The organism is Streptomyces sp. SID13666 (genome assembly GCF_010548325.1).
Classification (GTDB): Bacteria; Actinomycetota; Actinomycetes; order Streptomycetales; family Streptomycetaceae; genus Actinacidiphila; species Actinacidiphila fildesensis.
Genome location: NZ_JAAGLX010000002.1, coordinates 168,957 through 226,627 on the forward strand (window position 1 = coordinate 168,957; position 57,671 = coordinate 226,627).

Sequence of the window (57,671 nt, forward strand, 5' to 3'; positions counted from 1 at the left end):
GTGGACGTCCGCGAGGAGCACCTCCCACTGCCCGGCCGGGAGATCGAGGTCCGCGAAGACCTCTTCAGATGTGGGGAAGTGCGGGGCGTGACCCTTGTCGGCCACCCAGGAAGGGGATCCGGCGTGCCCGCCGACCAGCAGCACACCGCCCGGGGCGACGGCCGCCGCGGCGCTGCGCAGGATCTGCTCCCTCGGCATCGTGACGGGCGAGTGCAGGAAGTGGGCGGAGACCAGGTCGAAGGTGCCGATGGGGAACGACACCGCCAGATCGCACCGCTGCCAGTCGATCCGGTCGGCCACACCCGCGGCCGCCGCATGCTCGGCCCCTCGCTCCAGTGCCTTCCGGGAGATGTCGACGGCGGTGACCTTCCAGTTCTGCTGCGCCAGCCACAGCGCGTCGGCTCCCTCCCCGCATCCGAGGTCCAGGGCGCTTCCCGGGGTCAGTCCGGCCGTTTCGCGGACCAGGGCTGCATTGGGGTTGCCGCTCCAGATGCGGTCGCTGGAACCGTAGCGGGCGTCCCAGAACTCTTCGGCGGAGGCGTGGTCGAGGTGATCGGTCATCGGGGCATCCTTCGTCAGATCTGCGGTGTCGTTGGGGAAGGTGCGTAGCTGGGCCGAATGAGTTCGGATCCGGTGGGGCCGGATCACAAGCCGTGCCGGCGGTCGCCGAGAACGCGTTCGCACACCTCGCGCTCCACCTGCGGGGAGAAGGGGGCGCGACGGGCGGCGACGGCCCGGTCGGTGTCCTCGGCCGTCAGGTCGGCGTTGATCGCCGAGCCCGCTCGCACTCCTGCGGCAGCGGATCCGATGACCTGCTCGAACAGGCCGGTGACGTTGCCGGCCACCCACACGCCGGGCACCGCGGTGGCGCCCAGAGGATCGGCGGCGATGTAGCTGCCGAGCACCTGGCCGCCCATCTCCTGCTCGGCGATCTCGAGGCCGAGGCCGGCAAGGATCGCCGAGCGGGCGGTGAGTCGCGGGGTGATCACGAGCGCCTGGCACGCGACCTTCCGGCCGTCGGCCATCCGCACGCCGGAGAGCCGGTCGTCGCCGCCCGTCATCAGACCGGACACCTCGCCGGTGACGACCGTGATGTCGCGGGCGGCGAGCTTCTCGTACTCCTCGTCACCCGGTTCCGGCGCGGTGTGCAGGAAGAGAGTGACGTGGCTGCTCCACTGCCGCCACATCAGTGCCTGGTGGACGGCGAGGGGACCGGTCCCCAGGATGCCGATCCGCTGGTCGCGTACCTCCCAGCCGTGGCAGTACGGGCAGTGCAGCACCTCACGCCCCCACCGTTCGGCCACACCGGGGACCGCGGGCAGCTCGTCGACCAGGCCCGTGGTGACCAGGAGCCGCTGCGCCAGGAACGCGGTCCCGTCGGCGAGGACGACGCGGAAGTCCCCGCCCGCGCGGCGCTCGGCGGTCGCCGCGGTGCCCGACACGATCTCGCCGCCGTAACCGATCACCTCCTGGCGGCCGGCCGCCAGGAGTTCCCCGGGTGGTGTGCCCTCGCGCGCCAGATACCCGTGGACGCCGTCCGCCGGGGCGTTCCGGGGCTGTCCGGCGTCGATCACCAGGACCGACCGCCGTGCGCGGGCCAGGGTCAGTGCTCCGCTCAGTCCCGCGGCGCCGCCTCCGATGATCACGACGTCGTAGCGCTGTTCCTCGTCCAGGGCAGCGGTGGTCGTCGTCTGCTGTGCGTGTGTCGTCATGTCGCTCGCCTCCGTTCACCGCGATCGTCATCCCATCGGCACCCGCTTGACAAAGTTTCTTGCCGGGATGGCAAATGGATATATGGCAGACGACGACATTCCCGGTGTACTGACCGCGGTGGGACCCCGGCTGCGGGCGCTGCGGCACGACCGCGGCACCACGCTGGCGCAGCTGAGCGAGATGACCGGCATCTCGCTCAGCACCCTCTCGCGCCTGGAGTCCGGGAAGCGCAAGCCGACCCTGGAGCTCCTGCTGCCGCTGGCCAAGGCCCACGGTGTGGCGCTGGACGAACTCGTCGGCGCGCCGGACACCGGCGACCCCCGCATCCGCCCCCGCCCCTTCACCCGGCACGGCCAGACCTTCGTGCCCCTGACCCGCCACCTCGGCGGGCTGCACGCCTACAAGCAGATCCTCCCGGTGGGGACCGGCGCCGACGTCCGCCCCGGGCAGGGGACGCATGAGGGCTACGAATGGCTCTACGTCCTGTCCGGCAAGCTGCGACTCGCCCTGGGCGATCACGACCTCGTCCTCACCGCCGGCGAGGCCGCCGAATTCGACACCCGCACCCCGCACGGCTTCGCCAACGCCGGAACGTACCCGGTCGAGTTCCTCAGCCTGTTCGGAGCACAGGGCGAACGCATGCACGTACGAGCCCGCCCCACCGCTACGGACGGGTGAGTGGGGCCGGCGGGCAGGCAGAACCGGCTTTCCGGGCTACCCGAACTCTGGAAATAACATTCCAGGAGGCGGTTGATGACCGAATATCCGCCTTTCTCCGTACCTCTCCTGGTTTTTTGTGTCACGGACTGGTAACTATGAGTACTGGGTGACATGTGGGGCGAGATGCTTCAATCCTCAACTTTTTGAGACCTTGGGGGCATCGTGTCGTATCAGCAACCACAGGGCTGGGGCCAACCTCAACAACCGCAGGCGCCGCAGGCACCACCGGCCAGGCGCAAGAGGAACGGCTGCCTGACCGCCTTCATCGCGGTCGCGGCGTTCTGCGTCGTGATCGGCGTGATCGCCGCAGTGGCCGGCGGGGGCAAGAAGGACAGCAACGACAAGGCCGGCACTCCGACCGCGTCCGCACCGGCCGCAGCACCCGGTTCGCAGAAGGCCGCGACGACCGGGCAGGCGACAAAGCCGCCGTCGAAAGCTCCGGCTGCCGAGACGAAGGCCGCCGCGGAGACCGTGACGTACCTGGTGGAGGGCAGCACGGCCGAGGTCACCTACGGACCGGCCGGGTCGAGCTTCTCGGGGAAGGTGCCGTTGAAGGTGACGAAGCCGCTGGGGACGCCCATGTACTACTCGATCACCGCGCAGTTGCAGGGTGGGGGCCACGTGAAGTGCTCGATCCTCGTCAACGGCAAGGTGATCTCGAAGGCCGAGGCGTCGGGCAGCTACAACATCGCCATGTGTCAGATCAGCCAGGACTTCGGGGGCGACGGCTGGGTGAACACCAACGGATGACCGGCACACCGGCAGCCCCCGGCCGTGCTGCACGGTCGGGGGCTGCCGGCGTACGGGCGGGGGCCGCCCGGCGGCCGGGGCGGTCAGTTGAGGATGTCGTCGAGCTCCTGGAGGAGCCGCCGCTTCGGGCGGGCTCCGACCATCGACTTCACCGGCTGCCCGCCGTTGAAGACCATGAGCGTCGGCATCGACAGCACGCCGTACGCCGCCTGCGTCTCCGGATTCGTATCCACGTCGAGCAGCACCACCTTGAGCCGGCCCGCCTGCTCCTCGGCCACCGCCTCCAGCACCGGGGCGATCATCCGGCACGGTCCGCACCAGTCCGCGGTGAACTCCACGAGCACCGGTCCCTCGGCCGCCAGCACCTCCTCGGCGAACGTCGCATCCGTCACCGTGGCCAATCCTGTCGCCTGCGCCATCTCAGCTCCTCTTCCCCTCGTTGTCCGGGTATCCGGCCCATTCGCACCGCGGCGGTGAGCTCTCCGGCGCCTGCGCGGTGGCCTCCACCTCCGCGCGCGCCAATTGCGCCCCGACCTGCTCGCGCACCTCGCGCAGCCGCGCGATGACGTCGTCGAGCTCGGCGAGCTTGCGCCGGTAGACGTCCAGCGAAGCGGGACATGAGTCCCCCTCCGGATGTCCGGCACGCAGGCATTCGACGAAGGGGCGGGTCTCTTCCAGCCCGAAGCCGAAATCCTGCAGCGTGCGGATCTGCGCCAGAAGGCGCAGATCGTCCTCGCCGTAGGACCGGTATCCGTTCCCGGCGCGCCGCGCGGGCAGCAGCCCGAGCGACTCGTAATACCGCAGGGCACGGGTCGTCACACCCGCCCGTTCCGCCAACTCACCGATCCGCATGCCCCGACGGTAGACCTTGACCCTGACGTCAACGCCAGACCGTCGGCACGACCACTTCAGCCGGCCAGAACGGACCCGGCACAGCGCTCCCCCGCACCTCTCCGGCCCGGCGGGCAACTGCTTGACCTGCGGACTTCCGCCCCATAAATTCATTTCTTTGGCTTGGCCCGCACGGACAGGCTCCATCGCTGTCCTTGGAGGACCCCATCAACTGGTACCTGGAAGCACTCCGGAACCATCTGAATTTCCGCGGGCGCGCTCGCCGCAAGGAGTTCTGGCAGTTCTACCTGGTCACTATGATCACCAGCTTCGCATTGCAGGTCGCCGAGTCGTCGCTCGGCGCCGGCCCGTACCTCTCCACGGCGTACGGCATCGCCGCCCTTCTGCCGTGCATTTCCGTGATCTGGCGCCGACTGCACGACACCGACCGGTCGGCCTGGTATCTCCTTGCGGGCGTCATTCCGCTCGTCGGCTGGATCTTCTTGCTCATCTACCTGGTGAGCGACAGCAAGCCCTACTCGAACGCCTACGGCCCGGCCCCCAAGCCCGTCCCGGCGCCGGGCTACGAACGGTTCGAACCCGCGCGATAAAGGCACCCCAGAACGGGGAAATGACTTACGTGCAACGGCGATTGCAATACCCGGCGGCGTTGAATTCGCCGCTCTCTCCATTGCTCCGAATACCAGGCACCGGCGCCCACGGTTACGGCCAACCACCGCCCTGACATGCCTCTTGACTGCCACGCTTCTGTACGTTCTGCACCGAATGCGTGTACGCACACCCCCTATCGGCGACCCACCCGTGACCCGACTCGGTTGGTGGCAGGCCTTGTTGACTTTCCCTCAGGGGGCGGCTTCACTATTTGTTGATCCGGTCTGACAACGTTGTCAGTCGGTGGACCAACAGTTCTGGACAGTTCACAACTCTGCCTTCGGTAAGTGCGCACGTATGTCACCTAGAAGATCCCCAATCGTCTCCTGGAGCCACGTGATGACACGATATGGGCGCACTGGCGCGCCCGTCCTCCGTACCGCTGTGGCCGCGTTCTCCGCGGCCGTTCTGGTGGCGCTGCCGGTTCAGGCGCTCGGCGCCCCGGCGGCGCACGCGGCCGGACTCGTCGACGATCCCGCCTCGCTGGTGAACCCGATCATCGGAACCTCCGGAGCGGTCGACACCTTCCCGGGCGCCGACGCGCCGTTCGGGATGGTCCAGTGGAGTCCGGACACGACCCCGCACCGGCCCGACGGCGGCGGCTATGAGTACAACGACAAGAAGATCTCCGGCTACAGCCTGACGCACCTGTCCGGGCCCGGATGTCCGGCCGCCGGCGACCTGCCCATTCTTCCGTTCACCGGTGCGTTGACCGGCGACCTGGCCGCGACCTCGGTCGGCTTCGACCACGCCAAGGAGACCGCGCAGGCCGGCTACTACGCGCTCACCGACGGCTCCGGCGTGAACACCGAACTGACGGCCACCGCCCGCGCCGGCATGGGCCGCTTCACCTTTCCCAGCGGCTCCGACGCCCATCTCCTGCTCAAGCTGAGCGGCGGCGCCACCAAGATCGACGGCACCCGGGCGCAGATCGTCAACGACCATGAAGTGACCGGCGCGATCGACAGCGGCCACTTCTGCGGCGCGAACAACACCTACACCCTGCATTTCACGATCAGCTTCGACCGGCCGTTCAGCAGCAGCGGCACCTGGGTCGGCAGCACGGTCGACCCGAACGCCAAGGCGCTGAAGCTGGGCGCTCCCCAGCAGCAGCTGCCCGCCGCCACCACCCGGGCGGCCACGCCCGAGGCGCACTTCACCCTCCCGTCGAAGCAGCGGCCGACGACCCACGGCGGGGCCGGCGCGTCGAAGGTGAAGGCCCCCTCCAATCCGCCGGTGGTCGGCGCCAACGGCGTCTATCTCGGATTCGACACGTCGAAGTCCGCGACCGTCACCGCGAAGGTCGGCATCTCGTACACCTCGGACGCCAACGCCGCGGGCAACGTCGCGAGGGAGATCCACGGCTGGAACTTCAACACGGTCCGGCAGGCCACGCACAACGCGTGGAACCAGACCCTCGGACGGATCAGGATCGGCGGCGGCAGCACCGACCAGCAGACCCAGTTCTACACCGCGCTCTACCACTCCCTGCTGCACCCCAACGTGTTCTCGGACAGCAACGGGCAGTACATGGGGATGGACCGGCAGATCCATACGACCGCCAGAGGTCACGTCCAGTACGCCAACTACTCGGGCTGGGACACCTACCGGTCGCAGACCCAGCTGATGGCGATGGTCGCTCCGGCCGTGACCTCCGACGTGGTCACGTCGATGCTCAACGGCTACCACCAGATCGGGATCCTGCCCAAGTGGGCGCAGAACAACGGTGAGAGCTATGTGATGGTCGGCGACCCCGCCGACGGCATCATCGCCGGCGCCTACGCGTTCGGCGCCCGCGGCTTCGACACCGGGGACGCGCTGACCGCGATGACGTGGCAGGCCACGCACCCCAACGGCGACCGTCCGGGCCAGGCCGTCCGCGACGCCAAGGGCTATCTGCCGATCGACAACAGCACATGGGGCTGCTGCAACTTCTACGGGCCGGTCTCGACGCAGTTGGAGTACGACAGCGCGGACTACGCCATCGCCGCCTTCGCCAAGTCCCTCGGGAAGAAGGACCTCTACTCCACCTTCGCCGGCCGGGCGCAGGACTGGCAGAACGTCTTCAACCCGCAGACCGGCTACCTGCAGGCGAAGCTGGCCAGCGGCGAGTTCGCCGCCGGCTTCACCCCCGGCACGTCCAACGGGTTCGTCGAGGGAACCTCGGCGCAGTACACCCCGATGGTCCCGTTCAACCTCCAGGCGCTCATCCAGTCGCGCGGCGGGGCCGCCGCCTACAGCAGTTATCTGGACGGCCTGCTGTCCGCTCTCACCGAGCCGGACAGCACCCACGCGGATCTGAGCAACGAGCCCAGTGTGGAGATCCCCTGGGAGTACGCCTACCTGGGCCGGCCCTGGAAGACGCAGAAGGCGGTGCGGGACGTGCAGCAGCAGCTGTACTTCAACGCCCCCGTCGGTTCCTTCGGCAACGACGACCTGGGCGCCATGTCGTCCTGGTACGTCTGGTCCGAGCTGGGCATGTACCCGGAGACCCCCGGCACCGACACCCTGGTGCTCGGCAGCCCCGTCTTCCCGACCGCGAAGGTGACCCTGGGCAACGGTCGCACCGTGACGATCAACGCTCCCGCCGCGGCCACCGGCAGCCCGTACGTGCAGGGGCTGAAGGTCAACGGCGCGGCGTGGAACAAGCCGTGGACCAGCTTCAGCAAGCTGTCCGGCGGCGCGACCCTCGACTACACCCTCGCGGCCACCCCGAACACGTCCTGGGGCTCGGCGGCCGCCGACGCACCGCCCTCCGACAGCACAGGACAGCGCGACGTCATCGCCGCGACCGGGCCGTCCGGCGCCGGGCTCGTCCTGGCACCGGTCGCGAGCGGGACCGGGACGCTGAACCTGGCCAACATCTCCGACAGCCCGGTGACCGTCGCGTGGGCCGCGACGCCGCCGAGCGGTGTCACGATGGCGACCACCAGCGGCACCCTCACCGTCCCGGCGCACTCCCCGGCCGAGCAGCAACTCCAGGTGACCGCGGGAAGTACCGAGGGCGCCTATTCGATCCCGATCAGTCTCACCGGCAGCGACGGGGGCACCCTTCCGTCGACCGCGCTGCACGTGGCGGTGGCCGCACCGGGTGCGCTGTGGCCGTACGCGACCGGGACCGGCGTGTACCCCGACGGCAAGACCTTCGGCGGCGGCTTCGACGAGCAGGGCTGGGCCTACTCGCAGAACGCGCTGGACGCGGCCGGAGTGAAGACGGGCGGCACCGTGACGGCCGACGGCATCGCCTACCCGTGGCCGGGCGGCAGCGGCAAGCCGGACAACATCGCGGCCGCGGGCCAGACCATCCCGGTCGCCGCCCCGCCGAAGGCCACCGCGATCGGCTTCCTGGGAGCCGCGATCAACGCCCCCTCGAAGGGCACCAGCGGCGCGGTGACCGTCACCTACACCGACGGCTCCACGGAGAAGGTCACGCTGGCCATGTCCGACTGGACGCTGAACGCCGGGGGGAGCACGCCGCTCCCGGGGACGACCACGGTCGTCAGGACCCCGTACCGGAACGTCGGCGACGGATCCAAGGACACGGTCGGAACGTACCTGTTCAGCAGCAAGCTCCCGCTGACCGCGGGCAAGCAGATCGCCGGCGTCACCCTGCCGGTGACGGCCGACGGCACGCTGCACCTGTTCGGGATCGGCTTCACCGGCTGACCGGGACGGAGCGAACGGCCTGAACCGGGGCGGACGGCGAGCACTCCCGCCGTCCGCCCCGGCACGCTTCCCCCTGACCAGGCCCAAGCGTATCTCACATTGATCTACCAAAACGAACACGTTCATGTTAGAACTGGGGGCATGAGCACTGCGAACCGCCTCGACGTCACGCTGCGCCTGGTCCAGGGGGCCGAGCGGATGGGGGTCGCCGAGCTGGCCCGGCGGCTGGGCGTGTCGGAGATGACCGTGCGCCGGGATCTGGACGAGCTGGAACGCCAGGGGATGGTGCGCAGGGTGCACGGCGGCGCGGTCGCGGCCGGTCTCCCCGAGCAGGGTTCCGGCTTCGCGGCGCGTGAGCCCTGGCAGGCCGCCACCAAGGACCGGCTGGGTGCGGCCGTGGCCGAACTGGTGGAACCGGGGCAGACCGTACTGCTCGACGCGGGCACCACCACCGTGCACGTCGCCGGGCATCTGATCGCGCGGGCACCGTTGACGGTCGCGGTCCTCGGTCTGCAGGCGGCCGTACGGCTGGCGGACCAGCCCGGTATCCGGCTGCTCGTGCTGGGCGGGGAGTCACGTCCGGGCGAGCGGTCCCTGATCGGACCCCTGGCGTTGCGGGCCGTGGACGGACTGGCCTTCGACTGCTTCGTCATGTCGATCGGCGGCGTGCACGCCGATCACGGCTGGTCGGAGTTCTCCCTGGACGACTGCGCGGTCAAGCAGACCGCGCTGGCCCGCGCCAGCCGCACCGTCGCGGTGGCCGACGCCACCAAGCTCGGGGTGCAGGCGTTCAGCCGGGTCGCCCCGCTGAACGCCGTGGACACCTTCGTCACCGACGCGGCCGGCGACGACCCGGACACGCACCCCGGCGGACCCGCCACGCTCGCCGCACTGCGCGACGCCGGCGTCCGCACCCACCTGATCTGACCGGTCCCGATCCGCCCAGGTCCGATCCGACCGGGTCCGCCGCTCGCGCCCACCGCACAACGGCCGACGCACCGCCTCTGCCGCACCACACGTACCGACGAAAGGCGCCTGATGCCCGCCCCGTTCCACCCCTTGATGATCCTGGTCGCCGGCCCCTACCGGTCCGGCACGGGAGACGACCCGGTGAAGCTCGCCGCCAACGTCCACGCCATGAACCAGGCCGCCCTGACGTTGTTCCGGGCCGGGCACCTGCCCGTCACCGGTGAGGCGCTGGCCCTGCCGCTGATCGAGACCGCGGGTTCCGCCGGCATCGGCGACCCGGCGTTCGACGAGATCTTCCATCCCGTCGCGGAGCGCCTGCTGGCGAGGTGCGACGCGGTCTGGCGCATCGGCGGACCTTCCGCGGGGGCGGATCTGATGACCAGCCAGGCCGAAGCGCTGGGCAAGCAGGTCTTCCACCACCTCGACGAGATCCCCGCCGCCCGATGACGGCCGGCATCGACACACCCGACCGACGTGGCCGGACCCGGCTGGACCGGGACGGCCTCGACCTGACCGGCAATCCCCGGGTCGTGGTCCGGGACGTCAGGCTGTTGTCCTGCCACTGGTACGTCCTGCGCACCACCACGTTCGATTACCGGCACTCGGACGGCCACTGGAGCACCGAACAGCGTGAGACGTACGACCGTGGCAACGGCGCCACGGTGCTGCTCCACGACCGCGACCGCGGCACCGTGCTGCTCACCCGCCAGTTCCGTTACCCCGCCTACGCGAACGGCCACCCGGACGGCATGCTCCTGGAGACCGCCGCCGGCCTGCTCGACGAGGACGGCCCCGAGACGGCGATACGGCGCGAGGCAGCGGAGGAGACAGGGCACACCATCGGTGCGGTGGAGCATGTCTTCGACGTCTACATGAGCCCTGGATCGGTCACCGAACGCCTGCACTTCTACGCAGCGCCGTACAGTTCCGCGACACGCGACACGGGTGGCGGCGGACTGGCGGAGGAAGGCGAGGACATCGAAGTCGTCGAACTCCCCTTCACCCGGGCCCTCGACCTGATCCGGTCCGGCGACATCGCCGACGCCAAAACCATCATGCTGCTTCAATGGGCCGCGCTGGACGGCCCATTCGCCCCGGGCCATCGGCAGGAATCTTAATTCCGGACCCACCCGTCCGGCTGTCGCTCATTTCAGGGGCTTCGCGCCCTTGAGCTCGAACCAGACGGATTTGCCGCAGTCGGTGAGGTCCACACCCCAGTCGCTGGCGAGTTGGTCGACCAGGGCTAGGCCCCGGCCGAATTCGTCGTCGGGGCGGGCGTTGTGCAGCCGGGGAAGCAGCCTGCTGCCGTCATCGATGTGGCAGCGCAGCGCATGGCCGCCCCGGGCGGTCAGATGGATGGGGCCCGGCGCGTAACGCACCGCATTGGTGACCAGTTCGCTGACGAGGAGTTCCGCGGTATCGGTGAAATGCTCCATCCCCCATTGCCGCAGCACCTGGCGGAGCGCCGACCGGGCCTGGCGACACGCCGTCGGCGTACGGGGCAACGGCCAGGGGCCACCCGTCAGGAGATCCTGCCGCGGCACCATCGCCAGGGACCGGTCCTGGTGCAGGGCTGGGCCTTCATAATGCCGCCCACTACCCAGCTGCCCCAGCAGATCTGCTTCGGCGGGGGCGCCCGTAGAAGGGCGAGGTCGGCGCATAAGGGCCTCCACTGGGCCCGGGACGCCCTCGCGTGGGCGGCCGGGACACGGGATGGGGCCACTTCCCAAGGGGGAGTGGGTCGTGCCGAGTACGGGATACCTATGCGTACTCAAAAGATCTTGACGGTTTTACCGCACAGGGCAGCATTACCGCGAAGTAAAGCCTATGTCGACTTTACCGTGGAGTAAAGTGCCATTCATGATCGATGCGGGGAGCGCCACGCCCTCACCTGAAGACCTCTCCGTAACCGGACGGCCACGCATACGCGCGGCCTCCCATTCCAGAGAAGCGCACATGCTGGACGCCGCATGCGTCATCTTCGCGGAGGCAGGCTATCTGGCCGCCACCATGGAGGCCATCGCCGCGCGCGCCCATTCCACCAAACCGACGCTGTACGCGCATTTCGGAAGCAAGGAAGACCTCTACAAGCGCTGCAGCGAACGGGCCGCGGAGACTCTTGCCCGGCAGCTCTTCGATGCCCAGGTCGCGGCGGAGCGCCTTTCGCTGGAACACCAGGTGCGCGCCGGAACCCTCGCATTCTTCGACTATGCCGCCGCGCACCCCCATGAGTTCCGCCTCCTGTTCGGCTCGGAGGCCTCGGGCACCGTCCCGGCCGCCCGGCACCGGCTGATGACCGCCGCCACCGACCGGATCGCCCACCTGATCAGGGAGTTCGCGGCATCGCACGGGCAGCCGCCGTGGGGGGCCAGCGCGACCTTGTGCGCTTCCTTCATCGTCGGTCTCGCCGTGGAGGGCGCGCGGTGCGCTCTCGGCACCGGCTCGCTCAGTCCGCGGCTGGCCGGCGAGTTCGCGACGTCGTTCACAGTGGCCGCGCTGCGGCACATCGACATCTCCCTGGCCGCGGCCGTCGACACCGAGTGACCGCCCTCGGTGCGGCCCGCCGGTGAGTGCGGGCCGCGCCGGCGGGCGCCCGGGGCCCAGACCTCGGGCCGGGCCGGCCGTGATGGCGATGCCGAGGGCGAGGGGTGCGATGGACAGAGCCGCGTTCTGCGGGGACAGCCCCAGCGGTCCCCGCAGGAAGACCGACAGGACCAGCATCAGCCCGGTGAACGAAGCGAAGAACGCCACGGCGACCAGGATCCCGCTGGTGTAGCCGCGGTTGCGCAGCAGGCCGGGGTGGACCAGCGGCGACGGCCGGCGGAGCTGGTCTGACGCGGCCGGCCGGATCCGTCCGGCGGAGGGCACCGGTACGCCCGGGAAACTCCCGTGCGCCCGCGCCGGGGGCTGCGATACCGTCGGCGCCCATGACTCCTTCTCCCCGCATCCGCCCTCCCTACGACGCCGACGAGCGCACCCAACTGGTGGGCTGGCTCGACATGCAGCGCGCGATCATCCGCTGGAAATGCGAAGGCGTGTCCGAGGAGGACGCCCACCGGTCGGTCCTCCCGACCTCTCCCCACATGACGATCGCGGGCATCGTCTCCCACATGCGGTGGGTCGAGCACTGCTGGTTCGAGGTCCTGCTGCTCGGCAGGAAGGCCGAGGGTCCGCAGTTCGACGACGGGCCCGAGGATGCCGACATGATGGTCGACGACATCCCCCTCGCGCAGCTCCTGGCGGAATACGAGCGCAGTTGCGAGGTGTCCAACGAGATCATCGCGTCCCTTTCGCTGGACACGGTGGGCAAGCACCCGGACTTCGGCGCCGCCGCCGCGTCACTGCGCTGGATGCTCCTCCACATGATCGAGGAGACCGCCCGGCACGCCGGCCACATGGACACCGTCCGGGAGCTCGTCGACGGCGAGAAGGGCTACTACTGACCGGTGTGACGGCCGGAGCGGCGCACCGAAGCGCGCCAGGCAGTGCCAGACCTTCTTGAGCGCCTGGGCGTCGTAGCGGCCGGTGCGGGTCGCGTCTCCGATGATCCGGGGATCGAGCCGGCCGTCGACCGCGATGGCGGCGCCCAGATCGACGTACTCCTGGCCGCGGAAGTCCGGGTGGCGCCGCAGGTTCTCGACGGTGAGCCGGAAGCCGCCGTGCCATTCGACGGGACACGGCAGCCGCGCGGCCTCGGCCTCCACCTCCGTGCCGTGATAGCTGGGATCGAGGACCAACGCCTCCACATCGCGGTCGAGCAGGACCGGCCCGTGGATCTGCGCCTCGACATGGCCGTCCAGGGCGTCCAGCTTCCCGGCCGCGGCCAGTTCGACGAGTGCGCAGCTGGTGGCGACGCCGAAGTCGGACGGCTCGGTGGAGCTGTCCGGATAGCAGAACGTGGCCCGGGCCACAGCCTCGGCGGTCAGCCGGAAGTGCGAGGAGCCGAATCGCGGTGCCGCACCGATGTGCTCGTGACGGAAGTTGAGCGCGCCATAGACCGGGCGCTCGTGCGCGGCGGCATCGTCGTAGGCGCCGCCGAATATCCGGCTCTCCCAGCGCCACCGGTCCCCGCCGGGGTGGGCGGTCAGGCCGCCGTTGCTGGTGCCGGTCACGAACTGCGAGGAGTAGACGCCGTCCTGCGCCAGTCGCCGCAGAATCGGCAGTCCGCCTGTCCACCGGTCGGGGTGGAGGTTCATCGTCACGCGCAGCCCGGCGTCGAGCGGTCCGCCCGTGGACCGGGCAGCGACGTGCCGCAGGGCTCTCGCCTGCGGCGACCTGGGTGGATCAGCGCTCATCCGTGAATTCTGCGCGAAAGCCGTCCGCCGGCGCATCCGGATTGAACGGCCTGTCGGCGAGCAGTCCGTAGAGGAGATCGTCCGTCCACTCGCCCTTGATCCAGGTGAACGCGGGGCGCCGCCCCTCCAGCTGGAACCCCAGCCGTTCCAGCAGCTGGGCCGAACTCAGGTTGCGGGCATCGCACTCCGCCGACATCCGGCGCAGACCGCCGGCGAACCGGTCCTGCAGCACGGCGCTCACGGCTTCGGTCGCGTATCCGTGGCCCTGCCGGTCGCGGGCCTGGGTGAAGCCGAGGTCGGCCTGCATGAGGTTCTCGTTCAGGTTCACCCCGACATCGCCGATCAGACAGCCGTCCTCCTTGAGCTCGATGGCGTACTGGAACCAGCCGGGCCGGGTCGGATCGTCGCTGAACTTCGCGATGAGCGCGGCTGCCGACTCTACGGACACCGGGGCGGACCAGCCCTGATAGCGGGCCACCTCCGGGTCCGAGCGGTACGCCGAGAGCGCCCGCGCGTCGGCGGGCCGGAAGTGGCGCAGGCGGAGCCGGGGCGTGTCGAGAAGCATGCGAGGAGGATCTCATGGGGTGCCCACGAGCCAGGTGGCGAGCCGGGTACCGAGCCTGTCAGCGCTGTGGATGCAGGACCGCCTCGGCGATCTGCCGCACCCGGTCCATGGTGATGCCGGTGCGCTGTTCCACCGCCAGCGGGTGGTCCGTGGGCTCGAGTTCCACCCGCGGGCGACGGCCGACGGGGCGCGTGTGAGCGTTCGTCTTGAGGTCGGTCGTGCTCTCCGGATACAGGCTCAGTTCCGTCGACAGCCAACCGAAGTACGGCCGTTCGGTCTCCCGGCCCGGGGTCTCCCACAGCTCGCTCGCCCGCGCGAAGCTCTCACGGCTGAGGGAGATCCACACGCCCCAGGCGAAGACGTCCGTGCGTCCGATCACGGGTATCTCGATCAGACCCCGCACGAAGAAGGCCTGGTTCCTGATCACGCACTGGTCCAACGACAGGATGCTGTCGGGGTCGTTGGCGAAGGCCGGCTCCCAGATGTCCGGGGCCATGGTGGAGTAGCTCATCGGGAGCTCTTCGTGGTGCTCGCCGCAAGTGGAGCAGAGGAATCCGAGATCGACTGACATGGCGGAGACAATATCCGCTCCACGGTGTCCCGGATCCGCGCAGGGTGCGGGTACGGCCGGGCAGCCGCTGAGCACCGTCGCCGGTGGAGGAGCGTAGGTTCGCCGTAGATCGTCGGTGCGGTGGAAGGGGCGGTGCTCGCGGATGCGCTCGATGGACGACCTTGACGATGTGAACGACGTGAACGACGGGGCGAGCACCGTACGGCCGGCCGTTCTGCTCGGCCATCTCGGTTACGGGCTCGGTGCGTCAAAGGCCGTCGTGGCGGTCCTGCCCGACGGCCGCGCTCCACAGCGGGTCGAACTGCTCGCCGCCGACGCGTCCGTCGTCCGCCGCCTCACGGCCGGTCCCGTCCAGGCGGTGCCCGGCTGGCGGGGCGGCCCGTTCGCGCGGGTGGAGCTGCCGCAGGACCTGGAGCCGGGCCGCTACGCGGTCCGTGTCGTCGACGGCGACGGCCGCCGGACCGTCTCGGATCGTTTCGAGGTCGCGGAGGACCGGCTGCAGCGCGAAACGATGTCCGACGTGCTGGCGTACTTCAAGGCGATGCGATCCAGCGGCGAGATCGACCGGAAGGACCGGCACGCCGCGCTGTGGGGCGACGACACCGGCCGGGAGGTCGACGCGCGCGGCGGCTGGCTGGACGCGAGCGGCGACACCAGCAAGTTCCTCAGCCACCTCACGTACACCCGCACGATGAGCCCGCAGCAGATGCCGTTGTGCGCGTGGGCCATGATGGCCGCCCGTGACGCGATCGCCGAGCGCCATCCGGCGCTGGTCCGTTCCCTCGGCGCCCGGCTGCGTGACGAGGCGCTGTGGGGCGCGGACTTCCTCGTCCGCTTCCGGGCGCCGGAGGGGTACTTCTACACCGGCATCTTCGACGCGCTGACCAAGGAGCTCGACGAGCGCGTCGTGACCGCGCCGCTGGCGGAGTGCGTACGCACCGACCGCTACCAGGCCGCCTACCGGCAGGGCGGCGGCCTGGCCATCGCGGCCCTGGCGCGCGCCGCGACCCTCGACGACCACGGTGACTTCACCGGCCCCGAGTACCTGTCCGCCGCGGTCCAGGGCTTCGTCCATCTCGAAGCCCACAACCTGGAGTATCTCGACGACGGCACGGAGTCGATCGTCGACGACTACACGGCGTTGCTGGCCGCGACCGAACTCGTGGCGGCGGGCGCGGACGGGGAGAACGGAGCCCCGGAGACCGGAGCCCGGGAAGCGGCCAGCCGACGGGTGCGCTCACTCCTCACCCGGTACGTACGGCCCGCAGACGGCCCCGGATGGTTCACCGGGGACGCCGCCGGACGCCCGTTCTTCCACGCCGCCGAGGCCGGACTGCCCGTGCTCGCGCTGACCCGGTTCGCCACCGTTCTGCCCGGCTCCCCCGAGGCCGGTCCGGCCCGGGCGCTGGCTCTGGAAGCCATGCTCGACACGCTGCGCCGCACCCACGCGGTCCCCAACCCGTTCGGCTATCCGCGCCAACGGGTGCAGCCCGCCGGCGAATCGGCCGAGGACGCGTTCTTCTTCCCCCATGCCAATGAGACGGGCTACTGGTGGCAGGGCGAGAACGCCACCATCGCCTCAATGGCCGCGGCCGCCTCCGCGTGTGCCGCCCTCGACGGCGTCGCCGAGGACGACCGCGCCCGGCTCGGTGCGTTCGCCGACGACCAGTTGGCGTGGATCACCGGCCGCAACCCGTTCGACGCGTCGATGATCCAGGGCCGCGGCCGTAACAACGTCGACTACGCGTCGGACTTCCCCAACATCCCCGGCGGAATCGTCAACGGCATCACCTCGGGGTGGTCCGACGAGGCGGACATCGCCTTCCTTCCATCCGACGCCCCGCCGGGGGACGCCTGGCGCTGGGCCGAGCAGTGGATCCCGCACACGGGGTGGTTCCTGCTCGCCGTCGGGTCCGCCCGCTGACCGCCGCGACGGCCGGTCTTCTGATGGTGAGCCCCCTGGTCACCGCCCCTCGGAGGTGAGGAGCCCGACGACCAGTTCACGCGGCAGCCCGTGGGTCTCGTGCAGATAGCTGTAGTCCTCCTCGCGCAGCGGCCCGTCGAACCCCTGCCGGGACAGCACCAGCCGGCCCCGCTCCAGCAGCTTCGAGAAGCGGCGCTCCTCGTCGAGCAGCACATCGCGCACGGATCCGACCTCGCCCGTCTGCCGGAAGTGGTCGAGAGTGTGCTCGAAGAGCTCCGTGGGGAGGTCGGACAACGTCCGCGAGGGGTCGTCCCGCCACAAGGTGGTCAGCACCCGGCGCGTCAGCCGGCGCAGGACGTAGCCGCGGCCGGTGTTCGACGGGAGGACGCCGTCGCCGATGACCACGATGCTGGACCGCAGGTGGTCACAGACGACACGGAGCGAGAACTCGTCCAGGTCCCACAGGCCGGGGATCGTGCTCGTCCAGGGGTCGAAGATGTCGCACTCGTAGACCGATGGCTTGTCCTGCAGCACGGTCAGGAGCCGCTCCAGACCCAGCCCGGTGTCGATGCTTGGCCGGAGCAGGGGTTGGAGGCTTCCGTCGTCGTGGCGGTGGTACCGCATCTTCACGTGGTTCCACACCTCGACCCATCGCTGATCGCTGGTCGGGGTGCCCTGCGGTGGGGTGTCGCCGGTCCATACGAAGATCTCCGAGTCGGGTCCGCACGGCCCGGTGGGGCCGTTGGACCACCAGTTGTCCTCGCGTGTCAGCTCCACCGGCACGCCCAGCTCGTTCCAGGTCCGCAGGGACTCGGTGTCGGGGCCGACCTGGTCGTCGCCGCCGAAGACGGTGACATGCAGCCGGCCGGGCTGGATGCCGAAGCCGTCGCGCAGCAGTTCGTAGCCCCAGCGCAGGCTCTGCGGGCCGCCGTAGTCCCCGAGCGACCATGAACCCAGCATCTCGAAGACGGTCAGGTGGGTACGGTCGCCGACCTCGTCCAGGTCGGTCGTGCGCAGACAGCGTTGCAGGCCGACCAGCCGCTGACCGAGCGGATGCGGGCGGCCGAGCAGGTACGGGGTGAGCGGGTGCATGCCGGAGGTGGTGAACAGCACCGGGTCTCCGGGTGGCCGGAGAAGCGAGTCACCGGTGATGCGCTGGTGTCCGCGGTCGCGGAAGAAGTCGATGAAGGTGCTGACGGTCCGGTCGGTGTTCATGGCGGCGGTTCCTTCGGGTCGTGGGGACCAGAAAAGGAACCGTGGGCACGGACTGCGAAACAGGAGTCGTACAGCGCACCGGCGGCCGTTTCCGGTCGCCGGGGATGAGGAGTGAGGTCAGGCGGCGGCAACCGACGAGCTGGTAGCTCGCGCGGTCGCGGTGGTGATGTGCCTGGTGATCTCCATACGCCAACGGTAACAGGGGTGCCCGCCGAGGTGCCCGGCATTTCCGGCGGCGGGACCGGCAGGACCGGGGTGCTGGGGCGGCACTATCGCCGGGCACTCGGCACGGGACTCAGCAGGGACCAGCTTCTGCCGTCTCCCCAGAATGACGACTCATCGACATACGGTCGCAGCAGTGCGGTGAGCTCCGCATCTCCCCGTTGGTTGAGTTCGTCCGACGCGATCTTCCGCGCCACGCCGGCGAGGAAATCGGCGAGTTGGATCCGGGCGTCCGAGCGGGAGCTGACGAGCGTCACGCTCGTCAGCCGGCCGCGCGGACCGTACCCGGGATCAGCAGGGTGCGGCTTGCTGAAGATCTCCTTGAGCTGCGCGATCCGCTCGTCGGTCAGCGTGTTGTTCCGGTCGTGAACGATGGAGACAGGTTTGTTGCCGTCGCTCCAGTGCGCAACGGTCCGGACGATCGAGGGGATCAGCGGGTCCAGCGCGGGAATCACCGTCGGGTCGTCGAGGAGCCGGGCCCGAAAGGAATCCGCGGGCGATCGGGCCGCCGCCAGCCGTTCCAGGATGTCGTCGACCGGCCCGCCCGCGGCGGTCCTGCGCAGGTTGTCGATGGTGCGGAAGAACGAGTCGACCGGGGTCCGTGTGCCCCAGAGGTTCTTGGTGCGCATCAGATGGTTGGACGACTCCAGGAACTCCCGCCACAATTCCGGCCCGAAGGACCGGGGACCCTCGCGATACAGGGCGACGGCAAGGGAATGGGCTTCTTCGTCCCGGCTCAGACCCGCACTGGCCGCGTGCGTCGCTTTCCCGACGAGCAGGTCCACCACCCTTCCGACGACGAAGAACGCCTTGTCGGTCAGATGGACGTGCGCATGGCCGTGGATCGGTCCCGATGGTCCGAGCAGCCAGGTGAGAACCGGCCGGTGTTTCTCGCGGAGCAGGTGATTCGCCTTGTACTCCTGCGCGGGCGAGCGAATTCTGTTCCGTATCTCCTGAATGCTGTCCGCCGCGAGCGCGACGTCCAACCGGACGCTGGCATGGGCGAACACATCCGTGTTGCCGCCCAGGAGATTCTCGCCGTCGGAACCCGACTCGTCGCAGGCGATCTCGACGAGCCGGCCGGTCGGCGCCGCCTCGAGAGATTCCTCCCGATCGCCTGTCACTGCCTGGTCCTCCCACGGATGGACATGCCAGCCATCATCGGTGATCAGCGCGGGATCCACCACGAATTATCCGGCTGCCGTCACTCCTGAGCACCCTCCGGAGTGACGCCGGCCGGGCGGGCGGCGTCACTGCGCAGCTCCTCGGTGGCCTCGTGGTAGGCCGTGGCCGCGTGCTCGAAGTAGTCGAAGAGGACGTCGAGTTGCTCCGGGGTGTACCGGGCGAGCACCGCGCCGACCCGGCGGCGGGCGGGACCGGCCACCGCTTCGACGTCCACGCCCCCGGTGGCTCCGGCCACCGGCTCGATGATGACCTTGCGCCGGTCGGCCGGGTGCACCGCCCGGCGCACCAGGCCCCGGCGCTCCAGGCGGTCGATCAGCCGGGTGGTCGCGCCCGTGGTCAGTCCGGTGCGCTCGGCGAGTTCGCCGGAGGTGAGGCTGCCGGCCAGGTCGAGAACGCTCAGGGCGCGCAGGTCGGTGGTGTGCAGCCCGGCGGCCTCGGCACTCGCCTGCCCGTTGAGCACCACCGCGTCCACGTAGCGGCGGTAGATGCGATGAGCGTCCTCCCGGCGAACGGTTGACATCCCGGGCAGCCTCCCCTTCAATAATATCTGCACGCATGCAGATACTTCAGTCGTGCAGATTCTTTGACAGTGTAACCAACCAGGAGGCCCGAGATGGACGCCCACAGCATCGACCGCACCGCCGACCTGCAGGACATCACCGCACTGTTCGAGGGCATGAACGCCGCTTGGGGCCGCGGAGACGCCGACGCCTACGGCGAGCACTTCACGGCGGACGCCACCTACACGACCTACGTGGGCACGCTCTACCACGGGCGGACCGACATCGTGGAGGCACACCGCGCCCTGCTGGCCACCTTCCTCAAGGGCACGCAGCTGGCCGGCGAGACCACCGACATCCGCTTCATCGGTGCCGACACAGCGGTGGTGCTGTCCCGGGGCGACGTCCACAAGGGCAACAAGGCGCCCGGAAAGCTCCGGAAGGTGCAGACGTCCACGGTGGTCCGCGACACCGACGGGCAGTGGCGGGTGGCCGCCTTCCACAACACCAAGCGGCACCCGGTCATGGAAGCCGTGTCCTTCACCTTCGCCCCCGCCACCCGGCCACTCGCGCACCGGTAACCGAACTCGTGGGCGCCCCGGCCTCGGGAACCGGCCGGTTGATCCCGGCGAGCGGCCACCCCGGTTGGCATGATGACCCGATGCAAGATCACGAGAGAACCCAGCCGCCGTGGATCGCGGACGAGCGCGCCAGCCTCACGGCCTTCCTGCAGTACCAGCGCGAGACGCTGGAGATGAAGTGCACCGGACTGACCACCGAGCAGCTACGGGAGAGGGCCGTTCCGCCCTCGGAGCTGTCGCTGCTCGGACTGGTCCGGCACCTGGTCGAGGTCGAGCGGGGCTGGTTCCGGAAAATACTGAACGACGAGAACGTCCAGCCCTACTGGCCGCGTCCGGAGCCCGGCCGCTTCAGCGAATGGGACGTCGACTCGGCCGATCCCGACGAGGCGTTCCGGGCCTGGCACGAGGAGTGCGCACGGTCCCGCGCGATCGTGGACGCGGCCGCGTCACTGGACGACACCGGGCACTACGGCGACGAGGTGTACTCGCTGCGCTACATCCTGACCCACATGATCGAGGAGTACGCGCGGCACAACGGTCAGGCCGATCTGCTCCGGGAGTGCATCGACGGCACCACCGGCGAGTAAGGCGAGTAAACCGAGGTGACCTGCGGGTGGGCGTCTCCTACCCTCGGCAGCATGGACAGCGCCACAGGACTGTTGAACGTCATCGATGTCGAGGCGACCTGCTGGGCCGGCGAACCGCCTCCCGGGGCGGTGAGCGAGATCATCGAGATCGGGCTGACCGTCGTCGACCTCGACACGGGCGAACGGGTCGCGCGGCACCGCATCCTGGTGCGGCCCGCACGGTCCGCCGTCAGCGCCTTCTGCACCGAACTGACGGGTCTGACCCAGGCCGAGGTGGACACCGGCGTCGGCTTCTCCGAGGCCTGCCGGCTGCTGGCCGCCGAACACCGGGCCGGGAGCCGGCCGTGGGCCAGCTGGGGCGACTACGACCGGCACCAGTTCACCCGGCAGTGCCTGGCGACCGGCACGGAGTACCCCTTCGGAAGCCGGCACACCAACGCGAAGCTGGTCTTCACCGAGGCGCACGGACTGCGCAAGCGTCCCGGCATGGCGCAGGCGCTGCGGATCGCCGGGCTGCCGCTGGAGGGGCGCCACCACCGAGGTGAGGACGACGCCTGGAACATCGCCGCGCTGATCCTCGGCCTGGCCGCCGACGGTGCCTGGCCCGGCGCATCGGCCCCCTGACAGCGGGCGGTGTCGGACCGGTCCTGACGCGTTCGCCGCCGGACGCCTGGCTGCAGCGGGTACTGACCCGAGAGTTGCTGGGCGGGCCCGGCTAGGGGCCGTGGTGCCGCAGGTGGGTGTCGCCGCCACGGTCCGGCCGATACGGCGGAATGTCCCGGCCCGGTTGGTAGTGCGCGCCCTGGTGGATGTGCCGGCCCACAACGAACATGTCCACGACGGCCACCACTCCCACCACCGCGAACGTGACCGCCCACGCCGTATGACCCGCCACCGCGAACCCCACAGCGCCCACCACCGCCCAGGCCAGCCCGAACGCGGCCAGTCCCAGCCGCAGGCGCAGGGCACTGCGCGCGGTCAGCGGTTCACTCCCGGTACGCATGGCGACACATCTCCTCCCCTCCAGCATCCACCTTCGGAGCACCGAGTGGGGCGGGGTGCCGGACAGGATCGCGCCGTTCGCCCGGCGGGACCGTCCGCCGGGCTCCGTCAGGCGCGCGTGGCCGAGAACCTGCGGGGGCCGTCAGCCGCCGGACCCGAAGACCGTGTTGGCGCAAGTGTCCTGGTCCGCGGAGCGGGCGTCGGCCACGACGGTGGAGGGCAGCGCGGTGGGCGTTCCGGTCGGCTGCGCGGCGTCCTGGCCGAGGGTGTAGTTCTTGCCGAGGACGAGCCTGATCCCGGCGGTGGAGACCGGTGACAGGGTGGCGCCGGGGAAGAGGGCGGCGACCTTCTGCGCGTCGGCGCGCCGGCCGGCTCCATACTCGACGACCGTCGTGTCGTACGTCTGGGAGGTGGCGGTGACCGTCCCGCTGACGCTGAAGCCGGCCTTCTCCAGGGTGGTCGCCGCCTTGCCCGCGAGACCGGTGGTCGCGGTGCCGTCGAGCACGACGAGCTTGACGCCCGCGCCCGGGGTCCCGGACGGCGATGCCGGAGCAGACGGTGTCGACTCCGCGGGCGGGGTGGTCGGCGACCCTGCGGCGTCCTGCCCGTCGATGGTCCGGTCGGCCTTGAGGGTGGCCCACAGGGTGTCGACGGCGGGGTGGACCAGCTCGACGCGCTCACCGCTGAAACGCCAGGGCGTGGTCAGGAACTTGAGGTCGCGCAGGTCGATGTTCTTCAGCGACGAGCCGAACTCCAGCAGCTTCGCCACCGAGGCGAGACCGGGGTCGACGATCAGCGACTTGGTCGCGGCGTCCGCGAGCGGCAGCAGCGTGGTGGGGTTGATGCCCTGCCCCTTGATCTTGGACACCAGCGAGCCGAGGAAGGCCTGTTGGCGCAGCATCCGGCCGATGTCGGAGCCGTCGCCGATGCCGTGCCGCAGCCGCACGTAGTCCAGCGCCTGCTGGCCCTGGACGTTCTGCTTGCCCTTGCTGAGGACCAGATCGCCCCTGGCGCCCAGCTTCGGGTTGACGTCACCTTGGTAGATGTCGTTCGGCAGACAGACCTCCACCCCGTGGACGGCCTTCGTCATCGCCGCGAAGCCCTCGAAGTTCGCCACGATGGTGTGGTCCACCCGCAGGCCGGTGAGTTTCTCGACCGTGTTCTGTGTGCAGGCCGGGTTGCCCGCGTCGGTCTCCCCCACCGAGAAGGCCTCGTTGAACATGGTGTGGGTCCGCTCGCTGGTCCAGCTCCCGTCCGGCAGCCGGCAGGCGGGGATGGTGACCAGGGTGTCGCGGGGGATGGAGATGCCGATCGCGTGCTTGTGGTCGGCGTAGACGTGCAACAGGATCGTGGTGTCCGAACGGGCCGTGCCGCTCTCGCCGCCGCCGAGGCTGCTGCTGGCGCCGCCGCGTGAGTCGGAGCCGATGAGCAGCACGTTGACCGGGGTGTTCCCGGTGGCGTCGGGTACGGCGGCGGGCGGGCGCTCCGCGCTCATCGCCTCGGCGGGGAAACTCTTGATGTTGCTGTTGAGCCGGTAGTAGATCGCGCCGCCCGAGACGACCAGCAGCACCAGTGTGCCGACCGCCGTCCAGGCGACGATCTTCTTGGCCCGACGGCGGGTTCCGCGCGCTGCTGCGGCGGGCGGGCCGTCGACCGTGGCCTCGGGTATCTCCTCGGGTGCGGCCCCGTCGTGTTCGTGCGTCTCGTCCCGCGCGCCTGACATCTGCGTCCCTCTCCCCTGGTGTGCGGATCCTGAGTCGCACAGGGAAGAGCGTTGCAGACAGTTATGAGGAAAATGTTAGATCTCTCGAACAGTTCCGAACAGTGACATCCGGCGGACGCCGGGCCCGGTCGGGCCCGGCGTCGGAGCGTCGGATTCCGGAGTCGGCACCGGCTCAGGACGGTGCCGGCCCGGCGGAGTTCAGCGGGTGCACCGCAGGCTCGTCAGGTCGACCGAGTCGGCAATCGCCTGCATGCCCTTGTCGTTGGGGTGCAGGTGGTCGCCGCCGTCGAAGACCGGAAGCAGCCGCTCCTGGTCGTACGGGCTGCGCAGGAGTTTGTCGAAGTCGGTGACGGCGTCCAGCGCACCGCCGCTCCTGATGAAGGAGTTGACGCCCTGGCGTACGGCCTCACTGGCGGGATCGAATTCCGACCACCCCTTGAAGGGCAGCACCGTCCCGCCGACGACGCAGACGCCCGCCGCGTGGGCCCGGTCGATGATCTGCCGGTAGCCGGCGATCATGTCGTCGACCGTGACGCCGCTGTGCGCCTTGATGTCGTTGATGCCCTCGAAGAGGAACACCGTGCGGATCCCGGGCTGGGAGAGCACATCGCGCTGCAGCCGGGCGAGGGCGCTCTGTCCGGCGCCGTCGGCCAGCACCTTGTTGCCGGAGATCCCCTCGTTGGCGACGCCCTTGATGCCGATGCCGGTCGCGCCCTGGAGCCGCCGCGAGAGGTAGTCGGGCCACCGGCGGTCGGTGTCGGTGCTCGACTGCCAGCCGTCGGTGATCGAGTCGCCGAGCGTGACCACGGCGCCGGTGTCCGCCCCGGTCTCCACGCTGACCGCGTCGAGGTAGAACCAGGATCCGATCCGCTCGTTCCAACTGCCCCCGCCCTCCTCGCCTGCGTGGTCGCCGCCCGCCGCGTAGGACGTCTGCATGGCCATGCCGTGGCCGGTCGCCGGCCCCTCGGCCGCCACCACATGGAGGCTGACGACGAGATTGCTCTGCGCCACCAGCGATCCGGACAACGGATCGCTGTACACGGTGGCGCCGGGCGGCACCGTGACGGCCTGGCCACCGCCGAAGGTGATGCGGCGGTTGCTGCCGGGGAGAAGCTGGGCACCGTCCTGCTGCTGCCCGGCGTAGACGCTGTCGAACGTCACCGGGTGGTCGCCGAACGCGTTGGACAGCCGGATCCGCGGGCTGCCGCCGCCGACGCTGGTGCGCACGACGAGCCGGTAGCTGTGATCGGCGACCGCCGTTCCCATCCGGTCGGCGCTCGCCCCCCAGGTCACCACCTGGTGGGAGGGACGCACCGCAGAAGTTGCCGACGCCGAGGACATGGCGGCCGGCGCGCACAGCGCGACGACGAGGGCGCCGACGACTCCTGCCGCACGGCCACCGAGCGGGAACCACGGACGGCGGCTCACCGGCTGAAGTCCCGCAGTGTGACGGAGCCGCCCGGTTTGAGGCTGAGAGCGCGGGACACTCCCCCGTACGACACCGTGGTGCTGCGGCCGCCGACGCTGCGCAACCGCGCCTCGGTGACCTTGCCGTCCCGCCAGCGCAGGTCGATGACGAAACCGCCGCGTACCCCGACGCCGGTGACCGAGCCGGAACGCGCCCAGGCGTCGGGGAGCGCGGGGAGCAGTTCGATGTGGCCGGGGCGGGAGTAGACCAGCATCTCGATCATGGCGGCCGAGGTGCCGAAGTTGGACTCGATCTGGAAGATGCCGCGGCCCGTCGACACCTCATAGATGTCGAACAGGTTCATCGCGGTCCCGTTGGTCCCGCCGATGGAGGGCCGCAGGTTGTTCACGACCAGCTGGTACGCCTTGTCCGCGTTCTTCAGCCGGGCCCAGCACAGGCTGCGCCAGGCGTTCGCCCAGCCGAAGCTCTCCATCCCGCGCGCGGTGAGCAGCGCGGTCGCGCCGTCGACGACGGCCTTGGGGGTCGAGCCGTCGGGGCGGATCCGGTCGCCGGGGAAGAGCCCGATCAGCGGCGAGAGATGCCGGTGGGTCGTCTCTCCGAGGTTGTCGGGTGACATCCACTCCTCCAGCCAGCCCGTCTTCGGGCTCACCTGCGGCAGGTACAGCCGCTCCTGGAGGGAGGCGATGGTCCTGCTGTGGCCGCTGTCCCGGCCGAGGACGGCACACGCGGTGCGGTAGTTCTCGAAGAGCGCCCGCACCAGTTCCTGCGCGTAGGTGATGCCCTTGGCGTCGAGGGGGCCGTGCTCGGGCGACCAGTCGCTGTCGGCGATCAGGACCTCGCGGTCCTTGCCGGTGGCCGGGTCGGTGACGGTCGTGGTGAGCAGCCGCGCCTCCCAGAACTCGCAGGCGCCCTTCAGGAGCGGGTGGATCCTGGCGAGGTAGGCCGCGTCCTGGGTGTACTCGTAGTGCTCGAAGAGCGAGTTGGACAGCCACGCGTTGCCCGCCGGATGCCACCACCAGCCGCCTCCGCCATGGATGTTGGTCGAGATGGCGACGGTCCAGCCGGCGATCTTCCCGCTGGAGTTGCGGTAGCGGTTGCGCGGGTCGTTGAAGAGGGTGCGGGTCAGCTCGGTCCAGGACGGGAGCTGCGCCAGGCAGTAGTCGGCGTAGGCGTCGAAGCTGCTGGACAGGCCGGCCCGGTCGGCCATCCAGTAGTTCATCTGGATGTTGATGTCGGTGTGGTAGTCACCCATCCAGTCCGGGTCGTTGCCGTCGAGCCACAGCCCCTGGAGGTTGAGCGGCAGACTGTCACGCGATCCGGCGATCATGAGATAGCGGCCGAACTGCAGGTAGGACGCCTCGAGTTCGGGGTCGGCCTCGCCGTCCCTGGCGCGGGCGCGTACCCGCTCCCAGGTGTCGAGGCCGCGCTGCACGGAGGACGACTCGCCGAGCGAGATGCCCATGCGGTCGAACAGCGCCCGGTGGTCGGCGACATGGGAGTGCAGGAGCGAGGTGAACGGGTGGCGGGCCGCCGTGAGGACCTTGCTCCGGGCCAGCTTCTGCGGGTCCAGGGCGGGGTCGCGGTAGCCCGCGGCGGCGTCGGGCGCGTAGTTGGTGCCGCCGCTGACGACGACGGTGAGGTCCTTGCAGCCGGCGAAGGAGATCCGCGCACCGTCGGTGGTCACCGTGCCGGTGGAGCTGTACGCCGTCACCGCGGCGCCGTAGCGCAGTCCGCCGTCCGGGAAGGCGGCACCGAACGACGCGTACGTACGGGCCCCGTCCGTGGTCGTGGTCTCGTCGTGCGTGCCCGCCAGGGTGACCGTTCCGGTGTACCGGCCGCCACCGCGCTGGGAGAAGTGCAGGACGATGGCGTCGTCCGGGTGGCTGGCGAAGATCTGCCGCTCGTACGTCACTCCCGAGCGGACGTACGACGAGGAGACGATCCCCTGGCTGATGTCGAGGTCACGGCGGTAGTCGGAGACCGCCGAGAGGTCGTGGTCGGGGATGTCGACGGTCAGCCGCCCCAGGAGGGTGAAGGAGCCGAAGTTCTCCCGGGCGTAGGGGAACTGGCCGTCCGCGTCGAGCACGGCGTTGCGGCCGCCGGTCCACAGGGTGGCGTCGGTGAGGAGGAGCAGTTCGCGTGACGGGTCGTTGCCGGTGAGCGCGCCCAGCCGCCCGTTGCCGATGGGCAGCCCCTGCTCGATCATCGCGGTGTCGGAGGCGGGCGCCGGGTACCAGAACCGCGTGGTCGACGCCTCGGGAAGCAGGGGGGACTCGGACGGTCGCGCCGCCGGCGCGGTGGCCGCGAAGGCGGGCAGGCTGCCGAGTGCGGTGAAGGCACCCGCCGCGGCGGCGAGGGAGAGGATGTCCCGCCGGCTCGGCCGGCGGGGGGATGAGTCGGTGTTCTGGTCGTCCACGGTGCACTCCGTTTTGTGGCGGGACGTTGTGGGGGTGCGGACAGGGGTGCGGGGCCCGGAGGAGGTCGGACCCCGCACCCGGTCGTCACGACAGCTTCGGCACGTCGATCCGGTCGATGTCCGGGGCGTAGCCGTCGCCGCTGTCGAAGGTGACGGTGTTGCTGCCCGCCTTGAGGGTCACGGGCACACCGACGGTCTCGACGGTCCCCCAGTCACCGGTGGAGGGGAACTTCAGACCGGTGGCCCCGTTGCCGTTCGCGGAGATCTGGGCCGGGCGCGCGTCACCGCTGATGTAGGCGACGTTGATGACGTAGCGGCCGGCCTTCGGCACCACGATGTCGTTGAACTGGAGCTTGCCGCCCTGGTAGAGGTTGCCGACCTTGTGGCCGCCCGAGCAGGCCGCGCAGTCACCGATCCCGGCGTTGCCGCTGAGGGTGTTGGCCGCCGACTCGGCCTCGTAGCCGGTCATCTGCTGCGCGGGACCGTGCGGCGTGACGGTGAACAGCCGCGAGCCATGGGCCGGCAGCGCCTGCGTCACCTTGTCCTTGTACGTGCCGAGGTTCTCCTTGTTCCACAGGTCACGGACCGCTCCCTGGCCGGAGAAGCCGAGGGACGACCAGTCGGCGGTCACGGCGGCGGGCCCGTTGCCGAGGTTGAACAGGGCGACGGTGTAGCTGCCGTCGGCGTTCTTCGCGCTCCAGACCTGCTGGTCGCCGGAGGCGGTGATGGGCCGGGCGGGCGGGGTGCTGCCCTGGTTGAGCGCGATGACCTCGCGGTTGGTCAGCAGCGAGACGCCGTAGTCGTCGAGGCGGGTGAGGTCGTCACCGGTGTAGAGCGGGGACTTGGCGATGGCCCACAGGGTCGCGTAGCTCTGCCGTTCGGCCTTGGTCAGGCCGTCCATCGCGCCGTTGCCCACGTCGAGGGAGTCGAGGTCGTTCCAGCCCCCGGGTCCGGCGTGCCGGGTCCAGCCGGCCACGTCGGCCCATCGGTCGTCGACCGAGTTCTCCCACGACACCAGGGTGTTGCAGTAGCACTCGACGTCGGTGTCGATCCGCCAGCCGTTGGAGTACTTCTTCCAGTCGGCGGCGTGGTTGATGTCCAGCGACCAGGACAGTTCGAGGTGGATGGGGCGCCCGGCCGTGGCGATCGCCTTCTGCCAGGCGGCGGTGTCGGCGACGTTGTCGTAGTTGTCACCGCTCTTGAAGGAGCCGGGTCCTACACCGTCCAGTTTGAGGAAGTCGTAGCCCCAGTCGGCGAACATCTGGGCCTGCGAGTCGATGTACTTCTGGGCGCAGGGCCGGGAGAAGTCGAGTTTGTAGGCGCTGTCCCAGCCGTTGGTGGTGCGCAGGTCGCCGTGGACGCTGTCGGCGGTGGTACAGCCCGGCGCGTTCCAGACCGGCACCTTGCCCGCTCCGTACGCCTCCTTCTCCAGCCCCGCGGGCTGGTAGATACCGGCCTTGAGACCCTTGGCGTGGATATCGTCGGCGACCGGCTTCATGCCGCGCGGGAACCGGACGGGGTCGGGTGCCTGGCGGCCGTACCCGTCGAACTCCGGCTTCCATGTGGTGTCACGCCACCAGCCGGCGTCGATGTTGACGTACTCGTACCCGTACTTCTTGAGCTTCGACGCCAGCGCGCCCGCCTGCGTGAGGACGTTCTTCTCGGTCAGGTAGCTGTAGTCGCCGTCGGGGTTGAGCCCCGGGTACTTCGAGGACTGCATGCTCCAGCTGGACCAGCCCATGAACGGCTTCTGGGCGGGCGCGGCTACGGCGGCCCGGGCGGTGGTGGGAGCGGTGGAGGTCCTGGCCGCCGCGGGAGAGGAGGCCATCGCGGCCGGGACGGTCGCCGTCAGGCCGGCGGCGAGGGCCAGGACGAGCAGGGCCCGGGTGGCACGGCGGGTCGGCGGCGCGGTGACGGACATGGGGGGTGTGGAGGGGTACGAGGATGACCGCATGGGTCGGACCTCCTGTTGTGAGGGCATGGGCGTGCGCAGGGCGTTGCGGAGCGGCATGGTGGTCGTACGTGTGCGTGGGGGGGGTCAGGCGTGCGTGGGGGGCACGCCGTGGGGGTCGGGGGACGTGCGTTACGTGTCGATGCCGATGAAGGACTGGATCGCGGTGGCCGCGGCGCCGCGCGCCCACTCCTCGAAGGGCAGTGGACGGGTCATGACGTCGCACTGGGCGGCGGTACCGAAGGCGGACGCGGTGAAGGCGACACGGATGTGCTCGGCGAACAGGTCGTACGCCGCCAGTCCCTCGCCGGAGATGATCACTCGTTCCGGTCCGAGAACGTTGACGACGGCCCCGATGGCCCGGCCGATCACCTCCCCGGCCCGCGCGTACACCTCTCGCGCGCCGGGGTCGCCCTGGTGCGCGAGCTCCAGGGCCTGGGCGGAGTCGGTGACCAGCAGTCCGGTCACCTCACGGACCCGGCGGATGATGGCGGCGTCACCGGCGATCGCCTCCACACACCCGGTGTTTCCGCAGTGGCACAGCGGCCCGAGCGGGTCGATGGACAGATGGCCGATCTCACCGGCGACGCCGTGCGCGCCGGAGACCACCCGTCCGTGCACCACGAGTCCGCAGCCGATACCCGCACCGACGGTCACCAGCGCGAAGTCCGACACGCCGGCCCCGGCCCCGAACCACTGCTCGGCGACGGTGAGCGCGCGGACGTCGTTGTCGACGGTGACCGGCAGGCCGGTCACCGTGCCGGCCAGTTCCGCGAGCGGCACGTCGCGCCAGTCGAGGAACGGTGAGTAGCGCACCACTCCTGCCACCCGGTCCACATCGCCGGACACCGCCAGCCCCAGCCCGCTGACCTGCACACCGAACCCTTCGGCCTCCGTGAGGAGCTCCTGGACGAGTGCGCCGATGGAGGCGAGCACGGCGCCCGGGTCGCGGGCGGTGAGCTGGACGTGCCGGGCCACCCGGATGCGGCAGCACAGATCGGTGAGCACCGCGATGATCTCGTCGCCGGTCACCTTGACGCCGATGAACAGCGCCCGGCCGCCGTCGACGCGTACGGGATTGGCGGGCCGTCCCAGCGACGCCCGCGCCTCCTCGTCCACGCCTTCGACGAGATAGCCGGCCGCCATCAGCGGCCGTACCGCCTTGGTGACCGCCGCCGGTGACAGCGCGGTCCGCCGGCCGATCTCGATCCGGGTGAGCGGACCGTGGGACAGCACGGTGGTGAAGACCAGGGAGGCGGCCGGCGTCGCTGCCGGAACCACGTCGGTACGAGGCGACGAGTGCATGGCCGAAACGTAAGGGGGTTCTTTTCCGCTGTCAATGAAAGAAGTAAGCTCCTTTCAAGATGTCGCCCCAGTGGGATCCTGACCTCCAAATGCAGGTGGCGTCATGGGTATTGACAGGTGATCGCAAGCGGGGTTGGCTGCCGACTGCTCTCGAGGCGCTATCTGAACCTAAGGATCCATGCCTGTGATCTCCTTCGCCCCCGACACCGGGGTCTGGCTGCTCCGCACCCCGCGCACCTCGTACGCGCTGCGCGTCGACGGGACGGGAGCGCCCTGCCACCTCGCGTGGGGACCGCGGCTGACCCTCGCGGAGGCCGAGGAGCTCGCCACTCCCCCGCCCCCGCCTGCCAGCAGCTTCGAGGGACCGCCACCCGTCGGTGAGGAACTGCCCGTCGACGGCGGAGCACGGTTCGGGGTCCCGTCGCTGCAGGTGCGCTTCGCCGACGGGACCCGCGCCTTCGAATGGCTCGCGACGGGCCACCACGTGCACGAACCGGCGCCCGGGACCGCCGAACTGGCCCTGGAGTTCCGCGACCGCCACTACCCCCTGGAGATCGCGCTCCACTACCGCGTCCACGACGACAGCGATGTGATCGAACGCTGGACGGTGCTGCGCAACACCGGCGACGACACCGTCACGCTGCCCCGTGCCGACTCCGCCGCGTGGACCGTTCCGGCCCGGGAGGACCACCGGCTCAGCCATGTCACCGGCCAGTGGTCGGCCGAGACCCAACTGCACCGCGACCGCGTGCCGTTCGGCGAGACGACGCTCACCAGCCGCCGGGGCATCACCAGCCATCACACCAACCCCTGGGTGATGCTGGACGCCGGCGACGCGACCGAGGACCACGGCCAGGTGTGGAGTGCGGCCCTCGCCTGGAGCGGCAGCTGGCGCATCACCGTGCAGCGGTCCCCCGACGGCCGGGCGGGGTTCACCGGCGGCGCCGGCCACGACGGGGCGGTCCTGCCGCTCGGCCCCGGCGAGGAGTTCACCACGCCCCGCTTCGCCGGGCTCCACTCGGACGGCGGTTTCGGCGCGACCAGCCGGGCCTGGCACGCGTACACCCTGGTCCACGTACTGCCGCACGCCGACGAGACGCGCCCGGTGCTCTACAACTCGTGGGAAGCCACCGCCTTCGACGTGGACGAGCCCGGCCAGCTCAAGCTGGCCGCCCGCGCGGCGGCGCTGGGTGTGGAGCTGTACGTCATGGACGACGGCTGGTTCGGCGCGCGCCGCAGCGAGCGGGCCGGACTCGGCGACTGGACCCCGTCCCCCGACCGTTTCCCCCAGGGCCTCACCCCGCTGGTCCGTGAGGTGCACCAGCTCGGCATGCGCTTCGGCCTGTGGGTGGAGCCCGAGATGGTCAACCCGGACAGCGACCTCTACCGGGCGCACCCGGACTGGGTGCTGCACTTCCCGCACCGCGCCAGGACCGAGCTGCGCAACCAGCTGGTGCTGAACTTCGCCCGCCGGGACGTCGCGGACTGGGCGTACGGCTGGCTGACCCGGCTGGTCGGCGACAACGGCATCGACTTCCTCAAATGGGACATGAACCGCGCCTTCAGCGAAGCCGGCTGGCCGGATCAGCCGGACGGAGCCGACCGCGTGGGAACGGCGTACGTGCACCACCTCTACGAGATCATCGACCGACTGCGCGCCGACCACCCCGGCCTGCGGATCGAGACGTGCAGCGGTGGCGGCGGCCGGGTGGACCTGGGCATCCTGTCCCGCACCGACCAGGCCTGGACCTCCGACAACACCGACGCGGCCGACCGGATGCACATCCAGCACGGCTACGGCCAGATCTACCCGGCCCGGACCATGGCCGCCTGGGTGACCGATGTGCCCAACCTGCTCACCGGCCGCACCGTGCCGCTGCGCTTCCGCTTCCATGTCGCGATGGCCGGAGTCCTGGGCATCGGAGGCGACCTCACCCGCTGGTCGGACGACGAACTGACCGAAGGCGCGGCCCTGTTGGCGCAGTACAAGCGGGTACGTCATCTGGTGCAGCACGGCACCCTGCACCGGCCGCGCGGTCCCGTCGACGAAGGCCCGGCCGCCGTGCAGTACACCGCGGCCGACCGGAGCGAGGCGCTGCTGCTGGTCTGGCGGCGCACTCCGCGGCACGGCGGTCCGCGGCTGCCGCTACGGCTGGCCGGCCTCGACCCCACCGCCCGCTACCGCGACGCCGACAGTGGCTCCGTGCACTCCGCGGCGGTACTGACCGGGTACGGCCTGCTGCCCGACCTGCCGCACGGCGACTGGGCGAGCACGGCGGTGCACCTGGTCCGGGTCCCCTGAGCCGCGAGTGGCCCGGGGCTCACCGGCGTCCGCTCCGCAGTGCTCGGGCGTTCCGCAACGGCCAGGCGTTCCGCAGCGGTCAGGCGTTCCGCAGCGGTCAGGCGTTCCGTTCGCCGTTGCGGCCGCTGCCGCCGTCGGCACCGTCCTTCTCGACCCAGTAGTCGCCGTACGCGAGGTTGCGGGACGGGGTGTGCTTCCCGGTGGGCGGGGCGGCCGCCGTCCGGTCGCCGTCCTCGCGGGGCCGGGTGGGGGCGCCGGGCAGCCACTCGTCGCCGACCTCGCCGAGCGGGTGGCCCATGGGCAGGCTGGAGGGGGCCTCTACGGCTCCTTGGCGACGGCTGCGCTCCGACATGACCATCCGCTCCTCACAGCAGGGGCTACCGAGCCGATCCTGACCCGGATGCCGCGGTCGCGCCACACCGGCAGGCCAATCGAGGGACGCGGACCACCCGGGCGGCGGACACCGGTGGGCGGACAGCAGCGGGCGGACAGCAGCGGGCGGACATACTGATGGGCCCGGAGGGAGCCCGGGCCCACAGCTGGACCAAGTGTACGGAAGCGCGTCGCTGCTATCAGGGATACGGCGGCCTAGCCCGGGACCAGATCGGCCCACACCCGCTTGCCTCCGGCCCGCGGGACCACACCCCAGCCGCCGGACAGCCGCTGCACCAGGTTCAGACCGTGCCCGCCGGGCAGGTCCGGCCGCGCCGGTCGCACCACGGGCAGGACCGTGGAGGAGTCGTCCACGGCGATCCGCAGCCGCCGCTCGTCCCACATCAGCCGCAGGCCCACGGCGCCGGAGGCGTGCCGCACCGCGTTCGTCACCAGCTCCGACACCAACAGGGCGACCACGTTGTAGTCCGGCCGCCAGTGCGCGGGCCAGCTGAACCCCTCCAGCTGTGCACAGGCCCAGGCCCGCGCCTCCGCGACGCCGCCCTTCGCGACGGAGACCTTCAAGAACCGCTCAACCATCATCGAGAATCACCCTCGTCAGCCTTCCTCCTGGGACCGGCGACCCCACCCCCCAGCGCCTCCCGGCCATTTCACGCCTGCCCTGCGCCTGCCCACCCCGGCGCGATCCACCGCCCCCGCACTCCCCCCGCTTGCCCCGGATGCTCCCGTTCCGCTTCGGAACCGGTGGGACGGGAACAGGCGATCGAGCCCGGTGGGGCCGAATACCGCCCCTAAGGTGTGCCCATGACTGCAGCGATCGCGGCCGAAGGGCTGCGCAAGCGGTACGGGGACGTCCAGGCCGTCGACGGCGTCGACCTGGAGGTGAAGTCCGGGGAGTTCTTCGGGGTGCTCGGGCCCAACGGGGCCGGGAAGACCACGACCCTCGAGATCCTGGAGGGGCTGCGCAAGCCGGACGAGGGCAGTGCGCGGGTACTGGGACTGAGCCCCTGGCCGCGCAACTCCGCGCTGCTGCCGCGGATCGGGGTGCAGCTGCAGGCGTCCGCGTTCTTCGAACGGCTGACCGCGCGCGAGCAGATCGTCACGTTCGGCTCGCTGTACGGCGTCGGAGCGGCGCGGGCGGACGCGATGCTGGCCCGGGTCGGACTCGCCGACTCGGCGGGCACCGCGGCCGAGAAGCTGTCCGGCGGCCAGGGGCAGCGCCTGGCCATCGCCTGCGCCCTGGTCCACGACCCGGAGCTGCTGTTCCTCGACGAGCCGACCACGGGTCTCGACCCGCAGGCCCGCCGCAATCTGTGGGATCTACTGCGGGAGATCAACGCCGAGGGCCGGACCGTCGTGCTGACCACCCACTACCTGGACGAGGCCGAGATCCTGTGCGACCGGGTCGCGGTGATGGACCACGGCCGGATCCTGAAGACCGATCCGCCGGCCACCCTGGTCAGGGAGCTGGACGCACCGACCCGGCTGACCGTGGAGTCCGGCCGGCTCACCGCCGACCGGGCGCGTGAGCTGCTGGCCGGGTCCGGAACGCGGGCCGACATCGCCGACGACGGCGTCACCCTGACGATCGCCACCCGCACCCCGGCCCCGGTGCTCGCCCTGCTCGCGGAGCAGGACGCGCTACGCGGCCTGGAGGTGCGCGGGGCCACCTTGGAGGATGTGTTCCTGCAGCTCACCGGACGGGAGTACCGCGCATGACCGCCTTCCGCTCCCTCGCCAGAGCCCAACTGCTGGGCTGGAGCCGCGACCGCGCCGCGGTGTTCTTCACGGTCCTGTTCCCGCTGCTGTTCCTGCTGCTGTTCGGCTCGTTGTTCAAGGGCGCCTCCGCACCCCACATCACGCTGCTGCAGAACGGCCCGGTCGTCCTCTTCGACTCCATGACGCCGGACCAACGCGCGCAGCTGAACGAGGAGGTGACACTGGTCCGGGACGACGACCAGGCGGACGCCCTCGAGAAGGTCAGGAACGGCGACGACGACGGACTGGTCAGCCAGGGCCCCGACGGCCGGCTGGTGCTCCGCTACTCCGTCGCCGACGCCACCCGCGCCGCGACCGTGCAGGGTGTCGTCAACGGCATCGTCCAGCAGGCCAACCAGGACGCGAGCCACGCTCCGCCCACGTACGTCCTGCAGGCGTCCCAGGTCGAGGATCTGTCGACCAAGCCGATCCAGTACCTCACCCCGGGCCTGCTGGGCTGGGCCATCGCCACCTCCGGCACCTTCACGGCCGCGCTGACCCTGGTGGTGTGGCGCAAGAAGTTCATCCTGCGCCGGCTGCGGCTGGCTCCGGTGCGGCTGCCCGCCGTGGTCGCCGCCCCGGTCGCGGTGACGCTCCTGGTGGCGCTGTTGCAGACGGCCGTGTTCCTCGGGGTAGCGACGCTGCCGTACTACGGGCTGAAACTCACCGGGCAGTGGTGGATCGCGCTGCCGTTGGTGCTGTCCGGGTCGCTGGCGTTCATGTCGATCGGCCTGCTCGTCGGATCCTGGGCGAAGACCGAGCAGACGGCCACGGCGGCCGCACAGTTGATCGTGCTGCCGATGGCGTTCCTGTCCGGATCCTTCTTCCCGCTGGACAGCGCTCCCGGCTGGCTCAAGACGATCTCGACGGTGCTGCCGCTGCACCATCTGTCCACGGCCATGCAGAACGTGCTGACCAGGGGCGGCGGCTGGGGCGACGCGCTGCCGACGATCGGCGGGCTGCTGCTCTTCACCGCGGTGCTCACCCTGCTGGCGGTGCGGCTGTTCCGCTGGGACGACGCGTGAGCGGCGCCGAGGTGAGCGCGCCCGGCCTGTTGGTTCGGGACACGAGGGTCAGCGGATGATGCCCGCGACGGTGGCGGCGGTGATCCAGGAACCGAACTCCTGCGTGAGCCGCTGATAGAGCTCGGCATCGGACAGGGCGCGCGGATCGTCGCCCGCGGGGAAGAACCCCGCGTTGTCGACCACGCGCTTGGCCGGTACCGGCAGGTCGTCGAGCTTGCGCAGGAAGTCGAACTGACGGTCGTCGGGGTTCCCGAAGGCCACGAACTGCCAGAAGATCGGCAACCGGGCGGCGGTGCACAGGACATGCTCGGCGGCGGTCCTGGAACTGGGGCTGCCGTCGGTCTGGAAGATGACGAAGGCCGGATCGGTGGCGCCCGAGTCGGCGTAATGGTCGATGACCGCCTGCATGGCCAGGTGGTAGTTGGTGCGGCCCATGCGGCCGAAGCCCGCGTGCAGGGCGCCGATCCGGCCCTCGTAGTCGGTCAGGCCGAGGTCCGCGACACCGTCGACCTCCGTCGAGAAGAAGACCACCGGCACGACACCGTCATCGTCGAGGTTCGCGGCCAGGCCGAGCGCCTGCTCGGCGAGATGCTGGACGGTGCCGTTCTTGTAGTAACGGCGCATGCTCCCCGAGCGGTCCAGGACCAGATAGACCGCCGCGCGCTGACCGGCCATCCCGGCCTTCTCCAGCGAGCCCCGGGCCGACTTGTACAGATCGACGAGCCGGGGCGCACTGGCCCGCACCTTCACGAGATCGATCGCCGGGCTGGGGGCGGCGGGACGCTTGACGTAGTCGATGGCCATGAGATTCCCCCGTGCGAGCTGCGAAAGCGACCTTGGGAGAACGGTACGTCCAACCCGCCGGGCCCCGGACCCTGTTGGGAGCGTGCGCGGCCCGGCGCCTCAACGGGTCGGAGGTTCAACGCGAGCTCCTGTACGGAGTGCCGCGGCAGATGGCTCCTTCGTGTGACGAACGTCAGCAGAGCTCCTCGGAACGTTCACCCAGAGTGACGTCTCCCATCACCTGAACAGGTGAATCAACCCCGCAAAGGGTGTTCCTACCAATCCGGGCAAACAGACTGCAACGAACACCTATTGGTGATCGAAGCAGCGATCGGCCCCTTGTGCGTGGACGCAGCGCACGGCGGGCGCTGGGCGTTCGCTCTTCGTCACCGGGCTGTCCGCCGACTCCTCCCGGGTCACGTCATACAGGCGGAACGGTCCGGACGCCGTTCCCGCCCGCCGCGGCCGGGGACGGCGTCACACCGCCCTCCCTGAATTCTGGAGCCCTTCATGTCCACCGACACCGCACCTCCCCAGGACCGTGGGGCGGACCGGCTCGGCGCCACCGCCACCCTCCCCGGACAGGCCCAGGCGGCCCACGGAGTCCTGGGAGTCCAGGGGACGACCCCACCCGTCCGGGTGGAGGAGCGGGATCTGACCTTCGACGGCTTCCGCTTCACCTGCCGCATCGTGCGCCAGGGCACCCCCCGCACCGAGCCGGTCCTGGTCCTCGGCGGATCGTCCCAGGACCGCAACTCCTGGGTGCGCCACGAGAAGTGGCTGGCCCCGCTGGGCCAGGTGATCACCGTCGACCTCCCCGGCTACGGCACCGCCGATTTCCTGCCCGCCATGTACGGGGTCGACTTCCTGGCGGCGGCCGTCCGCCACCTCGTCGAGGAGCTCGGCCTGCCCCGCATCAACCTCGTCGCCGCCTGCTACGGCGGGGCCATCGGTCTGCGTTTCGCCCAGCACTACCCCGCACTCGTCAAGCGCCTCCTGCTGGTCGGCATGACCACCCGTATCCCCGCCGGCTACGCCGAGGCGATGGAGCGCTGGTCCGTCATGATCGAACGCGGTGAGACGGAGCCGATCGCGCGCGAACTCGCGGACCGCTTCATGTCCCCTCCGGGCACCGGCCATGTCCGCAAGCACGCCGCAGTCTCCCGGCTGGTCTACCAGCAGATCGTCGGCCAGAGCCCCGAGGAGCTGCGCAAGTCCGCCGAGCACAACACCCGGTTGATGCGCCACGAGTGGTACCGCCCCGAACCGTCGCCCGCCATCCCCAGCCTGGTGGTCACCGGTGAGTACGACACGCTGACCACGCCCGAGATGGGCCGCGAGGTGGCCGCCCAGCTGCCCGCGGCGTGGTTCACCACCATCAAGGAGACCGATCACCTGGCGCCCGTCGAGCGCATCGCGGACTTCGCCGACCTCGTCACCCGGTTCTGCACCGACCTGTCGCTCTCCGATCTGCCGTACGGGAACACCACCGAGCGGCTCGGGACGACCCTCGCCCCACGCTGAACCACGGGTCGTCCCGCACGACGAGGAGCCCGGCCCCCCCCGTGCGGGCCGGGCTCTCCGCCGGGTTCTTCGCCGGTCGCCGATGGCGGGTCACGTCACCGGCCCTGTCGGCTCTCGGACTCAGCCGGCGATGCCGATCGCCCGGCCGACCGTCTCGGGGCGCTCGAGGACGTCGAGCATGCAATGGGCGACGTCGGCGCGCGATACCGACCAACCGCCTCGTACGTTCTGTTCGTACGCGGTGCGGTAGGTCCCGGTCAGGGCCTTGTCGGTCAGCTTCGGGGGCCGGACCACGGTCCAGTCCAGGGTGCTCCCGCGCAGGATGTCCTCCATCCGCGCGAGGTCGGCGTAGTGGTCCCGCAGTGCGGCCTTCACCAGCGGGCCGAACACATGACGCATGAGGAATCCGTCGCCAGGATCGTGCTTCGGCGCGTTCGGAACGCCGGGCGAGGCCACTGTGCCGATCGGGGCCGCGCTGACGACGACGATGCGCCGGACATCCGTCGCCCGCATCGCCTGCACCATGGCCCGCGTCCCCTGCCAGGCCACGCCCGCCTCGGACTTCGAGCGGGCACCGAGACCGGACAGAACGGCGTCCGCGCCGGAGATCGCGGACTGGAGTGTCTCCGGATCGGCGGAGGCCAGGTCGGCGGTGACGATACGTATCGGTCCGGATACCTTGGCCGGGTTCCGCACGACCGCGGTGACGTCATGGCCCGCCCCGACGGCCTGGTCGAGGATCTGCCGGCCGATCCCGCCGGTCGCGGCGAAGATGGTGAGTTTCACTGGGTGCTCCCTGTGTCGTGGTCACCATCTGAGAGCGGCCCGGACACTCGCGATGTGACATCCACGCCAGGGATGTGGCCCACGTCTCGTCCGCGGCCCGGGACGGCCTGCGGGAGAGAGCGGGGTTCCGGGAAGAGACCGGGGCCGGCGGGGCGCCGGTCTCTTCCCGCACCCGGGGTGTCAGCCGCGGACGATGTTCTCCGCCTGCGGTCCCTTCTGGCCCTGCGTGACATCGAAGGTCACATGCTCGCCCTCCGCGAGCTCGCGATAGCCGGTGCCCGAGATGTTGGAGTAGTGGGCGAAGACGTCGGCGCCGCCGCCGTCCTGGGCGATGAACCCGAAGCCCTTTTCCGAGTTGAACCACTTCACCGTGCCGCTGGCCATCGTTTTTGCATCCTTCGTCCGTGACAGTGCCGCCCGCAACGGGCGCCGCGGACACCCCGGATCAGGATGTCCGCCACCGTTCTACCCCACCTGCGGCCCGCTTATACGACCGCCTCGGTGCGTGATCACGCCGCAGCCGGCTGCCCTCGTCCGACGCGGCGGACCCGTACGGTGACCGAGCGTTTCTCACCTCACCGGAAGGCGTCGGCGTGAGCGCGGGCCCAGTCCTCGAAGGTCCGGGGCGGGCGCCCGGTGAGGTCCTCGACCGTGGGGAGAACCGGGGTGTCGTCGAACTCGCCGTCGACGAAGAAGCGGAAGAACGCGTCGACATAGCGCTCCGGAACCCCGTTGCCGAGCATCTCGGCCCGTGCCTCGTCATCTGGCTGCCCCTCGAAGCGCAGCGGCCGGCCCAGCACCTTGGCGAGGATCTCGGCGCGCTCGACGGGTCGCTGCGCGGCGGGGCCGCTGAGGGGGTGACTGTGGCCGTGGTGCTCGTCACGGCCCAGCACGGCCGCGGCGACCGCGGCGATGTCGTGGGGGTCGATCGCGGCGATCGGCACCCCGGCGAACGGCGCGCGCACGATGTCGCCCGCACGGAGCTGGCCCTGCCACTCGAAGGTGTTGGACATGAATCCGCTCGGCCGCAACAGCGTCCAGCCCAGGCCGGATTCGCGCACCGCCGCTTCGGAGCCCTGGTGCATCGCGACGACGGCGTTCTCCGGGTTGCCGCCCACGACGGAACGTGAGGACAGCAGCACGACATGCCGCACGCCGGCGGCTCGCGCGCCGGCCAGCACACCGGGCATGTCCGCGAACCCGCCCAGCAGGAACATCGCGTCGACCCCGTTCAGAGCCTCCGTCAGACTTTCCGGCCGGTTGAGGTCTCCCGCGGCCACCTCCGCGCCCGGCGGCGCCTCGAACGCCGACGGGTCGCGCACCAGGGCGCGCACCGCACGTCCCTGCGCGGCGAGTTGGGAGACGAGCTCCCCACCGACGTGGCCGGAGGCCCCGGTGACCAGGATCTTCATGAGGAGCGGCCTTTCCTTGACGGCGATCAGGCAGCCAGTCTCACAGCGGGTGCGGCGGACGGTGAATGGGGGTGCGGGCGAAGCGCTACGAGGATCGCCGGCGCAGCCGCGGGATGCGGTCGAAGACGGTGGCGATCCGAGCGGCCTGGTCGAAGAGCGCCGCCGGACGCGACCGGTCGCCGTCGAGGTGGGTGAGGGTCTCCATGCCGAGGTAGAACGCCACGGCCGCGCTGGCCACCACGGGCACCCGCACCACGGAGGCGAGTGGCTTGCCGCGCAGCAGCGTCGTCAGCAGCTCCTCCGCCAGTTCCTCCCAGCGCCGGGTCTCCAGCGACAGTTGGGCGGCGAGCCGCGACCCCGGTCGCGCTCCGGCGTAGATCTCCTGGACTGCGGCGATGTGCCCGACCGCGGTGTCCTCGTCGTAGAGCATCCGGAGCACCTCGACCGCGCGCCCGGCGCGGTCCACGTCCGACAACTCGGCTCGGTACCGCTTGGCGCGCGCCTCGCAGGTGTGCGCGAGCGTCGCGACCAACAGGTCGTCCAGATCGGTGAAGTGGTAGTAGATGACGCCGGGTGCGAAGCCGCCCGCCTGCGCTATCGCCCGCGCGGTGGTGCCGCCGAAGCCGTGCGCCACGAGGCAGGACAGGGCGGCGTCGAGTACCCGGCCACGGGTGTCAGACAACACGCACCGCCCGGACGCCGTTGGCGGCGAAGTACGTCTCGAGCCGGCGCGCCAGTTCCGGCAGATGGTGGCTCGGCACCTGCGGGTACAGATGGTGTTCGAGGTGGTAGGTCAGCTCCAGGAACACCGCGGGGATGATCCGGCCCCGCAGCGTACGGGTCTGGGTCAGCGGCGTGTCACCGTAGTCGTGGTGCGGCAGATACACCGTCAGCAGTGGGTACACCCAGCTTCCGACGATCATCATCACCGCGTAGGCCAGCACTCCGGGCGTGTACGGCCAGAGCACCACGCCGCCGCCGAGCACCGTGACGGGCACGGCCGCCTCCGCGAGGAGCCAACCGCGGTCCCGGCCGCGCCGGTAGGACCAGAACCACAGGCGGACGAGGAACACCGGTCCGTGCAGCAGCGCACCGAGGAGCGACAGGTCGGCGGGGTGTCCCTCCGGGTCGTCGGGGTGCGGGAAGAGCCGGTGGTGCTGGGTGTGCGTGGCGCGGTACGCGTGCCCGCTCTCCAGCAGCACCAGCCCGGTCGCGAACAGCGCCCAGTCGGTGGCCCGCGCCGACAGGCCGATCGTCCGGTGCACGACGTCGTGCGTGACGGTGACGACCGAGACGAAGACGCCGAAGACGATCACCGGTGTGAGCCACCACCAGCGCAGCCACGCCACGACCGCGAAGAGCGACACCCCCGCGAACGGACGGCACAGCGCGATCAGCCGCCGCCGGCGCGAGGTGACCAGCAGGTCCGCACCGAGCTCGGCCAGGCTGGGCTGGTGGACGGCGTCGGGCCGGTCCACCGGGTCGGACTGCTTCACCGGGTCGGTCCCTTCTCACGCAGCATGCCCTCGGCGACGATGCGGCTGCCCAGCACGCAGGCGACGGTGCCCAGTCCTGGCCAGGTCGAGTCCCCGACGAGCCAGAGGCCGGGTCCGCCGAGATCGTGCGGGACGGCGTGCTGATTGGTGTTGCGCAGGTGCTGGCGCGGACCGCCGACCGCGCCGGCCGGACGGAACCCGAAGCGCTCGTAGCTGCGGGGCGTGCCGGTCTGGGCGATCACGGCCCGCTCCCCCAACCGCGGGTAGGCCCGCCGCGCACAGGTGACGAGGCGCTCGCCGATCTCCTTCTTGCGCTGCTCGTACGCGGTCGCGTCGAGCCCGGCCCAGTCGGCCAGATCGGTGTGCGTGGAGATCATCACCGCCCGGTGCCCCGGCGGGGCGCTGAGCGGGTCCCCCGGCTCGGAGACGGAGACGAACATGTTGTTCCCGTCGCCCAGCGGCCGGTCGTACGACTGCAGCAGTTGATGGTGGGTCAGCTCCTGGCCGGACACCTCGGAGTCGGGCACCCCGAGGAACACCACGCACGCGCCGCCCGACGCGTCCGCGTCGCGCTCCAGGAACGGCCGCAGCCTGCGAGCGACCGGCAGTGTGGCGCAGATCCTGGCGGTGGTGACGGCGGGTATCGCGCAGACCACGCGCCGGGCCAGGAGAACGCCCTGCCGGGTCGTCACCCGATAGCTCCCCGCCGCGCCGTCGACGCGCGACACCTCGCACCCCGTGCGGAGCCGGCCGCCGAGTCCCCGGTAGTGCGCCACCAGGACCCGCCAGAAGCCGTGCATGCCGCCGGTGTGCCGGCTGAGTCCCGCGCCCCGGATCGTCACACCGAGCGCCGCGTTGATCAGCGGCGCGTCGTCGACACCGGTGTGCACGGTGTCCTCGACGAGCATGCCGAGCAGCCCGACCAGCGCCGCGTCGTCCCGCAGGCCGTGGGCGCGCAGCGCGTCCCCGAGGGTCCGGTTCACATGGCGGGCGAGCGGAATCCCGGCGATGCCGATCGCCCGCAGGTCCCGCAGCGCGTCGGCGGGACCGCGGACCGGCAGCCGCACACCCGACCGGCTGGCCCGCCAGAAGGTCCCCGCCAACCGGTCGAGCAGGTCCCAGAAGCGCCGGTGCCGGTCGGTGTCACCGAGCATCCGCAGCCGCTCGGCATGCCAGGCGGCCGGATCGCGGTGCAGTACGACCTCGCGGTCGGGCAGGAAGGCCCGGTAGCCCGGCAGTTCGTGTGCGTCCAGCGGTGCGATACCGATGCTCTCCAGCAGCTCGGAGCCGACCCCGCCGGGCGCGAAGTCGACCAGCGTCGTCGCCCCCACGTCGAACGAGAAGCCCCGCTTGCGGTAGTAGCCGGCACACCCGCCGGCATGACCGTGCGCCTCCAGCACCACCGTGGACACTCCGGCGGCCTGCAGCCGCAGCGCCGTCGCCATTCCCGCCATACCGCCGCCGATCACCGCGACGTCGGCCGGCCCGAGTTCGTTCTGAACGTTCGTTCTGAACATGCGTTCAGAATGATGGGCAGCACGGTGCGGGTCAATACCCGGGCCCGGAGAACTCCGTCCGGATCAGGGCGATATGGAGACGTGGGCGCCAGGGCGGGGACGGGTGCGCGGCACACGGCCGGTGAATGTCCGCGGGTCCGCCCGGTGGGGTCCCGCGAAAGGCGCGGGCGGGAGATAGGTACACTGGCCACGTATCCGGTGAGCGAGGTCAGAGCGAGTGGTCAGTGCCTCAACCCGCCCTCTGGGAACGGTTGATGGCATTGCGCCGGCGCCTCCTGCGCACACCTCCTGATCCCGACAGGAGACCACGTGGCGTCCCTTCCCTCGAAGCAGTCCTCCGAGCGTCCCGACAGCTCCGAGCCCCGCTTCTCCGACACCTTCGCGCGCCGCCCCACGGTGCCCCGGCGCGGGCTGCTGCCCGGCCGGCGGGTCTGGGCGACCACCGTCGCCGTGGCGGCGGTGGTCGGTATCGCCGCCCTGACGGTGCCGCTGATCAGCCATATCGACCTCACGATGGAGACGGCGGCAGCCGACCGTCCGGTGGTCGCCGCGCCGTCCAAGGGGACCCCGACCACCCCCGCCGCGACCCCGCGGCAGACGTCCTCCGGGACGCAGCCCCCGTCACAGGCAACGGCCCAGCCGCCCGCCGCCCCGAACGGGCCCGGTTCGGTCGCGGCCCCGCCGATCGCCGCTGGGGGGCAGCCGCAGAGCCGGCCGCGGCCGGCTCCGCCGGCTTCGGTGCCGTCCAAGGCGCCCGCGCCGAAGCCCAAGCCCTCCATCGCTCCCGGCTCGGCCGTGGTCGGCACGGGTTCGGGTCGCTGCATCACCGTCCCCGGTGGCACGGGGACCGACGGCCTCGCTCTGCAGATCGGCACCTGCAACGGGGCCAACAGCCAGCGCTGGGACTTCCAGTCCGACGGCACGGTACGGTCGATGGGCTACTGCATGGACGTGGCCTGGGGATCCCATGACGACGGGGCCCTCATCCAGCTGGCCCGGTGCAGCGGCAACCCGGCCCAGCGCTTCATCATGAGCGGCGCAGGCGACCTGGTGAACCCGCAGGCCAACAAGTGCGTCGACGTGGCGAACAACGCCACCGCGAGCGGCTCCAAGGTCCAGTTGTGGACCTGCAAGGGCACGCCCAACCAGAAGTGGCGGCTGCGCTGACCCGACAGGGACAGCCGCCCGGGCGCTACGTCGCGGGCTGGGTGTCGAGTTCCGGCAGGTCGAGCTCGGACAGCGTCACCAGATCGTCCTCGGTCGGCTCGTCGATCTCCGCGACCCGGTAGGCCTGCCGCTCCGTCATCGCCTGGAACGCCTGGCGGGCGGAGCGGCCGTTGCCGAACCGGCCGTCCCTGGGCACATGGGCGAAGTAGGTGTCGAGCATCGCCCGGGCCGCGTCCGTCAGGTCGTACTGGTGCGAGGCGGCGTGCTGTTCGACGATCCGCACCAGTTCGGCGGTGTCGTAGTCCTCGAACAGCAGCGTCCGGTTGAACCGCGACGCCAGCCCGGGGTTGGAGTCGATGAAGTGCTCCATCTCGGCGGGGTAACCCGCCACGATCACCACCACCGAGTCCCGGTGGTCCTCCATCAGCTTGACCAGGGTCGCGATGGCTTCCTGGGCGAAGTCATTGCCCGCGCTGCCGCCGACCGGGGCCAGTGAGTACGCCTCGTCGATGAACAGCACACCGCCCATGGCCTCCTGGAACACCCGCTGGGTCTTCGGCCCGGTGTGGCCGACGTACTCGCCGACCAGCGCCGAGCGGTCGGCCTCGACGAGGTGGCCGCGCTCCAGCAACCCGACCGCGGCCAGGATCCGGCCGTACAGCCGGGCCACGGTGGTCTTGCCGGTCCCCGGGTTCCCCGCGAAGACCAGGTGCCGGCTCAGCGGGGGCGCCGCGAGTCCCGCCGCACTGCGGCGCTGCACCATCCGCATCAGCTTGACGAGCGACGCCACATCCTGTTTGACGCGGGCCAGTCCGATGAGTTCGTCGAGTTCGCCCAGCAGACTGTCCAGGCTCTCCTCGGGCTCCCCGGCCGGCTCGCTCTCCCCGGAGCCCTTCACCTCAGGTGCTCCCGACGGGCCGGACGCCACCGCGACCGGAAGCGAAGCGGCGGGCCACAGGGGGGATGTCACCCGGACCGAGACACAGTCCTCCACCACGGGATCGGCCCCGGGGTCGGCGCTCAGGTCCTCGTCCGCGTCATGGACCCGGATCCGCCTCAGCACGGGAGTCGCCCCGGCGCCTAGGTGCACGGCGGGAAAACCGGGTCCGGTGATGTCGCAGTCCTCGAACAGTCCCGCTCCCCCGGCCTCGACGATGAGGCCGTTCTTGCCGGGCCGGACGATGCGGACCCCGCTCAGCCGCGGCTCGGCGTCCCCGGCCACCACCACTCCTGAGCCGGCCGCCTCCCGGACCTCCAGATCCGTCACCCGTGGCCGCGCGCCCGCCTCGACGACGAGCCCGGCGGTGCCCGGCCGCAGCAGCCGCCCGCCCGTCAGCTCGATCTCGCCGGGCCCCAGCACGACGGCGGCCCGCTCCCCGTCGGTCACCTCGCAGTCGAGCAGCCGCACCGGACCCCGGGACGCGGACGTGATGCCGTTGCGGCAGCGCAGCACGCTCAGTCCCCGTACCTCCGCGCGTGACTCCCCGGCGATGTCAAGACCGGACATCCCGCACTGGGCGATCGACCCGTCCGTCATCTCCACGGTCGCGTCGCCGACCACGTGCACGCCGTGCTCCGGTGATCCGGACGCCCGCAGCCTGGTGAGGACGACGGTGGCCCGCCCTCCGATGTGGACCGGGCTGAAGCGGCACTCGCCGACCTCGCAGTCCTCCAGCCGTACCGTCGCGTCGTCCGCGGCGAGCAGGCCGTTGGCGGCCGAGTCCCGTACAGTGCTCTGCCCGGCGGTCAGCCGGGCGGCGCCGTGCACCCGGAGCGCGGCGGCGGCTGTGCGGACGATCCGCGTGTCGGCGAGCCACACCCGGGAGTCGTCCCCGGCGCTCACGCCCGAACCGCCGCTGTCGCGCAGCACGCACGCGGTGAGCAGCACATGGCCGGGGCCGGTGACGCTCACCGCGTCGGTGCCGGAGCCGGTCAGTTCGCAGCCGTGCAGGCGTACGCCGTCGTCGGCGCGGACCGTCCGGTCGTCGGCCCCGGCGGGGTCCACGGGGGCTGGCGAACTGCCCAGGACGCGGACCGCCTCGGCGCCGCAGTCCCGGATCCGGCAGTCCGTCAGGAGCGCGGACCCCTGGTCCTCGACGAGCAGGCCGCTGCGGCCCGCGCGGTCGATCCGGCTGTCGCGCAGGAGGACCCGGGCGCTCTCGCGGATGCGCAGCGCGGAGCCCGACGCTCCTCGTACGGTGGTGCGTTCCAGTTCGAGGTGGGTGGAGCCGCCGGCCACCAGTCCGGTGCCGTCGGCGTCGGCCAGCACGCAGTCGGTCAGATGCACGGTGCCGGTGGTGCGCAGCAGGGCGCCGGTGAGGGTCGCTCCGGTGAGCGTCGTGTCGCACAGCCGGGCCGCCGCGTCGCCCAGGACTTCCAGCCGGCCGCGGGTGATGCCGCCGCCGGACCATGCGGTGCTGCCGCCGGCGAGTCGTACGGCGGGACGGTTCGCCGCGCCACCGCGGATCGTCAGCCCGCGCAGCACCACCTTGGCGCCGGCGGCCACTTCGAGGCCGGGCCGGTCCTCGTCGGGGGCGTTGACGGTCACCGGGCCGTGGCGGACGGGTGCGTCCTCACCATCGGCCGTCCAGGCCAGCAGCGAGACACTCCGTTCGACGCGCAGGGCCTCGGCGTAGTCGCCGGGGGCGATCCGGATCTCGTCGCCGTCCGCCGCGGCGTTCAGGGCCGCGGTGATCGTCGGGTGCGCCGTCGGCTGCCGTTCCGGATCGGCGACGTAGAGGATCGCCGGTCGGGCGGGGGGCGGGGTCACGGGGCGTCTCCGGAGGGCGGTGGCGGCCGGTGGCGGCCGGGGTTGAGGGTGAGATTGTGCATGGCGGCCTGCAGGTCGATGCCCAGTCTGCCCAGTTCGGCCTCGGCCCGGTTCAGGGCCGTGTTCGCCCGGCGCATCAGGTCCATCGCCTGGTTGTAGGCGTGCGAGGCGCCGGACGTGGCGCGGGAAGTGACGCCGCCGGCGCTGCCGGTCCCCCGTTCCAGCGCCTGCAGTGCCCTTTGCGCCGAGCCGAGTTCACCGGTGGCCTCGGTGTACGCGCGCCATGCGGCAGCCTCGGCATCGACGCGCGTGACCTGGGGAGCGGCCGAGGTGGAGCCGCCGGGCTCCACGCCCCGTGTGGACGACGAAGCGGTGGCCGACGCCCGGCCCTTCCCCTTGACCTGAGTGCCCGGGTCCGTCGACGGCACGCTGTGGTCCGGGCGTCCTGGCGCGTGCGGGGGCCGGCCGCCGGGCGCGTCGGTGCGGGGTCGCTTGGTCGGACCGCGACCGTCGGCGCCCGGCGGCCGGCCGCCGCGCTCCACGGGCGGCAGCGGCGCATCCGAGCCGTCGGACAGCCGTGCGTGCCAGCCGCCGCCCCCGGGGCCGCCGTGCCAGGTGATGTCCAGGAGGTCGCGGGCGCGCTTGCCGCTGGTGGGCCCGTCGATCAGGTGGGCGACTCCGTCGCCGCCCGTCACCCGGATGTCCCGGCCCACCGCGTGCGCGTAGAAGCTGAGTACGTGCAGGCTGCCCTCGTCCATGGCGAAGTGCGCACCACCGACGGTCGCGCGCAGACCCTGCAGGGTGTCCGTCGGCGGGTGGATCCGCCCCTGGACGAGCCGGACGAAGAAGTCCTCGACACCGATGTTGTGGGCGTTCAGACCGTCGGTGAACAGCTTCAGCCGCTTCTGCGCGGTCGCCGCCGTCACCCCGCCGACGCTGTCGATCCGGTCGAAGGCACGTTGCAGCATCCGGGCCGGGTCCAGATCACCCGCCGTTCCGGCGGCGCGGTCGAGCGCCGCGAAGAGCGAGCCGGGTGAGAGGTCGATGGCCCGGGTCGGCAGGTGCTCCGCGGCGAAGTACCGCAGGTGGCGCAGGAAGTGGGTGGTGTCCGCGCTGAGCGCCAGGCTGTGCGACACCAGCCGCAGTTCGGCGGGGTCGATCCCGGCGAACACCGCCGCGCCCTCGCCGGGCAGCGGGGTGGAGACCGCGGTGCCCACCGGGTGCGTCACCGGGGTGCCCAACCGTGGGTCGAGACCGTCGGACAGGGCCCCGGCCGTGGGACGCGGCGGGTCGCCGGCGCCGTGGCGCGACGGCCACAGAGGGTCGAACGGCCGGCCGTTGTTGAGGTCCGGCCGCAGTTTGGCGTACTGCTTCGCGATCCAGTCGTCGCGGTGCGGGGCCAGGGCGAGTCCGCTGCGGCCCGCCTGCGCGTTGCCGCCCGACGCGTCGGTGTTGAACAGCCGGTCCAGCGGCTTCTTGATGTGCGCGTGGTCCTGCGGAAGGGTGCCGTCCTTCCACAGGTCCTTCAGCAGCCGGGACACGTCGGTGGGGATCGCGGCGCCCTGGAAGTCGGTGAGGAACGCGGTTCCGCGTTCCGGCAGCACGTGGTTGGCCGCGTTCAGCTCGCGCAGGGTCAGCCGCGCGTCGAGCGCCTCGCCGGTGCGCCACAGGATCTGCCGTGCCTCGCGGGCGGCGGCCGCCGGGACGCCCGGCAGGTGGGCACCGCGGCCCAGCGCGTCGGCGAGCCCGTCGAGGACCGTCGGTGCCCGGTCGGCCTTGAGCGCCCCGACCAGCGGGTCGCCGTTGCGTACGGCGTTCGCCAGGTCGTGCAGCACGGCCTGGGCCTGGTGGAGTTCCAGTTGGTTCAGCGGCGGGCGGTCGGTCCGGAAGGCGTCGTCGATCCGGCTCAGGAGGTCCGGCAGCTGGATGTGGCTGACCCCGCCGAAGGCCGGCAGCGGCAGGTTCCGGTCCAGTTCCCACGCGTTGAGCAGGTTGAGCCGCTCGCTGAGGGTCTGGAACTCCGCGCCCCCGTTGCCGAACCGGACCGGCGGCGCGTCGGGGCGGTGCAGCATGACGGCGGCCGCGTCGACGAAGAGGTTGGGCTCCGGGGAGTAGGGCAGTTGCGGGTGCATGCCCGCCAGCCGGTCGCGGATCCGCATGTCGAGGCGGATCCGCGCGTCGAGCGTGGGCAGGAAGTCCTCGGTGACATCGCCCTTGACCTTGGGCACCCTGGGCTTCTTCACCGCCCCGTCGGTGGCCGCCTTCGCCGGCTTCGGAGCCTTCGCCGCATCGGCGGCGAGCCGTGCGTTGGTGACCTTGACCAGGTCCTCCGAGACGCCGGCCACCGCGGTGTCGGGCATGCGGTAGCCGCCCGACATCATCAGCGGCGGGAACCCGGGCGAACCGTGAGCGCCCAGCGCCTCGTCGAAGTGCCGGAAGACGTGCTCACCGCTGGGCACCGTGTGCGGGTGGGCGTCGAAGTCCATGATCGAGAAGTAGGGGTGCTTACCCTCTTTGATCATCGTCTCCGCCAGATGGGTGCTGGCGGCGCTGGTCATGGTCGCGTTGCGGGCCGTGCCGTACGCGAATTTGGCGCTGGGTGCCATCGGGGTGGCGACCAGGGCGAGGGGGTGCGGGAACGAAGCCCCGCCGAGCGCGTTGTCGATGGCCCCGCGGATCGCGGCGAGTTCGCTGCGCGGGCCGTTGACGCCGATGACGACGGCGACCCGGCCGTCGAAGCCGGTCAGGTTGTGGGTGACGGAGTCCAGGAACGACTGCAGGCCGCGCAGCTCCCGGTAGTTGACGATCGCGTTCACCACGTACGCGATGGGCCGGGACTCCTCGACGCTTCCGTGCACCAGGGCCGCATAGCGGTCGGCGGTCAGCGGTTCGGCGGTGTGCCCGCCCAGGTGCGCGAAGGCGTCGTTGACCGCGGTGTGCTGATCGGCCGTGGCACCCGCCGGCGGGTGCCAGGTATGGGCGCCGCCGGTCGGGGCGGGCGTGTCGATCTGCATCGCGTCGTCGCCGTGCCGCGCGGACGGGGACATGGTGACGTCGTGGCCAGCCGGGTGCGGCACGGGGTGCGGGGTGGAGCCGCCCGGGACTGTCCGGCCGGTGGTGTGCGGGCCGGTGGAGGGCACGTCGACGTCCATCGCGTCGTCGGCGGCGGTGTGCGAGGCGGTCGGTGACGGTGTGTTCAGGTCGGCTGCGCCGGGGCGCGGCGGACGGGGGCGGGTCGAGGGGGCGCCGCCGAGCAGGCCGCCGCGGTCGGTGAAGATCTTGCCGGTGACGGAGCGGATCTCCATGCGGGTGGCACGGGCGTCGATGCCGAGCGCGATCAGGGCGTCCTCGGCCTTGTCGACGGCCGCTCCGGTCCGCTCGACGTCGGCCAGCGCCGTCCGGTAGGCGGCGGTGGGCCCGGTGGAGGCGCCCTGGCCGGGCGGCGGGGTCACGTGGTCGAGCTGTTGCTCGGCCTTGCCCAGCTTGGTCGTGGACTGCTCGTACCTGGCCCAGGCGTTGAGCTTCGCGACGGCCTCGGAGCCGCTGGAGCCGCCGATGACGATCTGCCGCGCGGCGTGGATCCGCTGGTTCATCACCAACTCCGCGGCACGGCCACCGAACCGCCCGCCGGGCGGCAGCGGGGTGACCACGGCGGGCTGATCGACCGCTATGCCCTTGCCCTTGTCCACCCGCGGGGAAAGATGCGGCACCGGGACCTCGGCCACCGCCACGTGCAGGGTGCCGGGTACGGGCACCTCGTCGGCCTTGACCGGGGTGCCGGGTCGGGCGACCAGGTCGAGCGCGCCCTTCGCGGAGCCGGAGTGGCCGGCGCCAGCGGCGTCCAGTCCCGGCTTGGCGGAGACGCCGGCCGGGGCACCGGAGTGGGCGCTGAGCCCGGTGGGAACCGGCGCACGGAGCTCGTCGTCACCACGCAGCAGGCTCATCGCCAGGTCGTGCGTGGACAGGGTGGGTTTCGGGAGCGGTCCAGGGGTGTTGAACGCGCGCGGCGCGGGGGCAGGGTGCACCGCCGCCCCATGCGTGACGGACGGCAACGGGCGGTCCGCCAGAGCGGTGGGCGTGGTCCGGACGCCCGGCTGCACCGGCACCGTGAGCGCGTGCTCGCCCGGGACGCCGTGCACCCCGGCCGAGGGCACGCCCGTCACGGAGCCGGTCGCCACATGGGCGACGGGCGCGGGCGGGACCGGGGCGGTGTTGGCCACCGCGTGCGCGTCGATCGTCTTGGGCGCGGAGTCCCCGATGCGCAGGGTGATGCCGTCGGCCCGGATACCGGTCACGGCGACGTCCCCCGAGGCCAGGGCGCGCAGTTCGGGGAAGGTCAGGTCGTTCAGCGCTTCGGCGTGGCCGACGGCGCCGCGGGCCATGGTGACGCCTTCTCCCATGCCGACGGTGTGCGGCACGCTCGTCGTTCCCGGGTGCACCCCGGAGACCACCTGGTCCATGTGCACCATCGGGGACGAGCCGTGCGCGTCGCGCAGCAGGTCGATGGCGGTGTGGCCGGGCAGCAGCAGATTGCTGTCGAGCCGTACGTGGCCGGCCGCGAGGTCCGCGTTGTGGACGAGCTGCGACCCGGCGGAGATGCCGGCGCCGTGGGTGAGCGGCACGCTCAGACCGCCCGGCAGCGTCGTCATGCCGTGCGGCAGCGGCGGGGTGACCAGGGACGCCCCGCCGACGCTCAGTCCGCCCGGGTGCGGCGCCCCGAGACCGGTGATGTGCAGGCCGGGCGCACCGCCGGCGTGGCCGACCACGGAGGGGGATCCGATGCCGTGCAGACCGCCGATGCTGAGCGCGCCCGAGCCGGGGTTCACCGCGGTGGGGACGCTGAGGGAGGCTCCCGGCGCGTGCAGGCCGTCGAGCCCGGCGCCGCGGATGGTGCCGAGCGAACCGATGCCGAGGTGGGCGAGGTTGACGGTGGGCATCGAGCCCAGGGCGAGGTGGACGAGGTTGGTGGTGCCGGCCGCGCCGAACCCCGCGCCCGGCCGGAAGAGCGCGCCCAGTGAGGAGTTGGGGCTGAACGTCCCCGGCGAGAAGTGCAGTCCGCCCGGCGACACCATCGGGGACGGCACCATCGTGCCGTGTCCGCCGCCCGCCAGCGGCGAGCCGAAGTGCAGCGCGGCGTCCGTGCGGCCCGCGTTGACGAGCAGTTCGTGCAGCTCAGGGTGGGGAATGCCCAGGACACGTTCGCCGAACGCGAGCCGGGCCGCGCCGCCGAAGCCGAGGACGCCGATCTCGGTGGCGTTGAGCGGCACGAGGGCGGCGATCCCGAACCGTCCCATCCGCTGGATGTTGACCAGCCCGTAGGTTCCGACCTTCGCCCAGTCGCCGACGACGTTCCCGGTGAACTTCACCCAGTCGCTGTGGATGGCGGTGACCATCGTGTTCCAGCCGCCCTTGGCACCGTTGCTGATCCCGCGCAGCAGGCCGGACAGGTCGATCTTGAGGGCGGGGCCGAGGTGGGAGCCGATCACCATGGGCGCGATGACGAACTTCGGCAGGCCGGTGAGCGTGGAGAAGTGGCCGATCTGCGACCAGATGTTCTTCCCGGCCATCGCCAGGCCGTTGACGCCACCCTTGAGGCTGTTGCCCAGCCCCTTCAGCAGGGCGCCGACGTTGATGCCCTTGGTCGTCGGGAAGAGCACACCGAGGAAGGCGAGTCCGAGCTCCAGACCGCTGGCCTTTCCCTGGCTGAACGCGACGATCGTCTTGATCAGCAGGACGGCGTTCATGCCCCAGGCGATGACGGCGAGGATGCCGCCGGTGAAGATCGCGAGCACCGACAGGATGATCGTCAGCCACTGGAAGACTTCCCAGAACAGGTCGCAGTCGCTGACCGGTTGGACCATCAGCTCGCCGGCCGTGTGCAGCTGCTTGCGCAGTTCCTTCGCCGCGGTGGACACGTCGCCCTTGGCGTCACTGGCGCGCTGCTTGAGGCCGGGCAGCTGCGCGTCGTCCTGCGGCAGCCCCTGCGCCGCGGACAACGCCTGGTCCGCCTCGGCCTGGGCGTTGGTGACGACGGTGCTGTAGGTGCGCAGCGCGGTCTCCGCCGTGTGGAAGGACTCCTCCACCCGCCCGACGAACTTGAACAGGTGGTCGTCGACCTTGTCGCGCAGCGCGTCGGCGGTCTTGCCGATGAAGCGCTGGCCGTCGCCCGCGGTGACCTGCAGTTCCTTCAGCCCGGTGTTGATGGTCCCGGCCGAGGTGGCGAGATCGCGCATCGCGTCGGCGACGACGGTGAGGGTGGCGGGGTCTCCCGGGGTGGGATCGCCGTCCAGGCCGAGCGCACTCCAGTCCCCTGGACGCGTTCCCACGTTCAAGCACCCCCTGGCGGCGATCGGCCGTAGGCAAGAGCCGGGCTCCGCACGGCACCGGACATCATGTCTACGCAGAGCGCGCCTGATCGGTTCACTCTGTGAACGACGTCACAGGCTGACGTCACAGGCCACTGAGACGGGTGTAATCCGGATCACTGAACCGTTCGGATCCCGGGTGCGTTTGATCTTACGTACGCGTCCCGTCCCCGACTCCGTCCCCCGGGAGTGGCTGTGCCCGACATCGCGGTCGACTACGAACTGCTCAACCAGGTCGCCCAGAAGGCCCGCACCCTCAAGGGGCAGGTCCAGGCGGCGCGCGAGGGCAAGCAGGACTACACGGTCAACGAGACCGGTGCGGCGTCGGTCTCCACGGCCATCCGCGCCTACTACTCCGTGTGGAAGAGCTCCTTCAAGCGCTCGGAGGAGAAGCTGGAGAAGCTCGGCAACCTCTACGACGGGGTGGCGCGGGGCTGGGCGGACTGGGACTTCCGGCTGGCCGGTGAGGCGAGCAAGCAGGAGGCGTCGCTCGCCGCGGACCTGTACACGACCCAGAAGAAGATCTGGGACGACTGGCAGGCGGCGGTCGCGGCCGGAAACGCCGACCCCAACGACCCGCACGCGCCCAAGCCGCCCGCGGACCGGCCCGGCACCTGGACCACCGACGACGGTCACGGCAACACCACCACGACCACGTACGAGTACGGCCCGGACGGCAAGCCGACGAAGATCACCACGACGCAGCACACGAACACCGGCCTGACCAGTACGGACACCACGAACTACCACGCCGACGGCACGTACGACTCGTCCGCCACCGATGTCTACGGCAATGTCACGACCACGACCGGCAACAGCCAGACCACCGAGTCGGGGAACACCAAGAACACCAACGACCACTTCACCAGCACCACCAAGGACCCCGACGGCAAGGAGAGCACGACCACGGGCACGACCACGTCGGTCTACGACACGACCACCGGTCACCGTGACTCGGACACCACCTACACCACCGTCGGCCCCGACAAGGACGGCAACCAGCAGACCGTGAAGGGCACCACGCACTCCTCGGTGGACCTCAACGGCCACGAGGTCGTCACGACCGTCGAGGTCAACGAGGACGGCAGCGGCACCAAGACCGTGGTGACCGACGGCCGGACCGAGGAATGGAAGAGCGACAGCGCGGACCACGACAGCGGCTGGACGACGTCCGACGACGACTAGGGCCGGAACCGGCCCGACCCGTGAGCCGGGAACGGCACCACGGTCACCCCACAACCAAGGGAGCGCACCATGCCCGCAGGCAACATCAACCTTGACTACACCGAGATCCTGCGCGTCTCAGGCGTGATGAACCAGGCGGTCAACGACATCAACCCGCACCTGCTGTCGACGAAGACCTCCGTCGAAGGGCTGCTGGACAACGGCCTGTTCATGCAGCAGAGCAGTCCCGCGATGAAGGCCGCCTACGAGAAGCTGACGGCCTCGCTGCAGCAGGCCGTGGAGAGCATCAACAGCTTCGCGATGCAGTTCACCAAGATCAAGGAGTCCGTCGAGAAGATGGACGCCGACATCGCGGCCAGCACCAACCAGGCCTGACGGCAACGCGCGCGCCCGCGGCCACCTTTCCGGGTGGCCGCGGGCGCGCGTGTTTGTCCGCGACAGGCCCACGACGGATCAGGCGTCGTCCGCCCGCAGCACCGTCTCCGGGACGAGCACCGACACCAGCAGACCCGACACCGGGTCGACGGTCAGCCCGCGGCCGGGCGTCGGCCGGCCGCGCAGCAGGTCGTACGGGACGCGGATGCCCAGCAGATCGCCCTCGGCCGGGGACTGCGGGGACAGCAGGACGCCCTTGCGGACCCGTCGTACCTGGCCCAGCCAGCCGATGCCCGCCGAGGTGAGGGTCTCCGCGGTGGCGGCGACCGCCAGCCCGTAGCCGCGGTCGCGTCCGGTGGCCGCGATGTCACGGAGCACCGAGTCGGCGGCCGGCATCTGGGCGAGCAGGTCCGCGTCGTCCACCAGCACGACCGCGGGCCCGGTCCCGGACTCCAGCGCCTCGCGGACCTCGTCGGCCATCGGGTCGGGCGACTCCAGCACGACGGCCTGCGGGTGCCTGCGCAGCCCGCGCAGCGGCGACTCGCGCGGGGTGATCGCCACCACCCGGGTCCCGCCGGCCAGCAGCGAGACCGCGAGACTGGCCAGCGCGGTGGAACGGCCCGCCCCGGGAGGACCGCTGATGAGGAACGACGGCGAGTCCGCCGCGAAGTCCACACCCACCGGCTCCAGATCGTCGCCGCCGATCCCCAACAGCCCCCACAGGGGACGCCGCTGGGCCGCCGGCACCTTCGCGTAGGCATCGGTGAACGTCACCTGCTTCGGCAGCGTCATCACCCGGGCCGGGCGCCGGGCGGCCGGGACGTCCCGGTCGCGGCGCGTCGCCACGGCGCCGATGCGCTGCAGCGCCTCCGCCTGTTCGCGGCCGGTGGGCACGCCGCCCGACACCTCGCCGAGCAGCGCCACCTGCACCTCCGCGGCGCTGCCGCCGCGCCAGCCGCGCCCCGGCGGGACCACGGCCGGGATCAGCTTCGCCGGGATACCCGCCAGCATGTACTCGCTGCGGTCGGTGAGCCGCAGCAGCAGCCGCTCGTCGTTGAGTGAGGCGACCTTGCCGGACAGCAGGGCGCGTTCCGAGGTGGCGATCACGTGCACGCCCATCGGCGCGCCCTCGCGGATCAACGCGGTGAGCTCCTGGACGGGCCGGCCGCCGTCGTGGTCGCCGAGCAGGGCGGTCAACGAGTCCCAGCCGTCGATCAGGACCACCAGGTGGGCGGGCCGCTCGGCCGCCGGCAGCAGGGTGCGCAGCTCGGCGAGGTTGGCCACGCCGTGCTGGGTCAGCAACTCCTGACGGCGGCCCATCTCCCCGAGGAGGCGGGCCAGCAGGCGGTTGAGGCGTTCCAGGTCGGCCCGGGGGACGACGGCACCGCAGTGCGGCAGCGCGCTGAGCGCCGCGAGCGCGCCGCCCGCCGCGTCGATCCCGTACAGGTGCACGTCCGCCGAGGAGTGCCGGCGGGCCAGCGCGCCGCCGATCGTCCGCAGCGCCTGGGAGCGCCCCGACCGCGGGGTGCCGATGATGTACAGGTGCCCGAACTGGGAGAAGTCCAGCTCCAGGGGCTCCTGTCGCTGGATGCCCGGCAGGTCGGCGAGCGCCCAGGGGACCGCGGCCAGCCGGCCGTTCGGCAGGTCCGGCCGGTCGGGCAGGTCGTGCAGCGAGACGGCGTGCTCGAGCGCCGGCAGCCACGGGCTGGGCTGGTGCGGCACGTCCAGTTCCTCCGCCGCCTCCCGGATCGCTTCGACCAGCGCCGTCAGATCGGTCGGGGCGTCGGGGTCGTCCGAGTGGTCCGGGGCGTCGGCGTCCGAGGCGTGCTCGGGGCCGGGCTCGGCGGCCGTGCGGCCCAGCAGCGACCAGTTGACCTCGCTGGTCCAGACGGGAGGCTCAGCCGTCGGCCGGGCTTCGGCCCCGGTACCGGCTGCCGCGTCCGGACGCGGCAGCTCGCCCTCGGCGCTCTTCCCCGCGCGGGGCGCTCCGACGAAGGCCGTCTGGAACGGCAGGACGGAAC

General features: G+C 71.1%; 49 protein-coding genes (2 of these 49 cut by a window edge). 20 read left to right on the forward strand and 29 right to left on the reverse strand.

What is annotated here, in order from left to right; all coding sequences use genetic code 11:
• Positions 1-561, reverse strand: the 5' portion of a protein-coding gene (locus G3I60_RS05705; protein ID WP_164293853.1) for a bifunctional 2-polyprenyl-6-hydroxyphenol methylase/3-demethylubiquinol 3-O-methyltransferase UbiG. The gene continues 81 nt to the left of window position 1, outside the view; the window shows 561 of its 642 coding nt (coding positions 1-561); its start codon is at positions 559-561; the stop codon falls past the left edge of the window.
• An 83-nt stretch (positions 562-644) separates the two neighbouring features.
• Positions 645-1,712, reverse strand: coding sequence for an NAD(P)/FAD-dependent oxidoreductase (locus G3I60_RS05710; RefSeq protein WP_164293854.1), 1,068 nt, complete (start codon positions 1,710-1,712; stop codon positions 645-647).
• A gap of 82 nt (positions 1,713-1,794) precedes the next feature.
• On the opposite strand from G3I60_RS05710, the gene G3I60_RS05715 reads away from it, so the two are divergent.
• Entirely contained in the window at positions 1,795-2,391 is a 597-nt protein-coding gene (locus tag G3I60_RS05715; protein WP_164293855.1) for a helix-turn-helix domain-containing protein, read from the forward strand.
• 204 nt (positions 2,392-2,595) lie between these two features.
• Positions 2,596-3,183, forward strand: coding sequence for a hypothetical protein (locus G3I60_RS05720; protein WP_164293856.1), 588 nt, complete (start codon positions 2,596-2,598; stop codon positions 3,181-3,183).
• An 83-nt stretch (positions 3,184-3,266) separates the two neighbouring features.
• Here G3I60_RS05720 and trxA read toward each other — a convergent pair whose 3' ends face one another.
• Positions 3,267-3,602 carry a thioredoxin gene (gene trxA / locus G3I60_RS05725; RefSeq protein ID WP_138354391.1) on the reverse strand — a complete coding sequence of 112 codons (336 nt, stop codon included), beginning with the start codon at positions 3,600-3,602 and terminating at the stop codon, positions 3,267-3,269.
• Position 3,603: 1 nt separating this feature from the next.
• Entirely contained in the window at positions 3,604-4,035 is a 432-nt protein-coding gene (locus G3I60_RS05730; RefSeq protein WP_138354390.1) for a MerR family transcriptional regulator, read from the reverse strand.
• Between the two features lie 194 nt (positions 4,036-4,229).
• On the opposite strand from G3I60_RS05730, the gene G3I60_RS05735 reads away from it, so the two are divergent.
• The 5 genes from G3I60_RS05735 to G3I60_RS05755 all read left to right on the forward strand — a co-directional run bounded on the left by G3I60_RS05735 (position 4,230) and on the right by G3I60_RS05755 (position 10,439).
• A complete protein-coding gene (locus G3I60_RS05735; RefSeq protein ID WP_203672304.1) occupies positions 4,230-4,625 on the forward strand; it encodes a DUF805 domain-containing protein in 396 nt (131 codons plus the stop codon).
• A gap of 400 nt (positions 4,626-5,025) precedes the next feature.
• The gene (locus G3I60_RS05740) at positions 5,026-8,352 is read left to right on the forward strand and encodes a lectin (protein WP_164293858.1); all 3,327 of its coding nucleotides are present in this window, start codon (positions 5,026-5,028) and stop codon (positions 8,350-8,352) included.
• 141 nt (positions 8,353-8,493) lie between these two features.
• The gene (locus G3I60_RS05745; RefSeq protein WP_164293859.1) at positions 8,494-9,279 is read left to right on the forward strand and encodes a DeoR/GlpR family DNA-binding transcription regulator; all 786 of its coding nucleotides are present in this window, start codon (positions 8,494-8,496) and stop codon (positions 9,277-9,279) included.
• Between the two features lie 111 nt (positions 9,280-9,390).
• A complete protein-coding gene (locus G3I60_RS05750) occupies positions 9,391-9,768 on the forward strand; it encodes a DUF4406 domain-containing protein (RefSeq protein WP_232485108.1) in 378 nt (125 codons plus the stop codon).
• Positions 9,765-10,439, forward strand: coding sequence for an NUDIX domain-containing protein (locus G3I60_RS05755; RefSeq protein ID WP_164293860.1), 675 nt, complete (start codon positions 9,765-9,767; stop codon positions 10,437-10,439). Before G3I60_RS05750 ends, G3I60_RS05755 begins: the two co-directional genes overlap by 4 nt.
• A 27-nt stretch (positions 10,440-10,466) precedes the next feature.
• On the opposite strand, the gene G3I60_RS05760 is transcribed toward G3I60_RS05755, so the two are convergent.
• Positions 10,467-10,982, reverse strand: coding sequence for an ATP-binding protein (locus tag G3I60_RS05760; RefSeq protein ID WP_343241012.1), 516 nt, complete (start codon positions 10,980-10,982; stop codon positions 10,467-10,469).
• Between the two features lie 295 nt (positions 10,983-11,277).
• On the opposite strand from G3I60_RS05760, the gene G3I60_RS05765 reads away from it, so the two are divergent.
• Together G3I60_RS05765 and G3I60_RS05770 are read left to right on the forward strand one after the other, a co-directional pair.
• Entirely contained in the window at positions 11,278-11,865 is a 588-nt protein-coding gene (locus G3I60_RS05765) for a TetR/AcrR family transcriptional regulator (protein ID WP_164293861.1), read from the forward strand.
• 383 nt (positions 11,866-12,248) lie between these two features.
• A complete protein-coding gene (locus G3I60_RS05770) occupies positions 12,249-12,764 on the forward strand; it encodes a DinB family protein (RefSeq protein ID WP_138354384.1) in 516 nt (171 codons plus the stop codon).
• Here G3I60_RS05770 and G3I60_RS05775 read toward each other — a convergent pair.
• From G3I60_RS05775 to G3I60_RS05785, 3 genes are read right to left on the reverse strand one after another with little or no spacing between them, the layout of a single operon-like run.
• Positions 12,660-13,616, reverse strand: coding sequence for a DUF3626 domain-containing protein (locus G3I60_RS05775; RefSeq protein WP_203672306.1), 957 nt, complete (start codon positions 13,614-13,616; stop codon positions 12,660-12,662). The genes G3I60_RS05770 and G3I60_RS05775 overlap by 105 nt on opposite strands.
• Entirely contained in the window at positions 13,606-14,181 is a 576-nt protein-coding gene (locus G3I60_RS05780) for a GNAT family N-acetyltransferase (protein ID WP_164606748.1), read from the reverse strand. The genes G3I60_RS05775 and G3I60_RS05780 overlap by 11 nt, the downstream gene beginning before the upstream one ends.
• 58 nt (positions 14,182-14,239) lie before the next feature.
• Complete coding sequence (locus G3I60_RS05785; RefSeq protein ID WP_138354382.1) at positions 14,240-14,752, reverse strand: DUF2199 domain-containing protein; 513 nt, start codon at positions 14,750-14,752, stop codon at positions 14,240-14,242.
• Positions 14,753-14,903: 151 nt separating this feature from the next.
• On the opposite strand from G3I60_RS05785, the gene G3I60_RS05790 reads away from it, so the two are divergent.
• Complete coding sequence (locus tag G3I60_RS05790) at positions 14,904-16,676, forward strand: glycoside hydrolase family 9 protein (RefSeq protein WP_164293863.1); 1,773 nt, start codon at positions 14,904-14,906, stop codon at positions 16,674-16,676.
• 39 nt (positions 16,677-16,715) lie between these two features.
• On the opposite strand, the gene G3I60_RS05795 is transcribed toward G3I60_RS05790, so the two are convergent.
• The 3 genes from G3I60_RS05795 to G3I60_RS05805 all read right to left on the reverse strand — a co-directional run bounded on the left by G3I60_RS05795 (position 16,716) and on the right by G3I60_RS05805 (position 19,818).
• Positions 16,716-17,891, reverse strand: a complete 1,176-nt coding sequence (locus tag G3I60_RS05795; RefSeq protein WP_164293864.1) for an alanine--tRNA ligase-related protein — start codon at positions 17,889-17,891, stop codon at positions 16,716-16,718.
• A gap of 269 nt (positions 17,892-18,160) precedes the next feature.
• On the reverse strand, positions 18,161-19,237 hold the full coding sequence (locus G3I60_RS05800; protein ID WP_164293865.1) for a DUF3800 domain-containing protein: 1,077 nt from the start codon (positions 19,235-19,237) through the stop codon (positions 18,161-18,163).
• Positions 19,238-19,317: 80 nt separating this feature from the next.
• Positions 19,318-19,818, reverse strand: a complete 501-nt coding sequence (locus G3I60_RS05805; RefSeq protein ID WP_138354379.1) for a MarR family winged helix-turn-helix transcriptional regulator — start codon at positions 19,816-19,818, stop codon at positions 19,318-19,320.
• A gap of 93 nt (positions 19,819-19,911) precedes the next feature.
• On the opposite strand from G3I60_RS05805, the gene G3I60_RS05810 reads away from it, so the two are divergent.
• The 3 genes from G3I60_RS05810 (at position 19,912) to G3I60_RS05820 (ending at position 21,590) form a co-directional block, all read left to right on the forward strand.
• A complete protein-coding gene (locus tag G3I60_RS05810) occupies positions 19,912-20,379 on the forward strand; it encodes an SgcJ/EcaC family oxidoreductase (protein ID WP_164293867.1) in 468 nt (155 codons plus the stop codon).
• A gap of 80 nt (positions 20,380-20,459) precedes the next feature.
• Entirely contained in the window at positions 20,460-20,966 is a 507-nt protein-coding gene (locus G3I60_RS05815) for a DinB family protein (protein WP_138354378.1), read from the forward strand.
• Between the two features lie 51 nt (positions 20,967-21,017).
• A complete protein-coding gene (locus tag G3I60_RS05820) occupies positions 21,018-21,590 on the forward strand; it encodes a 3'-5' exonuclease (RefSeq protein ID WP_164293868.1) in 573 nt (190 codons plus the stop codon).
• Between the two features lie 91 nt (positions 21,591-21,681).
• Here the strand turns inward: G3I60_RS05820 and G3I60_RS05825 are convergent, their stop codons facing one another.
• The 6 genes from G3I60_RS05825 to G3I60_RS05850 form a co-directional block, all read right to left on the reverse strand.
• Positions 21,682-21,969 (reverse strand): DUF6343 family protein, encoded by a 288-nt coding sequence (locus G3I60_RS05825; protein WP_164293869.1) that lies wholly within the window; start codon positions 21,967-21,969, stop codon positions 21,682-21,684.
• A 141-nt stretch (positions 21,970-22,110) separates the two neighbouring features.
• Entirely contained in the window at positions 22,111-23,691 is a 1,581-nt protein-coding gene (locus G3I60_RS05830) for an LCP family protein (protein WP_164606750.1), read from the reverse strand.
• Positions 23,692-23,889: 198 nt separating this feature from the next.
• A complete protein-coding gene (locus tag G3I60_RS05835) occupies positions 23,890-25,032 on the reverse strand; it encodes an SGNH/GDSL hydrolase family protein (protein ID WP_164293956.1) in 1,143 nt (380 codons plus the stop codon).
• An 83-nt stretch (positions 25,033-25,115) separates the two neighbouring features.
• Complete coding sequence (locus G3I60_RS05840; RefSeq protein ID WP_138354374.1) at positions 25,116-27,536, reverse strand: glycoside hydrolase N-terminal domain-containing protein; 2,421 nt, start codon at positions 27,534-27,536, stop codon at positions 25,116-25,118.
• An 85-nt stretch (positions 27,537-27,621) separates the two neighbouring features.
• Positions 27,622-29,457: a CBM35 domain-containing protein gene (locus G3I60_RS05845; protein ID WP_164606814.1), complete on the reverse strand. Its 1,836-nt coding sequence runs from the start codon at positions 29,455-29,457 to the stop codon at positions 27,622-27,624.
• Between the two features lie 162 nt (positions 29,458-29,619).
• Positions 29,620-30,792 carry an ROK family transcriptional regulator gene (locus G3I60_RS05850; RefSeq protein WP_164293872.1) on the reverse strand — a complete coding sequence of 391 codons (1,173 nt, stop codon included), beginning with the start codon at positions 30,790-30,792 and terminating at the stop codon, positions 29,620-29,622.
• 178 nt (positions 30,793-30,970) lie between these two features.
• Here G3I60_RS05850 and G3I60_RS05855 point away from each other — a divergent pair, with 178 nt between their 5' ends.
• Entirely contained in the window at positions 30,971-33,094 is a 2,124-nt protein-coding gene (locus G3I60_RS05855; RefSeq protein WP_164293873.1) for an alpha-galactosidase, read from the forward strand.
• A gap of 97 nt (positions 33,095-33,191) precedes the next feature.
• Here the strand turns inward: G3I60_RS05855 and G3I60_RS05860 are convergent, their stop codons facing one another.
• Both G3I60_RS05860 and G3I60_RS05865 read right to left on the reverse strand, forming a co-directional pair.
• On the reverse strand, positions 33,192-33,446 hold the full coding sequence (locus G3I60_RS05860) for a hypothetical protein (protein ID WP_164293874.1): 255 nt from the start codon (positions 33,444-33,446) through the stop codon (positions 33,192-33,194).
• Between the two features lie 236 nt (positions 33,447-33,682).
• Complete coding sequence (locus G3I60_RS05865; protein ID WP_138354369.1) at positions 33,683-34,069, reverse strand: ATP-binding protein; 387 nt, start codon at positions 34,067-34,069, stop codon at positions 33,683-33,685.
• Positions 34,070-34,291: 222 nt separating this feature from the next.
• Here G3I60_RS05865 and G3I60_RS05870 point away from each other — a divergent pair, with 222 nt between their 5' ends.
• Positions 34,292-35,206, forward strand: a complete 915-nt coding sequence (locus G3I60_RS05870; protein WP_164293875.1) for an ABC transporter ATP-binding protein — start codon at positions 34,292-34,294, stop codon at positions 35,204-35,206.
• Positions 35,203-36,270 (forward strand): ABC transporter permease, encoded by a 1,068-nt coding sequence (locus G3I60_RS05875; RefSeq protein ID WP_164293876.1) that lies wholly within the window; start codon positions 35,203-35,205, stop codon positions 36,268-36,270. The genes G3I60_RS05870 and G3I60_RS05875 overlap by 4 nt, the downstream gene beginning before the upstream one ends.
• Positions 36,271-36,318: 48 nt before the next feature.
• On the opposite strand, the gene G3I60_RS05880 is transcribed toward G3I60_RS05875, so the two are convergent.
• Positions 36,319-37,074, reverse strand: a complete 756-nt coding sequence (locus G3I60_RS05880) for a VWA domain-containing protein (protein ID WP_164293877.1) — start codon at positions 37,072-37,074, stop codon at positions 36,319-36,321.
• Positions 37,075-37,563: 489 nt separating this feature from the next.
• Between G3I60_RS05880 and G3I60_RS05885 the strand changes: the two genes are divergently transcribed.
• Positions 37,564-38,577 carry an alpha/beta fold hydrolase gene (locus G3I60_RS05885; RefSeq protein WP_164293878.1) on the forward strand — a complete coding sequence of 338 codons (1,014 nt, stop codon included), beginning with the start codon at positions 37,564-37,566 and terminating at the stop codon, positions 38,575-38,577.
• A 120-nt stretch (positions 38,578-38,697) separates the two neighbouring features.
• On the opposite strand, the gene G3I60_RS05890 is transcribed toward G3I60_RS05885, so the two are convergent.
• From G3I60_RS05890 to G3I60_RS05915, 6 genes are all read right to left on the reverse strand, one after another.
• On the reverse strand, positions 38,698-39,363 hold the full coding sequence (locus tag G3I60_RS05890; protein WP_164293879.1) for an NAD(P)H-binding protein: 666 nt from the start codon (positions 39,361-39,363) through the stop codon (positions 38,698-38,700).
• Positions 39,364-39,543: 180 nt separating this feature from the next.
• Entirely contained in the window at positions 39,544-39,747 is a 204-nt protein-coding gene (locus tag G3I60_RS05895; RefSeq protein ID WP_138354363.1) for a cold-shock protein, read from the reverse strand.
• A 191-nt stretch (positions 39,748-39,938) separates the two neighbouring features.
• The gene (locus G3I60_RS05900; protein WP_164293880.1) at positions 39,939-40,775 is read right to left on the reverse strand and encodes an NAD(P)H-binding protein; all 837 of its coding nucleotides are present in this window, start codon (positions 40,773-40,775) and stop codon (positions 39,939-39,941) included.
• Positions 40,776-40,860: 85 nt separating this feature from the next.
• Positions 40,861-41,457: a TetR/AcrR family transcriptional regulator gene (locus G3I60_RS05905; protein WP_138354361.1), complete on the reverse strand. Its 597-nt coding sequence runs from the start codon at positions 41,455-41,457 to the stop codon at positions 40,861-40,863.
• On the reverse strand, positions 41,450-42,271 hold the full coding sequence (locus G3I60_RS05910; RefSeq protein WP_203672307.1) for a fatty acid desaturase: 822 nt from the start codon (positions 42,269-42,271) through the stop codon (positions 41,450-41,452). The genes G3I60_RS05905 and G3I60_RS05910 overlap by 8 nt, the downstream gene beginning before the upstream one ends.
• Positions 42,268-43,788, reverse strand: a complete 1,521-nt coding sequence (locus tag G3I60_RS05915) for an NAD(P)/FAD-dependent oxidoreductase (RefSeq protein WP_164293881.1) — start codon at positions 43,786-43,788, stop codon at positions 42,268-42,270. Before G3I60_RS05915 ends, G3I60_RS05910 begins: the two co-directional genes overlap by 4 nt.
• A gap of 309 nt (positions 43,789-44,097) precedes the next feature.
• Here G3I60_RS05915 and G3I60_RS05920 point away from each other — a divergent pair, with 309 nt between their 5' ends.
• A complete protein-coding gene (locus G3I60_RS05920) occupies positions 44,098-44,955 on the forward strand; it encodes a ricin-type beta-trefoil lectin domain protein (RefSeq protein ID WP_343241019.1) in 858 nt (285 codons plus the stop codon).
• A 25-nt stretch (positions 44,956-44,980) separates the two neighbouring features.
• Here the strand turns inward: G3I60_RS05920 and G3I60_RS05925 are convergent, their stop codons facing one another.
• Positions 44,981-47,725, reverse strand: a complete 2,745-nt coding sequence (locus G3I60_RS05925; RefSeq protein WP_164293882.1) for a right-handed parallel beta-helix repeat-containing protein — start codon at positions 47,723-47,725, stop codon at positions 44,981-44,983.
• Positions 47,722-54,051: a putative T7SS-secreted protein gene (locus G3I60_RS05930; protein ID WP_164606752.1), complete on the reverse strand. Its 6,330-nt coding sequence runs from the start codon at positions 54,049-54,051 to the stop codon at positions 47,722-47,724. Before G3I60_RS05930 ends, G3I60_RS05925 begins: the two co-directional genes overlap by 4 nt.
• A gap of 234 nt (positions 54,052-54,285) precedes the next feature.
• Between G3I60_RS05930 and G3I60_RS05935 the strand changes: the two genes are divergently transcribed.
• Together G3I60_RS05935 and G3I60_RS05940 are read left to right on the forward strand one after the other, a co-directional pair.
• The gene (locus G3I60_RS05935; protein WP_138354357.1) at positions 54,286-55,275 is read left to right on the forward strand and encodes a hypothetical protein; all 990 of its coding nucleotides are present in this window, start codon (positions 54,286-54,288) and stop codon (positions 55,273-55,275) included.
• Between the two features lie 69 nt (positions 55,276-55,344).
• On the forward strand, positions 55,345-55,650 hold the full coding sequence (locus tag G3I60_RS05940) for a hypothetical protein (protein ID WP_138354356.1): 306 nt from the start codon (positions 55,345-55,347) through the stop codon (positions 55,648-55,650).
• Between the two features lie 78 nt (positions 55,651-55,728).
• Here G3I60_RS05940 and G3I60_RS05945 read toward each other — a convergent pair whose 3' ends face one another.
• Positions 55,729-57,671 carry the final stretch of an FtsK/SpoIIIE domain-containing protein gene (locus G3I60_RS05945; protein WP_164293884.1) on the reverse strand. The gene runs 2,740 nt beyond the window's last position, so the window shows 1,943 of its 4,683 coding nt (coding positions 2,741-4,683); its start codon lies beyond the right edge, outside the window; it ends in the stop codon at positions 55,729-55,731.

Bases quoted from the DNA above. Each gene is read 5' to 3' on its own strand.
- G3I60_RS05795 (WP_164293864.1), bottom strand. From the start codon at position 17,891: ATGAACACCGACCGGACCGTCAGCACCTTCATCGACTTCTTCCGCGAC.
- G3I60_RS05940 (WP_138354356.1), top strand. From the start codon at position 55,345: ATGCCCGCAGGCAACATCAACCTTGACTACACCGAGATCCTGCGCGTC.
- G3I60_RS05785 (WP_138354382.1), bottom strand. From the start codon at position 14,752: ATGTCAGTCGATCTCGGATTCCTCTGCTCCACTTGCGGCGAGCACCAC.
- G3I60_RS05865 (WP_138354369.1), bottom strand. From the start codon at position 34,069: ATGATGGTTGAGCGGTTCTTGAAGGTCTCCGTCGCGAAGGGCGGCGTC.
- G3I60_RS05870 (WP_164293875.1), top strand. From the start codon at position 34,292: ATGACTGCAGCGATCGCGGCCGAAGGGCTGCGCAAGCGGTACGGGGAC.
- G3I60_RS05745 (WP_164293859.1), top strand. From the start codon at position 8,494: ATGAGCACTGCGAACCGCCTCGACGTCACGCTGCGCCTGGTCCAGGGG.
- G3I60_RS05820 (WP_164293868.1), top strand. From the start codon at position 21,018: ATGGACAGCGCCACAGGACTGTTGAACGTCATCGATGTCGAGGCGACC.
- G3I60_RS05780 (WP_164606748.1), bottom strand. From the start codon at position 14,181: ATGCTTCTCGACACGCCCCGGCTCCGCCTGCGCCACTTCCGGCCCGCC.
- G3I60_RS05895 (WP_138354363.1), bottom strand. From the start codon at position 39,747: ATGGCCAGCGGCACGGTGAAGTGGTTCAACTCGGAAAAGGGCTTCGGG.
- G3I60_RS05830 (WP_164606750.1), bottom strand. From the start codon at position 23,691: ATGTCAGGCGCGCGGGACGAGACGCACGAACACGACGGGGCCGCACCC.
- G3I60_RS05835 (WP_164293956.1), bottom strand. From the start codon at position 25,032: ATGTCCTCGGCGTCGGCAACTTCTGCGGTGCGTCCCTCCCACCAGGTG.
- G3I60_RS05845 (WP_164606814.1), bottom strand. From the start codon at position 29,457: ATGTCCGTCACCGCGCCGCCGACCCGCCGTGCCACCCGGGCCCTGCTC.
- G3I60_RS05875 (WP_164293876.1), top strand. From the start codon at position 35,203: ATGACCGCCTTCCGCTCCCTCGCCAGAGCCCAACTGCTGGGCTGGAGC.
- G3I60_RS05790 (WP_164293863.1), top strand. From the start codon at position 14,904: ATGGACGACCTTGACGATGTGAACGACGTGAACGACGGGGCGAGCACC.
- G3I60_RS05730 (WP_138354390.1), bottom strand. From the start codon at position 4,035: ATGCGGATCGGTGAGTTGGCGGAACGGGCGGGTGTGACGACCCGTGCC.
- G3I60_RS05810 (WP_164293867.1), top strand. From the start codon at position 19,912: ATGGACGCCCACAGCATCGACCGCACCGCCGACCTGCAGGACATCACC.
- G3I60_RS05770 (WP_138354384.1), top strand. From the start codon at position 12,249: ATGACTCCTTCTCCCCGCATCCGCCCTCCCTACGACGCCGACGAGCGC.
- G3I60_RS05855 (WP_164293873.1), top strand. From the start codon at position 30,971: ATGCCTGTGATCTCCTTCGCCCCCGACACCGGGGTCTGGCTGCTCCGC.
- G3I60_RS05860 (WP_164293874.1), bottom strand. From the start codon at position 33,446: ATGTCGGAGCGCAGCCGTCGCCAAGGAGCCGTAGAGGCCCCCTCCAGC.
- G3I60_RS05880 (WP_164293877.1), bottom strand. From the start codon at position 37,074: ATGGCCATCGACTACGTCAAGCGTCCCGCCGCCCCCAGCCCGGCGATC.
- G3I60_RS05815 (WP_138354378.1), top strand. From the start codon at position 20,460: ATGCAAGATCACGAGAGAACCCAGCCGCCGTGGATCGCGGACGAGCGC.
- G3I60_RS05750 (WP_232485108.1), top strand. From the start codon at position 9,391: ATGCCCGCCCCGTTCCACCCCTTGATGATCCTGGTCGCCGGCCCCTAC.
- G3I60_RS05740 (WP_164293858.1), top strand. From the start codon at position 5,026: ATGACACGATATGGGCGCACTGGCGCGCCCGTCCTCCGTACCGCTGTG.
- G3I60_RS05885 (WP_164293878.1), top strand. From the start codon at position 37,564: ATGTCCACCGACACCGCACCTCCCCAGGACCGTGGGGCGGACCGGCTC.
- G3I60_RS05710 (WP_164293854.1), bottom strand. From the start codon at position 1,712: ATGACGACACACGCACAGCAGACGACGACCACCGCTGCCCTGGACGAG.
- G3I60_RS05715 (WP_164293855.1), top strand. From the start codon at position 1,795: ATGGCAGACGACGACATTCCCGGTGTACTGACCGCGGTGGGACCCCGG.
- G3I60_RS05805 (WP_138354379.1), bottom strand. From the start codon at position 19,818: ATGTCAACCGTTCGCCGGGAGGACGCTCATCGCATCTACCGCCGCTAC.
- G3I60_RS05915 (WP_164293881.1), bottom strand. From the start codon at position 43,788: ATGTTCAGAACGAACGTTCAGAACGAACTCGGGCCGGCCGACGTCGCG.
- G3I60_RS05825 (WP_164293869.1), bottom strand. From the start codon at position 21,969: ATGCGTACCGGGAGTGAACCGCTGACCGCGCGCAGTGCCCTGCGCCTG.
- G3I60_RS05775 (WP_203672306.1), bottom strand. From the start codon at position 13,616: ATGAGCGCTGATCCACCCAGGTCGCCGCAGGCGAGAGCCCTGCGGCAC.
- G3I60_RS05850 (WP_164293872.1), bottom strand. From the start codon at position 30,792: ATGCACTCGTCGCCTCGTACCGACGTGGTTCCGGCAGCGACGCCGGCC.
- trxA (WP_138354391.1), bottom strand. From the start codon at position 3,602: ATGGCGCAGGCGACAGGATTGGCCACGGTGACGGATGCGACGTTCGCC.
- G3I60_RS05760 (WP_343241012.1), bottom strand. From the start codon at position 10,982: ATGCGCCGACCTCGCCCTTCTACGGGCGCCCCCGCCGAAGCAGATCTG.
- G3I60_RS05755 (WP_164293860.1), top strand. From the start codon at position 9,765: ATGACGGCCGGCATCGACACACCCGACCGACGTGGCCGGACCCGGCTG.
- G3I60_RS05900 (WP_164293880.1), bottom strand. From the start codon at position 40,775: ATGAAGATCCTGGTCACCGGGGCCTCCGGCCACGTCGGTGGGGAGCTC.
- G3I60_RS05765 (WP_164293861.1), top strand. From the start codon at position 11,278: ATGCTGGACGCCGCATGCGTCATCTTCGCGGAGGCAGGCTATCTGGCC.